62 protein-coding genes and 2 tRNA genes (1 of these 64 cut by a window edge) are annotated in these 57671 nt (G+C 38.2%); 18 read left to right on the plus strand and 46 right to left on the minus strand.

Annotated elements, in window-relative coordinates:
- The 7 genes from tgt to Q0948_RS03425 form a co-directional block, all read right to left on the minus strand.
- Nucleotides 1-441, minus strand: partial view of a tRNA guanosine(34) transglycosylase Tgt gene (gene tgt / locus Q0948_RS03395; RefSeq protein ID WP_298347727.1) — the beginning only. Its footprint begins 690 nt before the window's first position; only the first 441 of its 1131 coding nucleotides appear in the window; it begins with the start codon at nucleotides 439-441; its stop codon lies beyond the left edge, outside the window.
- 75 nt (nucleotides 442-516) lie between these two features.
- Nucleotides 517-1752: an NRAMP family divalent metal transporter gene (locus Q0948_RS03400; RefSeq protein ID WP_298347725.1), complete on the minus strand. Its 1236-nt coding sequence runs from the start codon at nucleotides 1750-1752 to the stop codon at nucleotides 517-519.
- On the minus strand, nucleotides 1749-2318 hold the full coding sequence (locus tag Q0948_RS03405) for a sigma-70 family RNA polymerase sigma factor (protein WP_298347723.1): 570 nt from the start codon (nucleotides 2316-2318) through the stop codon (nucleotides 1749-1751). The genes Q0948_RS03400 and Q0948_RS03405 overlap by 4 nt, the downstream gene beginning before the upstream one ends.
- Nucleotides 2309-3424 carry a glycosyltransferase gene (locus Q0948_RS03410; protein ID WP_298347721.1) on the minus strand — a complete coding sequence of 372 codons (1116 nt, stop codon included), beginning with the start codon at nucleotides 3422-3424 and terminating at the stop codon, nucleotides 2309-2311. Before Q0948_RS03410 ends, Q0948_RS03405 begins: the two co-directional genes overlap by 10 nt.
- A gap of 12 nt (nucleotides 3425-3436) precedes the next feature.
- On the minus strand, nucleotides 3437-3634 hold the full coding sequence (locus Q0948_RS03415; protein ID WP_035325349.1) for a hypothetical protein: 198 nt from the start codon (nucleotides 3632-3634) through the stop codon (nucleotides 3437-3439).
- 50 nt (nucleotides 3635-3684) lie between these two features.
- Nucleotides 3685-4470, minus strand: coding sequence for an anti-sigma factor (locus Q0948_RS03420; protein WP_298347718.1), 786 nt, complete (start codon nucleotides 4468-4470; stop codon nucleotides 3685-3687).
- On the minus strand, nucleotides 4467-5021 hold the full coding sequence (locus Q0948_RS03425) for a sigma-70 family RNA polymerase sigma factor (protein ID WP_021778301.1): 555 nt from the start codon (nucleotides 5019-5021) through the stop codon (nucleotides 4467-4469). The genes Q0948_RS03420 and Q0948_RS03425 overlap by 4 nt, the downstream gene beginning before the upstream one ends.
- A 123-nt stretch (nucleotides 5022-5144) precedes the next feature.
- Here Q0948_RS03425 and Q0948_RS03430 point away from each other — a divergent pair, with 123 nt between their 5' ends.
- Complete coding sequence (locus tag Q0948_RS03430) at nucleotides 5145-5657, plus strand: fasciclin domain-containing protein (protein ID WP_298347714.1); 513 nt, start codon at nucleotides 5145-5147, stop codon at nucleotides 5655-5657.
- Between the two features lie 63 nt (nucleotides 5658-5720).
- Here Q0948_RS03430 and murB read toward each other — a convergent pair whose 3' ends face one another.
- From murB to Q0948_RS03445, 3 genes are all read right to left on the minus strand, one after another.
- Nucleotides 5721-6740: a UDP-N-acetylmuramate dehydrogenase gene (murB, locus tag Q0948_RS03435; protein ID WP_298347712.1), complete on the minus strand. Its 1020-nt coding sequence runs from the start codon at nucleotides 6738-6740 to the stop codon at nucleotides 5721-5723.
- Nucleotides 6740-7930 (minus strand): pyridoxal phosphate-dependent aminotransferase, encoded by a 1191-nt coding sequence (locus Q0948_RS03440; protein ID WP_298347710.1) that lies wholly within the window; start codon nucleotides 7928-7930, stop codon nucleotides 6740-6742. The genes murB and Q0948_RS03440 overlap by 1 nt, the downstream gene beginning before the upstream one ends.
- Before the next feature lie 135 nt (nucleotides 7931-8065).
- Nucleotides 8066-8452, minus strand: a complete 387-nt coding sequence (locus Q0948_RS03445) for a DUF1573 domain-containing protein (RefSeq protein ID WP_298347708.1) — start codon at nucleotides 8450-8452, stop codon at nucleotides 8066-8068.
- Nucleotides 8453-8632: 180 nt separating this feature from the next.
- On the opposite strand from Q0948_RS03445, the gene Q0948_RS03450 reads away from it, so the two are divergent.
- The gene (locus Q0948_RS03450; protein WP_298347706.1) at nucleotides 8633-11266 is read left to right on the plus strand and encodes a valine--tRNA ligase; all 2634 of its coding nucleotides are present in this window, start codon (nucleotides 8633-8635) and stop codon (nucleotides 11264-11266) included.
- Nucleotides 11267-11340: 74 nt separating this feature from the next.
- Here Q0948_RS03450 and Q0948_RS03455 read toward each other — a convergent pair whose 3' ends face one another.
- The 6 genes from Q0948_RS03455 to rsfS form a co-directional block, all read right to left on the minus strand.
- Nucleotides 11341-11601, minus strand: coding sequence for an acyl-CoA-binding protein (locus tag Q0948_RS03455; protein ID WP_021778295.1), 261 nt, complete (start codon nucleotides 11599-11601; stop codon nucleotides 11341-11343).
- Nucleotides 11601-12251: a phosphatidylserine decarboxylase family protein gene (locus Q0948_RS03460; RefSeq protein WP_298347703.1), complete on the minus strand. Its 651-nt coding sequence runs from the start codon at nucleotides 12249-12251 to the stop codon at nucleotides 11601-11603. Before Q0948_RS03460 ends, Q0948_RS03455 begins: the two co-directional genes overlap by 1 nt.
- Complete coding sequence (locus tag Q0948_RS03465; protein ID WP_298347701.1) at nucleotides 12241-13044, minus strand: phosphatidate cytidylyltransferase; 804 nt, start codon at nucleotides 13042-13044, stop codon at nucleotides 12241-12243. Before Q0948_RS03465 ends, Q0948_RS03460 begins: the two co-directional genes overlap by 11 nt.
- A gap of 1 nt (nucleotide 13045) precedes the next feature.
- A complete protein-coding gene (locus Q0948_RS03470) occupies nucleotides 13046-13660 on the minus strand; it encodes an LUD domain-containing protein (protein WP_298347699.1) in 615 nt (204 codons plus the stop codon).
- A 114-nt stretch (nucleotides 13661-13774) separates the two neighbouring features.
- Entirely contained in the window at nucleotides 13775-15730 is a 1956-nt protein-coding gene (gene ftsH / locus Q0948_RS03475; protein WP_298347697.1) for an ATP-dependent zinc metalloprotease FtsH, read from the minus strand.
- Between the two features lie 10 nt (nucleotides 15731-15740).
- A complete protein-coding gene (gene rsfS / locus Q0948_RS03480) occupies nucleotides 15741-16112 on the minus strand; it encodes a ribosome silencing factor (RefSeq protein ID WP_035325363.1) in 372 nt (123 codons plus the stop codon).
- A gap of 83 nt (nucleotides 16113-16195) precedes the next feature.
- Here rsfS and Q0948_RS03485 point away from each other — a divergent pair, with 83 nt between their 5' ends.
- The 4 genes from Q0948_RS03485 (at nucleotide 16196) to Q0948_RS03500 (ending at nucleotide 21141) form a co-directional block, all read left to right on the plus strand.
- Nucleotides 16196-16927: a biotin--[acetyl-CoA-carboxylase] ligase gene (locus Q0948_RS03485; RefSeq protein WP_298347694.1), complete on the plus strand. Its 732-nt coding sequence runs from the start codon at nucleotides 16196-16198 to the stop codon at nucleotides 16925-16927.
- A 73-nt stretch (nucleotides 16928-17000) separates the two neighbouring features.
- The gene (gene lipA / locus Q0948_RS03490) at nucleotides 17001-17876 is read left to right on the plus strand and encodes a lipoyl synthase (RefSeq protein ID WP_298347693.1); all 876 of its coding nucleotides are present in this window, start codon (nucleotides 17001-17003) and stop codon (nucleotides 17874-17876) included.
- A 4-nt stretch (nucleotides 17877-17880) separates the two neighbouring features.
- Entirely contained in the window at nucleotides 17881-18882 is a 1002-nt protein-coding gene (gap, locus tag Q0948_RS03495) for a type I glyceraldehyde-3-phosphate dehydrogenase (protein ID WP_298347691.1), read from the plus strand.
- 33 nt (nucleotides 18883-18915) lie between these two features.
- Nucleotides 18916-21141 carry a response regulator gene (locus Q0948_RS03500; RefSeq protein ID WP_298347689.1) on the plus strand — a complete coding sequence of 742 codons (2226 nt, stop codon included), beginning with the start codon at nucleotides 18916-18918 and terminating at the stop codon, nucleotides 21139-21141.
- Between the two features lie 37 nt (nucleotides 21142-21178).
- On the opposite strand, the gene lpxK is transcribed toward Q0948_RS03500, so the two are convergent.
- The gene (gene lpxK / locus Q0948_RS03505; RefSeq protein ID WP_298347687.1) at nucleotides 21179-22198 is read right to left on the minus strand and encodes a tetraacyldisaccharide 4'-kinase; all 1020 of its coding nucleotides are present in this window, start codon (nucleotides 22196-22198) and stop codon (nucleotides 21179-21181) included.
- A 33-nt stretch (nucleotides 22199-22231) separates the two neighbouring features.
- Here lpxK and Q0948_RS03510 point away from each other — a divergent pair, with 33 nt between their 5' ends.
- The 3 genes from Q0948_RS03510 to msrA all read left to right on the plus strand — a co-directional run bounded on the left by Q0948_RS03510 (nucleotide 22232) and on the right by msrA (nucleotide 24912).
- Nucleotides 22232-23326, plus strand: coding sequence for a Nif3-like dinuclear metal center hexameric protein (locus Q0948_RS03510; RefSeq protein WP_298347684.1), 1095 nt, complete (start codon nucleotides 22232-22234; stop codon nucleotides 23324-23326).
- A gap of 3 nt (nucleotides 23327-23329) precedes the next feature.
- Nucleotides 23330-24109, plus strand: coding sequence for a hypothetical protein (locus tag Q0948_RS03515; protein WP_298347682.1), 780 nt, complete (start codon nucleotides 23330-23332; stop codon nucleotides 24107-24109).
- 146 nt (nucleotides 24110-24255) lie between these two features.
- Nucleotides 24256-24912: a peptide-methionine (S)-S-oxide reductase MsrA gene (msrA, locus tag Q0948_RS03520; protein ID WP_298347680.1), complete on the plus strand. Its 657-nt coding sequence runs from the start codon at nucleotides 24256-24258 to the stop codon at nucleotides 24910-24912.
- Here msrA and Q0948_RS03525 read toward each other — a convergent pair.
- A complete protein-coding gene (locus Q0948_RS03525) occupies nucleotides 24909-25712 on the minus strand; it encodes a bifunctional 2-polyprenyl-6-hydroxyphenol methylase/3-demethylubiquinol 3-O-methyltransferase UbiG (RefSeq protein ID WP_298347678.1) in 804 nt (267 codons plus the stop codon). The genes msrA and Q0948_RS03525 overlap by 4 nt on opposite strands.
- A gap of 19 nt (nucleotides 25713-25731) precedes the next feature.
- Here Q0948_RS03525 and Q0948_RS03530 point away from each other — a divergent pair, with 19 nt between their 5' ends.
- From Q0948_RS03530 to Q0948_RS03545, 4 genes are all read left to right on the plus strand, one after another.
- Nucleotides 25732-26382: a flavin reductase gene (locus Q0948_RS03530; RefSeq protein ID WP_298347675.1), complete on the plus strand. Its 651-nt coding sequence runs from the start codon at nucleotides 25732-25734 to the stop codon at nucleotides 26380-26382.
- Between the two features lie 62 nt (nucleotides 26383-26444).
- Nucleotides 26445-27263 (plus strand): 3-deoxy-8-phosphooctulonate synthase, encoded by an 819-nt coding sequence (gene kdsA, locus Q0948_RS03535; protein ID WP_298347673.1) that lies wholly within the window; start codon nucleotides 26445-26447, stop codon nucleotides 27261-27263.
- Nucleotides 27264-27367: 104 nt separating this feature from the next.
- Nucleotides 27368-28813: an RNA polymerase factor sigma-54 gene (gene rpoN / locus Q0948_RS03540; protein ID WP_298347670.1), complete on the plus strand. Its 1446-nt coding sequence runs from the start codon at nucleotides 27368-27370 to the stop codon at nucleotides 28811-28813.
- 173 nt (nucleotides 28814-28986) lie between these two features.
- Nucleotides 28987-29418 (plus strand): hypothetical protein, encoded by a 432-nt coding sequence (locus tag Q0948_RS03545; RefSeq protein ID WP_298347668.1) that lies wholly within the window; start codon nucleotides 28987-28989, stop codon nucleotides 29416-29418.
- Nucleotides 29419-29446: 28 nt separating this feature from the next.
- On the opposite strand, the gene Q0948_RS03550 is transcribed toward Q0948_RS03545, so the two are convergent.
- The 9 genes from Q0948_RS03550 to Q0948_RS03590 form a co-directional block, all read right to left on the minus strand.
- Nucleotides 29447-30148 (minus strand): porin family protein, encoded by a 702-nt coding sequence (locus Q0948_RS03550; protein ID WP_298347666.1) that lies wholly within the window; start codon nucleotides 30146-30148, stop codon nucleotides 29447-29449.
- A 104-nt stretch (nucleotides 30149-30252) separates the two neighbouring features.
- Complete coding sequence (locus Q0948_RS03555; protein ID WP_035325376.1) at nucleotides 30253-30726, minus strand: biopolymer transporter ExbD; 474 nt, start codon at nucleotides 30724-30726, stop codon at nucleotides 30253-30255.
- A 24-nt stretch (nucleotides 30727-30750) separates the two neighbouring features.
- A complete protein-coding gene (locus Q0948_RS03560; protein WP_035325377.1) occupies nucleotides 30751-31365 on the minus strand; it encodes a biopolymer transporter ExbD in 615 nt (204 codons plus the stop codon).
- Between the two features lie 2 nt (nucleotides 31366-31367).
- A complete protein-coding gene (locus Q0948_RS03565; protein ID WP_021778273.1) occupies nucleotides 31368-31802 on the minus strand; it encodes a hypothetical protein in 435 nt (144 codons plus the stop codon).
- Between the two features lie 31 nt (nucleotides 31803-31833).
- Nucleotides 31834-32628 carry a MotA/TolQ/ExbB proton channel family protein gene (locus Q0948_RS03570; protein WP_298347662.1) on the minus strand — a complete coding sequence of 265 codons (795 nt, stop codon included), beginning with the start codon at nucleotides 32626-32628 and terminating at the stop codon, nucleotides 31834-31836.
- A gap of 703 nt (nucleotides 32629-33331) precedes the next feature.
- Nucleotides 33332-33416 (minus strand) — tRNA-Ser (locus Q0948_RS03575).
- 100 nt (nucleotides 33417-33516) lie between these two features.
- Complete coding sequence (locus tag Q0948_RS03580; RefSeq protein ID WP_021778271.1) at nucleotides 33517-34539, minus strand: asparaginase; 1023 nt, start codon at nucleotides 34537-34539, stop codon at nucleotides 33517-33519.
- Nucleotides 34536-35657, minus strand: a complete 1122-nt coding sequence (locus Q0948_RS03585) for a 1-acyl-sn-glycerol-3-phosphate acyltransferase (protein ID WP_298347658.1) — start codon at nucleotides 35655-35657, stop codon at nucleotides 34536-34538. Before Q0948_RS03585 ends, Q0948_RS03580 begins: the two co-directional genes overlap by 4 nt.
- Before the next feature lie 70 nt (nucleotides 35658-35727).
- Nucleotides 35728-36504 carry a TatD family hydrolase gene (locus Q0948_RS03590; protein ID WP_298348773.1) on the minus strand — a complete coding sequence of 259 codons (777 nt, stop codon included), beginning with the start codon at nucleotides 36502-36504 and terminating at the stop codon, nucleotides 35728-35730.
- A gap of 124 nt (nucleotides 36505-36628) precedes the next feature.
- Here Q0948_RS03590 and Q0948_RS03595 point away from each other — a divergent pair, with 124 nt between their 5' ends.
- Nucleotides 36629-37066, plus strand: coding sequence for a retropepsin-like aspartic protease (locus Q0948_RS03595; protein ID WP_298347656.1), 438 nt, complete (start codon nucleotides 36629-36631; stop codon nucleotides 37064-37066).
- A gap of 154 nt (nucleotides 37067-37220) precedes the next feature.
- Nucleotides 37221-38741 (plus strand): GH3 auxin-responsive promoter family protein, encoded by a 1521-nt coding sequence (locus Q0948_RS03600; RefSeq protein ID WP_298347654.1) that lies wholly within the window; start codon nucleotides 37221-37223, stop codon nucleotides 38739-38741.
- Nucleotides 38742-38755: 14 nt separating this feature from the next.
- On the opposite strand, the gene Q0948_RS03605 is transcribed toward Q0948_RS03600, so the two are convergent.
- Nucleotides 38756-39340, minus strand: a complete 585-nt coding sequence (locus Q0948_RS03605; protein WP_298347652.1) for a hypothetical protein — start codon at nucleotides 39338-39340, stop codon at nucleotides 38756-38758.
- Between the two features lie 105 nt (nucleotides 39341-39445).
- Between Q0948_RS03605 and Q0948_RS03610 the strand changes: the two genes are divergently transcribed.
- On the plus strand, nucleotides 39446-40150 hold the full coding sequence (locus Q0948_RS03610) for a DUF6503 family protein (RefSeq protein ID WP_298347650.1): 705 nt from the start codon (nucleotides 39446-39448) through the stop codon (nucleotides 40148-40150).
- Nucleotide 40151: 1 nt separating this feature from the next.
- Here Q0948_RS03610 and Q0948_RS03615 read toward each other — a convergent pair whose 3' ends face one another.
- From Q0948_RS03615 to rplU, 3 genes are all read right to left on the minus strand, one after another.
- Nucleotides 40152-40703 carry a hypothetical protein gene (locus tag Q0948_RS03615; protein ID WP_298347648.1) on the minus strand — a complete coding sequence of 184 codons (552 nt, stop codon included), beginning with the start codon at nucleotides 40701-40703 and terminating at the stop codon, nucleotides 40152-40154.
- Between the two features lie 133 nt (nucleotides 40704-40836).
- On the minus strand, nucleotides 40837-41097 hold the full coding sequence (gene rpmA / locus Q0948_RS03620) for a 50S ribosomal protein L27 (RefSeq protein WP_021778263.1): 261 nt from the start codon (nucleotides 41095-41097) through the stop codon (nucleotides 40837-40839).
- A gap of 40 nt (nucleotides 41098-41137) precedes the next feature.
- Nucleotides 41138-41812, minus strand: coding sequence for a 50S ribosomal protein L21 (gene rplU / locus Q0948_RS03625; RefSeq protein ID WP_298347645.1), 675 nt, complete (start codon nucleotides 41810-41812; stop codon nucleotides 41138-41140).
- A 196-nt stretch (nucleotides 41813-42008) separates the two neighbouring features.
- Here rplU and Q0948_RS03630 point away from each other — a divergent pair, with 196 nt between their 5' ends.
- Complete coding sequence (locus Q0948_RS03630; protein ID WP_298347643.1) at nucleotides 42009-42659, plus strand: lipocalin family protein; 651 nt, start codon at nucleotides 42009-42011, stop codon at nucleotides 42657-42659.
- 74 nt (nucleotides 42660-42733) lie between these two features.
- On the opposite strand, the gene Q0948_RS03635 is transcribed toward Q0948_RS03630, so the two are convergent.
- The 14 genes from Q0948_RS03635 to Q0948_RS03700 all read right to left on the minus strand — a co-directional run bounded on the left by Q0948_RS03635 (nucleotide 42734) and on the right by Q0948_RS03700 (nucleotide 56099).
- On the minus strand, nucleotides 42734-43219 hold the full coding sequence (locus Q0948_RS03635) for a DUF4199 domain-containing protein (RefSeq protein ID WP_298347641.1): 486 nt from the start codon (nucleotides 43217-43219) through the stop codon (nucleotides 42734-42736).
- Between the two features lie 84 nt (nucleotides 43220-43303).
- On the minus strand, nucleotides 43304-43843 hold the full coding sequence (locus Q0948_RS03640) for an RNA methyltransferase (RefSeq protein ID WP_298347639.1): 540 nt from the start codon (nucleotides 43841-43843) through the stop codon (nucleotides 43304-43306).
- Between the two features lie 71 nt (nucleotides 43844-43914).
- Nucleotides 43915-44799 carry a GTPase Era gene (era, locus tag Q0948_RS03645; RefSeq protein WP_021778259.1) on the minus strand — a complete coding sequence of 295 codons (885 nt, stop codon included), beginning with the start codon at nucleotides 44797-44799 and terminating at the stop codon, nucleotides 43915-43917.
- A 123-nt stretch (nucleotides 44800-44922) separates the two neighbouring features.
- Nucleotides 44923-45384: an RNA methyltransferase gene (locus Q0948_RS03650; RefSeq protein WP_298347636.1), complete on the minus strand. Its 462-nt coding sequence runs from the start codon at nucleotides 45382-45384 to the stop codon at nucleotides 44923-44925.
- Nucleotides 45385-45443: 59 nt separating this feature from the next.
- Nucleotides 45444-45668 carry a hypothetical protein gene (locus Q0948_RS03655; protein ID WP_298347634.1) on the minus strand — a complete coding sequence of 75 codons (225 nt, stop codon included), beginning with the start codon at nucleotides 45666-45668 and terminating at the stop codon, nucleotides 45444-45446.
- Nucleotides 45669-45802: 134 nt separating this feature from the next.
- On the minus strand, nucleotides 45803-46027 hold the full coding sequence (locus Q0948_RS03660; protein ID WP_298347632.1) for a YgjV family protein: 225 nt from the start codon (nucleotides 46025-46027) through the stop codon (nucleotides 45803-45805).
- A 50-nt stretch (nucleotides 46028-46077) separates the two neighbouring features.
- A complete protein-coding gene (gene rimK / locus Q0948_RS03665; protein WP_298347630.1) occupies nucleotides 46078-46950 on the minus strand; it encodes a 30S ribosomal protein S6--L-glutamate ligase in 873 nt (290 codons plus the stop codon).
- Between the two features lie 81 nt (nucleotides 46951-47031).
- A tRNA-Met gene (locus Q0948_RS03670) sits at nucleotides 47032-47104 on the minus strand.
- A 237-nt stretch (nucleotides 47105-47341) separates the two neighbouring features.
- Nucleotides 47342-47521, minus strand: coding sequence for a CPXCG motif-containing cysteine-rich protein (locus tag Q0948_RS03675; protein WP_298347628.1), 180 nt, complete (start codon nucleotides 47519-47521; stop codon nucleotides 47342-47344).
- Between the two features lie 42 nt (nucleotides 47522-47563).
- The gene (locus Q0948_RS03680) at nucleotides 47564-48868 is read right to left on the minus strand and encodes a TolC family protein (protein WP_298491178.1); all 1305 of its coding nucleotides are present in this window, start codon (nucleotides 48866-48868) and stop codon (nucleotides 47564-47566) included.
- A 29-nt stretch (nucleotides 48869-48897) separates the two neighbouring features.
- A complete protein-coding gene (locus tag Q0948_RS03685) occupies nucleotides 48898-49578 on the minus strand; it encodes a hypothetical protein (RefSeq protein WP_298347624.1) in 681 nt (226 codons plus the stop codon).
- Nucleotide 49579: 1 nt separating this feature from the next.
- Nucleotides 49580-52828 carry an efflux RND transporter permease subunit gene (locus Q0948_RS03690; protein WP_298347621.1) on the minus strand — a complete coding sequence of 1083 codons (3249 nt, stop codon included), beginning with the start codon at nucleotides 52826-52828 and terminating at the stop codon, nucleotides 49580-49582.
- Between the two features lies 1 nt (nucleotide 52829).
- Nucleotides 52830-53966 carry an HlyD family efflux transporter periplasmic adaptor subunit gene (locus Q0948_RS03695; RefSeq protein ID WP_298347619.1) on the minus strand — a complete coding sequence of 379 codons (1137 nt, stop codon included), beginning with the start codon at nucleotides 53964-53966 and terminating at the stop codon, nucleotides 52830-52832.
- Between the two features lie 222 nt (nucleotides 53967-54188).
- Nucleotides 54189-56099: an ABC-F family ATP-binding cassette domain-containing protein gene (locus tag Q0948_RS03700; RefSeq protein WP_298347617.1), complete on the minus strand. Its 1911-nt coding sequence runs from the start codon at nucleotides 56097-56099 to the stop codon at nucleotides 54189-54191.
- A gap of 82 nt (nucleotides 56100-56181) precedes the next feature.
- Here Q0948_RS03700 and Q0948_RS03705 point away from each other — a divergent pair, with 82 nt between their 5' ends.
- Entirely contained in the window at nucleotides 56182-56577 is a 396-nt protein-coding gene (locus Q0948_RS03705; RefSeq protein WP_298347615.1) for a DUF983 domain-containing protein, read from the plus strand.
- 35 nt (nucleotides 56578-56612) lie between these two features.
- On the opposite strand, the gene Q0948_RS03710 is transcribed toward Q0948_RS03705, so the two are convergent.
- Nucleotides 56613-57668: an FAD-dependent oxidoreductase gene (locus tag Q0948_RS03710; RefSeq protein WP_298347613.1), complete on the minus strand. Its 1056-nt coding sequence runs from the start codon at nucleotides 57666-57668 to the stop codon at nucleotides 56613-56615.
- Nucleotides 57669-57671 lie beyond the last annotated feature (3 nt).

Consider the following 57671-nt stretch of genomic DNA (forward strand, 5'->3'; position numbering starts at 1 on the left):
CTCATCAAAGGCCATCATAATATCTGCCCCTATCTGGCGCTGTATTTCCATCACATTTTCTGGAGTAAAAAGGTGCATAGACCCATCTACGTGTGACTTAAAACGTACTCCTTCTTCCTTAATTTTACGTCTATTAGAAAGCGAGTATACTTGATAACCTCCACTATCTGTAAGAATAGGTCGATCCCAGTTCATAAATTTATGTAATCCTCCTGCGCGCTTTAAGATATCCATTTTGGGACGTAGGTATAGGTGATACGTATTACCCAAAATAATGTCTGGATTTATATCTTCTCTCAACTCGCGCTGGTGCACCCCTTTTACCGAAGCAACGGTACCAACAGGCATAAAAATAGGTGTCTCAATAACACCGTGATCTGTAGTAAGTTTTCCTGCTCTCGCTTTTGAAGCAGGATCTGTAGTAAGTAAGTCAAATTGCATAAGGGGCAAAGATAGTTTTAAACGAGTAAATACACGCACTTGAGCAATAGTTAAAATAGCAAGTTGCCCCAGCGACTAAAACAGAGTAATCACGTACCAAATACTAAAACCTACTAAGGCTATAATACTCACGATACTTAGCACCCGCATACCTAGAGATAATCTATGGGATTCAGGAATCTCTTTATCCATAAAAGAAAGGTAATTACAAATTGCATAAAACGGAGCTGTGAGAAATGAAAGTATCGTAGCCAGCTTTACCAGCACCCCCATCTCACTTATTAAGAAAAACAATATTCCGCAGGTCCCGAGTATAAGAACTAGAAGCCAGAATAGATACCCCTTCTTTTTAAAACCTATACCTAGCAGGGCTGTTGTTGCCTCAAGTGCTCTAGGCGAAGCATCTAGCGTGGTAAGTGTGGTGCTAAACATAGTTGTAAAAGCAGCTACACCTATAAGCACCGTTGCCCAGTCACCTAGACTTGCCGTGTACATATTAATAAGCTGGCCTGCAAAAACCCCACCTTTTGATGAAAATGTCTCGCCACTACCATACATTACAAGTGCTCCCAGTGTCATAAAACAAACACCGAGTACTACAGCACCTGCATACCCCACATTGAAATCAAAAATAGAATTACGCACAGCCTCCTCTCCTCTATCTCCTTTTTCTAATGTCCATAAAGAATGCCATATTGAGATGTCCAGCGGTGCCGGCATCCACCCCATAAAGGCGATTAAAAAAGCGATTGCCGCACCTTCGGTGGGAAGTAGTTGAATTAAATTTGTCGTAGCGCCTGTACCTTGTGTTATTACGCTTTCGCGAAAAGCGAAAAAAACAGCAAACAATGTACTTATAGTGAGTGTGATGATGATAATTTTCATCAACTTATCTAATATCCGATATTTTCCTATTGCTAATATAGCAGCACATAACAACGTTATTGCCACACTCCATATAGCTATATCACTAGATATACCAAATAGCTGAACAGCAATACCTGCCGTGACAATAGTCACAGCTGTTTGTATAGTAAACATTGTTCCTAAGGTCAAAAAGAAATACACCCAGAGCACGGGTTTTCCTAGTTTTTTATACCCCACAAGTAAACTATTACCTGTAACAGAAGCATAACGAGGTCCAAACTGAAAAAATGGATATTTTATAATATTAACGAGTATGAGCGCCCATAAAAGACCAAAACCAAAGTCTGCTCCTGCTCTCGTACTTTGTACCAAGTGAGACACACCTATGGCGGCACCGGCAAAGAGTAAACCCGGGCCCAGCTTTTTAAAAGGCACCGCTTTCAATGATCTGCCTTTTTAATTATATCTGCTAGCAATCTCCTTGCACGTAGTAATTTTACTTTTACATTACTCATAGGTTCATCCAGATGCTCTGCCATTTCCTTATAACTCATCTCTTGAAAGTAGCGTAAATTAATCATCTCTTGATAGTGAGGCTTAAGCATCTTTACAAAACCTAAAAGTTGCGCTAGGTTTTGCTCCTTGATGAGCACATCTTCTGGTGAAGGATTAAGGTCTGCAACCTTATAAACACGCTCTTGATCACCATCATAGATTTTAGAACGTATAGAAGACTCCTTCTTTCTTATGATATCTATATGGATGTTTTTTGAGATGGTAATTAGCCAGGTTGCAAATTTGTACTCCTCTTTAAAAGTATCAATTTTTGCAAAGGCTCTAGAAAATGTCTGTATGGTTATATCCTCTGCATCATAAGCATTTTTAGTACGCTTGAGCTGAAAACCATATACCTCACTCCAAAAGGAGTTGAGCAAGAAATTATAAGCACTTTGCTCTCCAGCTTTTGCTCTCGTAATTTCAAGTTGAATTTTTTCTGGAGTTACTTCCACTTAGTGGGCTTTGAGATAAGGTTACTTATAAAGATACTCAATTGCACGCACACAAGTACTATCTCAAAAATAGGATAAAAATAAGCCACGTCTTTCTCTCTAAGCTTTCCAGCACTAAAACCTACAGCAAGCCAAGCTATAAAATAACGCACGCCCACTATAGCAAGTGCCCACTCCCACCTGTACATTAGGGCAAGTACGACTATAGCAACAATAAAAAACAACAACTGACTCGCATAGAAAAGACTCAAGAAAAATTTCTCTATAAACCTGTAATGACTAGCCGTAGTTATGTGTCTACGCTTTTGAGTAATCCAGGCACCAAAAGAGGTTTTAGGCGTACTTATCGTAAAAGACTCTGGGTGATATTGTAGGGCTGTGTTCTTTCTAGTACTTGCTTGATTTACAAATAAGTCATCATCGCCGCTTTTGATTTTCATATGGTTTATGAACCCTTTTTGCTCATAAAACATAGCTGCAGTATAAGCAAGATTACGGCCTACACCCATATAAGGTCTACCAGCCTTTGCGTAGGTAAAATACTGTATGGCAGTCATTAGAGTTTCAAAACGAATGAGTTTATTTATAAATGAACCCTTTATTTTTTGATATGCTCCGTACCCTAGTACGATCTCTTTTTTAGCAACAAAAGAGCCTGCCATATGCCTAAGCCACTGTGGAGAGGCAGGCACACAGTCTGCATCTGTAAAAACCATATGTGCGTGTGTAGCTCTTTTTATACCTAAGGTAAGTGCATATTTTTTATTACCCCAGAAGGCTTCGTTATTTACCACATTTACTTGATGTACATTTTTATGAGCGAGAGCATAGGCTTCCATCACCTCTTCTGTATCATCACTTGAAGCGTCGTTTATGAGAATAATTTCAAATTCTGGATAGTCTTGCTCTAGAATGACCGAGACATTCTTTTGTAAATTTTGCGATTCATTTTTTGCGCAAATAATAACAGAAACTGGTGGTAATGAGGTATTAGGTTTTTGGGACGCTTTCGCGAAAGCGAACAACCAGTAGAAAACATAAAAAGCCACGTTTACAAACGTGACTCCTATTAAAGTATAAAATAGTGCGGGATAAAATTGTTCCAATAGCTGTTATGCTTACTTATCTCCAGAACAATCACCCATTTCTTCGGGCATTTTACCACACATACCACAAGCTTCTCCACTCTTATTAAGAAATGGACTCTGGCTGGCACAAGTACCGGCAAACTTACCGTCTTTTTTTGCCCAAATTTTTATCGCAATTCCTGCTACCGATAGTGCTAGAAGGACTAATGTTATCAAGAGTAATTCCATACAATTATTTTGTACAAAGATACAGAAATCAAGTAGGACGTAAAAGTTTTTTACGGGATAGGTATCTGCTGTTCTTGATCAAACTTAATGGTAGCAACCTCATTTGCCTTAGTTGCTTCTTTACTACCTCCCTTAGGCTCTATAGTGACATTTATGCTTGCCATACGCTCCTCATAAGGGATCTCTACGAGGTTATCTTTTGTGACTTTTAATATATCTAGAGGTACAAGTTTACCATCTACAGAGGCCCACATCTGGTACACTTGCTCATCTGGAAGCTCTGGTAGTGTATTTACGTGTACATAAGATCTTTTTTCTAGCTCATTAATATAAGCTACAGCCTCTAGTCTATTTGCTCTATTATTACCTTTAAGAATATATTTTTGAGTAGCTGTGTTATTAAGTATCATAAACTGCTCCTCTACAGATTGCAACATCTGCCTGTTTGAAACAATGTCATCATTAAGATTTTCTAGCAAGTTTGACGTAAACTTTCTGTCTTCTAGAAGTTCTTGATTTTGATTATAAATCATCATTGCCACAAGTCCAAAAAGAGTTGCTATGGTACAAGCTGCAATAGCTAGTAGTGGCAACGCTCTTTTAGGCTTAGCCTTTGTTTGTTTTAAAATCTTTGCTCGTAAATCACCAGGCACATCTACAGCATAAGATGCTGCATAGTTTTCTAAGTTTTCTTGTAGCTCATTATAAGTATTTTTTACCTCAGGAAACTTTGCTACAAAGTACTCAACCTCTTGAGACTCCATAGGTGATGTAGCTCCCATAAGGTAACGCTCCAACAAATCGCTTTCTAAAAATTGTGACACTCTATCACTCATAACACACTTATCATCAAAAATAAAACTCCAAATAATTTACGCAGTTCCCTTAAGCCTATTTTTAATCTTGACTTTACGGTTCCCAGCGGGATGTTTAACTCATCACTTGCTTCTTGCTGGGTCATACCCTGAAAAAACAACGCATCTATCACCACACGATACTTATCTTCTAGCCCATCTGTATGCTCTTGCAAATCCATATGTTCTATAGCCAGTGATGTAGACTGTAAATGATATACGTTAGAATCGTCTGTTTGGACTTCTTTATTCATTTTTCTTTTACGGCTACGCACTTTGTCTATAGCCGTATTCTGGACCACCCTAAAAAGCCACGTAAATAGACGCGCTTTGTCTGCATCATACTTATGTGCGTTTTTCCAGATTTTTACAAAAGATTCTTGAAGTACATCTTGCGCAAGCTCCTCATCGTGTGTCACTTTTATAGCTACACCATAGAGCGCAGGCGCATAATGGTCATATAACAACCCTATGGCTCGCTCATCTCCAGTTTTAAGAAGATCTACAATATGTTTTTCAACAAATGTCTTCAAATAATGTAGTTTTTAAGAATTAACGAAATTTTGGGAATACACTTTCATCCAATGGTCAAAGTTAGTACGTACATCTAACATAGAAAAAGATTCTATAATAAACTCAACAAGTCCCACTTTATTATGCAGTTCTTAAAAAAAATTACGCTCCTTATAATTGTCTCATTATCAATAAGTAGCTACGCACAATCTGACATTGTAGACATTATCGTAACCTCATCAGACCACACAACACTCGTTACCGCCATAAAAGCTGCAGGGCTTGTATCAACACTTAAAGAAGATGGACCATACACCATATTTGCCCCTACTAATGAAGCGTTTGATAAACTACCTCCCAAACAAATAGCCACCCTTCTTAACCCAGAAAACAAAGCAACGCTCGCATCTATTCTGTCATATCACGTAATAGCCGGATCACTAACCGAGACAGAAATAATAAATAAAATAAATGTAGAAAATGGCAGTTTTATAGTACAGACAGTAAATGGCCAGCAACTCGTGGCTACCCTAAAGGATAATAAAATAGTAATCACAGATACAACGGGTCACACTTCTCTTCTCACTAAGACCGATATAAATGGGAAAAATGGCATCATACACGTGATAGATACAGTGCTAAAACCTAGCAACTAAAGTTTAGTTTAGTTGGAGGCCTCACGCGAGTGGGGCTTTTTTTACGCTTTCGCGAAAGCGTAATTATATCACATTCACCTCTGGAACAATCTTTATCCCAAACTTGTCCTCTACGGCCGCTTGTACTTTCATTGCAACTGCCCACACTTCTTGACCTGTAGCATTACCGTGATTTACGAGTACTAGAGCCTGCCTATCGTGTATACCAGCATCGCCAAAACGTTTCCCCTTAAAGCCTGCTTGCTCGATAAGCCACCCAGCGGGCACCTTAATTTGCTCATTGCCTATGGGATAATAAGGGATTTCTGTATGCACTTTTCTAAGTTGAGTAAACTGCGCTTGTGAGATCACTGGATTCTTAAAGAAGGAACCGCTATTCCCTATTTTCTTAGGATCTGGAAGCTTAGACTGCCTGATGGCTATAACAGCATCTGACACGTCTTTTAATGTAGGCGCTGTGATTTCTTTCGCTTTAAGCGTGTCAAAAATAGCACCGTAGTCAGTATTTATATTATGATTACTCTTTGTGAGTTTAAAGGTGACAGAGGTGATAACATAGGCATCTTTAAGCTCATTTTTAAACACCGAATCACGATAGCCAAAAGCACAATCTTCTAGCGTAAACACCCTCACCTCTTGAGTGTCTCTATGCACAGCCTCGCACTCATAAAAAGTATCTTTAAGCTCTACACCGTAGGCACCTATATTTTGCACTGGTGATGTACCTACATTACCAGGGATAAGCGATAGGTTTTCTACGCCACCTAGGTTATGTGCTACACAATAGAGTACAAACTCGTGCCAGTTTTCGCCACCAGCAACTTTGAGAAGTACTTCATTTTTTGAAAACGAATCATCTATAAGTGATACCCCTTTAATATCGAGATGTATCACAAGTCTATTTACATCTTGTGTGAGTAACATATTACTCCCTCCGCCTATAACAAAAGGATTAGGATATCTAGCATCTCCCAGCAACTCTTGCAATTGCTGTACAGAAGAAACGCTCGCAAAAAAGCGAGCGTTTACATCTATACCAAAGGTATTGTATGCCTTAAGCGATACGTTTTCTTGTACTGTCATTAATCTTGGTATTGTTCTAAAGCAGCTTTAAGAATAGTAACTGCCTCTTTAAGATGGTTTTCTTCTAGCACATAAGCAATTCTCACTTGATTAAGACCTACATTATCACTGCTGTAAAAACCTGCTGCTGGTGCAACCATAATGGTTTTTCCATCTAGATCATAAGACTCTAGTAACCACTGTGCAAAGGCATCTGCATTTTTTATAGGCAACTCTGCAATACAGTAAAAGGCACCTTTAGGTTTTGCCACTTTTACTCCAGGTATTGCTTCTAGTCCTGCTACAAGTGTATTTCTTCGTGATACATACTCTTCTATTACATCGTCAAAGTATGATTGAGGTGTGTCTAATGCCGCCTCAGATGCGATTTGTGCAAATGTAGGAGGACTTAAACGTGCTTGTGCAAACTTCATCGCTGTGCTCATAAGTTCTTTATTGCGACTTACGATACATCCTATACGAGCGCCACACATCGAGAAACGTTTTGACACAGAGTCTATCATAATAGTATGAGCATCTATATCACGCTGCTTCATCACTGAGTGATGCTTGTGACCATCGTAAGCAAACTCACGATATACCTCATCTGCAATAAGGAATAGGTCGTGTTTCTTTACAAGCTCTGCAAGCTGGCGTATCTCATCTTCTGAGTATAAATATCCAGTAGGGTTACCTGGGTTACAGATAACGATAGCCTTTGTTTTATCTGAGATTAACTTCTCAAAGTCTGATATAGGAGGCAAAGCAAATCCCTCTTCTAGTGTAGATATTACAGGTACAACCTTAACACCACTCGCCGTTGCAAAACCGTTGTAGTTTGCATAAAAAGGCTCTGGTATTATAATCTCATCTCCTGGGTCTGTAACAGATCCCATTGCAAATAATAAGGCTTCAGATCCTCCGGTAGATATGATAATATCTTCAGACGAGACATCTATACCGTGGTTGCTATAATAGCTAGCTAGCTTATCTCTATAAGACTGAAATCCTGCACTGTGACTATATGCTAAAACTTCAAGATCATTATTCTTTACGGCATCTAGCGCTACTTGTGGCGTCTTGATATCTGGCTGGCCGATGTTAAGTTGGTGAATTTTAATTCCTCTAGCCTTTGCTCCTTCTGCAAAAGGTACGAGTTTACGTATAGGCGATTGAGGCATTGCGAGCCCCTTCTTTGATATTGCTGGCATTGAATATTTTTTTTATACAAAAATGAGGAAATTATTGTGGTTTTTAAAACTAGAAGGAGGGTATTTTGCTTTCGCGAAAGCGCATAAAAAAAGACCGCTATAAAACGGTCTTTAGTTCCTTTGTTTAAAGTAATGTTACTCTCCAGCTTCTGGCTTTACTGTTCCTTTAATCTTAAGACTTTGTGGAACCTCAGATGCATTAGAATATATTGTTATAGTTCTTCTAATAGGCCCTTCTCGTTTTGTGTCATACTTTACTTCTATCTCACCTTTTTCTCCTGGCTGAATAGGACTTTCAGGTTTTTTAGGTATTGTACAACCGCAAGTAGAATATACTCTTGCTACGATAAGTACATCATCTCCTGTATTTGTAAACGTAAACTTACGCACACCGTCTGCACCATAGTCTATTTCACCATAATCTATAACTTCTGAATCAAAAGTGATTTCAGCTCTTTTCTCTTGTGCTTGAACGCTTACTACTAGAAGCATAGCGACAAATAAAAATAGTACCTTTTTCATAATTTTAAATATTTGAGGGAATTCAAATGTAGTCACAAAATACCTGCCTGCCAAAAAATGATATTAACATTAACACGTGACGATAACGTACATATGTGCCAAAAATAGCACGTAGACTATATATTAATCCTACTGTTATCCCTACTTTTGCTATCTATAAGACAATAATCAGACCAAACTATGAGCATAGCGTCAAAATATGATTCTACACAGGTAGAAGATAAGTGGTACAGCTACTGGATGGAGCATAATTATTTCCATTCTATACCAGATGATAGAGAACCATACACCATTGTAATCCCACCTCCTAACGTGACAGGTGTCTTACATATGGGACATATGCTTAACAACACGATACAAGACGTATTAATACGTCGTGCAAGATTACTAGGTAAAAATGCGTGCTGGGTACCTGGTACAGACCACGCATCTATTGCTACAGAGGCAAAGGTAGTTGCAAGACTTAAAGAGCAAGGCATCAAAAAATCTGACCTTACTCGGGAGGAATTTCTTGCCCACGCCTGGGAGTGGAAAGAAGAATATGGTGGCGTTATACTTGACCAACTTAAAAAACTAGGAGCCTCTTGCGACTGGGAGCGCACAGCCTTTACTATGGACCCAGCAATGTCTGAGTCTGTTATAAAAACATTTGTAGATCTTTATAATAAAGGATTGATATATCGCGGTTACCGTATGGTAAACTGGGATCCAGAAGCAAAAACCACGCTTTCTGACGAGGAGGTAATACACGAAGAGCGACAAGGCTTACTCTATTACATAAATTATAAACTAGAAGGATCTGAGGAGTTATTAACAATAGCAACTACAAGACCAGAGACTATTTTTGGCGATACAGCGATTTGTATTAACCCAAATGACGAGCGATTCACACATCTTAAAGGGAAGAAAGCCATTGTACCTATAAGTGGTCGCGTGATTCCTATTATAGAAGATGAGTATGTAGATCTTGAGTTTGGTACAGGTTGCCTTAAGGTAACACCAGCACACGATGAGAATGACAAGATGCTTGGTGACAAGCATAAGCTAGAAGTGATAGACATCTTTAATGATGACGCTTCTCTTAACAGTTTTGGGCTTCACTATGAAGGTCAAGATCGTTTTGTAGTGCGCAAGGCTATAAAAAAAGAACTTGAAGAACTGGGTGCTCTAGTAAAGACAGAAAACCACATTAATAAAGTAGGAACATCTGAGCGTACAAAGGCAGTAATAGAGCCTAGACTATCTGACCAGTGGTTCCTTAAAATGGAAGAGCTTGTAAAGCCTGCCATAAAAGCCGTACTTGAGACAGGAGATGTAAAGTTATTTCCTAAGAAGTTTGAAAACACCTACCGTCACTGGATGGAAAACATACGTGACTGGAACATTTCTCGCCAGTTATGGTGGGGACAGCAAATTCCTGCTTACTTCTATGGAGAAGGAAAGGAAGATTTTGTAGTTGCCGAATCTATTGAGGATGCTGTTACGCTTTCGCGAAAGCGTACCGGAAACGATTCCCTCACTGCCGAAGATTTACGCCAAGACGAAGATGCTATGGACACTTGGTTCAGCTCTTGGTTATGGCCTATGAGTGTTTTTGACGGAGTGCGTAATCCAGATAACGAGGAGTTTAACTACTACTACCCTACTAATGATCTTGTGACGGGACCAGATATTTTATTCTTCTGGGTAGCGCGTATGATCATAGCGGGATATGAGTACACAGATAAAAGACCTTTCCAAAATGTTTACCTCACAGGTTTAGTACGTGACAAGCAGCGTCGCAAGATGTCTAAGTCACTAGGTAACTCACCAGATGCACTAGAACTCATTAAAGAATATGGAGCAGATGGTGTGCGCGTAGGACTATTATTAAGTAGTGCTGCCGGTAACGACCTTATGTTTGACGAAGATCTTCTTAAACAAGGAAAAGGATTTATCAAGAAAAACTTGAGCGCCTTTAGCCTCATACAAGGATGGGAGATAGACGAGACTATCCCACAACCAGCACATAGTGCGCAAGGTATTGAGTGGTATACAAACCGTTTTAACCAAACACTTCTAGAGATAGAAGATCACTTCTCAAAGTACCGTATCTCAGACGCGCTTATGGCGAGTTACAAAGTGGTATGGAACGACTTCTGCGGGTGGTTACTAGAGATTATAAAACCAGCATACCAGCAACCTATAGATCGTAAGACCTACGATGCGGTAATTGCAGCTTTTGAAAATAACCTACGCATACTTCACCCATTTATCCCATTTGCATCTGAAGAGATCTGGCAGACGATTGCTACGCGTACTCCAGAAGAGGCTTTGATTATCAATAAATGGCCAGAAGGTGGTGCGGTAAATGAAAAAATTATTGCAGATTTTGACTACGCCTCACAAGTGATTTCAGGTATACGAACTATTAGAAAAAGTAAAAACATCGCTTTTAAAGACGCTATAGAAGTGCACGTTCTAAGCAATGAAGAAGTTTCTAGTGATTACAATAGTATCATCTCAAAACTAGGTAATGTGAGTGAGATCGCTTTCGCGAAAGCGCCACTAGACGGAGCACTATCTTTTAGAGTAAAATCTAATGAGTACTTCATACCTCTTGCGGGAGCTATTGACGTAGAAGCCGAAGTTGCAAAAATTGAGGAAGAACTTAAATACACAAAAGGATTCTTAATGTCAGTTTCAAAAAAGCTATCTAATGAGCGCTTTGTAAGCAACGCACCAGAGAAGGTGGTCGCTATCGAAAAACAAAAGATGGCAGATGCCGAAGCAAAAATAGAAGCGCTAGAAAAGCGACTGGCTAGTTTGTCTTAATAGACTTACATATATCACATAAAAAAGGCGTCTAAAATTATTTAGACGCCTTTTTATTTATGTTATTTTTCTTGTTAAAGATACTTCTTTGCCGCTTCTACATAAGCCTCCATTGCCTCATCTTCCGTCATACCCTTTACCTGAAGTAGTGCGTTGATTTTAAAAGCACTCACAAGCTCGTGTTCACCTTCATTATGACTAAAGGTGTTCTTTTGCGTAGCTTGTTTGTAAAGCGCATAAAACTGCAGCAATACATCTGGCGGAAATTCTTGAGAAGAATTACTCACCCTACGGAAGGCATCTTCAAACTCTTTATGAAGTACCTTCTTATCCATTATATTGATGCTATTACCGATTGCGCTCCTTTTACTACTTGATTAAGCTCTACGTCTAATTTTGTCCCAATAGGTAAATATAGATCTACACGAGAGCCAAAACGTATAAACCCACTATCTTCACCTTGCTGTACCATTTGCCCTTCTTCTGCATAATTAATAATACGCTTTGCTAGCGCACCAGCAATCTGACGATAAAGAACATCACCAAACTTTTCTGTACTTACCACCACGGTTGTACGCTCATTTTCTGTACTAGATTTAGGGTGCCAGGCTACAAGATATTTTCCTGGGTGGTATTTACTATATGCAATCTTTCCTCCAGATGGGTATCGTGTAACGTGCACATTAAGCGGCGACATAAACACAGAGACTTGAAGACGTTTATCCTTGAAGTATTCTGCTTCATACACCTCTTCTATTACAACCACCTTACCATCTACTGGTGATGTGATTACATTAGAATCTAAAGGCGCTGTACGATCTGGATTTCTAAAAAACTGAAGTATAAGATATAACAATACTCCGAGCACTAAAGCTATTATATAAAATAACCAGTTCTTCTCAAGAAACTTATTTGCAAGCAAGATAAGGCCTGTAAAAATCACTAATGCTATTACAATAATCTTATATCCTTCTTTATGGAACATAATCAAGTACAATTAAAAATAAGTATAAAAATGGTGCTGCAAATATGATACTATCTAACCTATCATATAATCCTCCGTGGCCAGGCATAATACGACCACTATCCTTCACTCCAGCCTGACGCTTAAGCTGTGATTGTATCAAATCTCCTAAGGTTCCAAAAACCGAAGTCACTAGAGCAATAGTAATCCACAACTTTAAACTTAGTAAGTCTGTAAAATAATAAAATAACAAACTCGCTAAGCAGCAAAACACAAGACCACCTACAAATCCCTCTATAGTCTTTTTAGGTGATATGCGCTCTAAGAGTTTGTGCTTACCAATACTCTTACCCACAATAAATGCAAAGGTATCGTTTATCCAGATTAAAGCAAAAACGCTTGCCACAAGAAGTGACGTATACTCTCCTCTATACGACGGTAATAATATGGTAAAAACCACACCACCCACGATATAAAATATAGTGTAAGCATACTTCTGAGAAACCGTAATATAACGCTCTGATGGGCGTATAAGGTTTTTAATGAGGTATAAGTTAACTGTGATAGTAAGCGCTAAAAATATAAGTGTTGCGAGCCTATCTAGTTTGAAATAACAAAAGACAGCTACACAAGCAAAAAGAAAAACATATGACAACAATGACTTAATACCCACAAGTTTTAAAAACTCAAATAGCACCACTACACCCAAACCTAAAAATACTAGGAGATAGGTGGTTTCTAATGAAAAAATAGCTAACAGTAACAGGGTGACATAAAGTAGCCCTGAGAGCGCTCGGATTAAAACTTCTCGCATACTAAAGATCTTCTAGCAAGAGTAGATATACATTTTTTGTACTACTACCATAGGTCATAAAATTCTTATCATTTCCTTTACTCTGAAAGTTTTTGATAGTAGTGATATTAGTAGGTATACCTCCTGCATTTCTGTTTTTTATGAGGCGTAATCCTTCACCTATAGTATTTACAATCTGGCTAGTTGTTCCAAAGACGATTACATCTTTTGGCAAATCGTGGAGTTTAAGTTCTTTAAGTTGTTTTGAACAAACTAATAAAGAACCATCATTTGCCACTAAACTCTCGCAAGTGGTCAAGAAGAATGAAGCCTCTCTATCTGTACCAAAATCCAAATTATAACCACCAAAAGCTTTCTTTAAATTACTATCTGTACAAAAGACATTACTTTCATACCAATCGTTTTCTAAAAGAATATTGTCAAAATTATCATTAATCTCCTCTCTATTAAGTGCATACAAAAATCGCCCTCCGTTAAGAATAAAGTTTTTTGTAAAACGCTCGTCTGCAGGAGTGTCTATGTCTGGCATATACTTACTGCGCGCTTCCTCTTCTTTATTCTGACGGGGGTTGTCAACGTTTGATGTACTTCCGAAGATTTTTCTAAATAGACTCATCTATAGGTTTTCTCAACTCTTTTGGTGTAATAGTCAAATATAAAAAATCTTGACTGAACCTTTGGCGCAATCAAGATTTTTTGACTTTTATAGTTAAAGAACGTGTCTAGCTCTTTAAACTACAGGTTCTACTTCGTCTTCTATTTTCCCGAAAGGGCGTTCTCCAAAAATATCTTCAAGATTATCCTTAAAGATTACCTCTTTTTCTAGCAATAACTCTGCTAATTGAGTGAGTTTGTCCTTTTCATTTGTAAGCAGGTCTATAGCGCGTTGATATTGTTCCTCTATAATATTTGAGATTTCTTTATCAATAAGCTCTGCTGTTTGCTCACTATATGGTTTTGTAAACCCATTATCAGACTGCCCAGTAGAATCGTAATAAGTAAGGTTACCTACTTTATCATTAAGACCGTAAACTGTCACCATCATTCTGGCTTGCTTTGTAACTTTTTCAAGATCACTAAGAGCACCAGTAGATATTTTATTAAAAATCACTTTTTCTGCTGCACGACCACCTAAAGCTGCACACATCTCATCTAGCATTTGCTCTGGACGTACGATTAAGCGCTCTTCTGGAAGATACCAAGCTGCTCCAAGAGATTGCCCTCTAGGGACAATTGTCACTTTTACAAGCGGCGCTGCGTGCTCAAGCATCCAGCTCACTGTTGCGTGTCCAGCTTCGTGAAATGCAATAGCACGTTTCTCATCTGGAGTGATTATTTTATTTTTCTTCTCGAGACCACCTACAATACGATCTACTGCATCTAAGAAGTCTTGTTTACCTACTGCCTTCTTGCTTTTACGAGCAGCGATAAGTGCTGCCTCGTTACACATATTTGCAATATCTGCACCAGAGAAACCTGGTGTTTGCTTTGCAAGAAAATCTACATCAAGCTCTTCATCAACCTTTTTGAGTGGACGAAGGTGTACTTCAAAAATTTCTTTACGCTCACGTACATCTGGAAGATCTACATAAATCTGTCTATCAAAACGACCTGCACGCATAAGTGCTTTATCTAATACATCCGCCCTGTTTGTTGCAGCGAGTACAATCACATTTGTGTTTGTACCAAAACCGTCCATCTCAGTAAGAAGTTGGTTAAGTGTGTTCTCACGCTCATCATTACCTCCAGAAAAATTATTCTTTCCACGAGCACGACCTATTGCATCTATCTCATCTATAAAAATAATAGCTGGTGATTTTTCTTTGGCTTGTTTAAAGAGATCACGTACACGTGATGCCCCTACACCTACAAACATCTCTACAAAGTCAGAACCTGATAGTGAGAAAAATGGCACTTTTGCCTCTCCTGCTACTGCTTTTGCCAGCAAAGTCTTACCAGTACCTGGTTGCCCTACAAGCAATGCTCCTTTAGGAATTTTACCACCTAAGCTTGTATACTTTTCTGGATTTTTTAAGAAATCTACAATCTCTTGTATTTCTTCTTTTGCACCTTCAAGACCTGCTACATCCTTAAATGTAGTTTTAATATCTGTTTTCTCATCAAAGAGTTTTGCCTTAGACTTCCCTATGTTAAAGATTTGACCTCCTGGGCCTCCTCCTCCTCCAGAAGACATACGACGCATAATGAAAATCCACAACCCAATGATTAAGATAAATGGTAAGAAGCTAGCAAGTAAACCCCACATATCTCCCTCAGTCTCGTATGACACACGTGTATCAAGACTGTTTGTATCTATAATCTCATTTATATCATTTTCAAAGTTTTGAAGATCCCCTATCTCAAAGCGATAGTCTGGCGCTCCTGCTGCTGGCTTAAAGAATCCAGTACCACGCCCTTTGTTATGAACTTCTTTAGACTCTGCTTCCTTAGTTAAATAAACTTTTACAGAATTTTTATTTACAATTTCTACACGCTCTACATCACCATCTTGTAGGTATTGCTCAAATTGATATAAAGATGTCTTTTTTGCCTCACCTATACCAGTGCTACCTGTAAGCATACTTATAGCAATAAAAATCACTACGATAAGACCATAAATCCAGTATGAACTAAATTTAGGTTTATTTGGCGGCGTGCCGCTATTTTTCTTTTCTTCTTTAGCCATTTAATAATTTTTAGTAATTGGATGGGATTGAAGTAATCTTTGCATCTCCCCAGAGGCTTTCTATATCATAAAACTCACGAATGTGTTTTTGAAATACGTGCACAACTACGTTTACGTAATCCATAAGTACCCACTCTTGGTTTTCTGTACCCTCTATGTGCCACGCTTTTTCTTGCAGGGCTTTACTTGCAGTTTTTTGTATAGAGCTTACTATCGCCCCTACTTGCGTGTTTGAAGTACCGTCACAAATGATAAAATAATCACAAACCGTATTTTCTATCTCTCTAAGATCTAGTATATCAATATTTTGACCTTTCACATCTTCAATTCCCTCAACAATTTTCGCTATCAATTGATCTGTGTTCTTTTCCTTATTTGCCATTAAATTCTTTAATTTACACAAAGTTATTACAAATTTACATTACTCTGCGGTCTTAACACAAGTTTAGACTAGGTGTTTTCCATATGCGCATAGACAAACTCCATACCATCGACTCTACAAACAGTTACCTCAAACGTATTTCTAAAGAAGAAGATGCGCAAGAAGACATCGTGGTATGGGCGCTTGAGCAAACTGCCGGAAGAGGCCAAATGGGCACCACCTGGAGCGCAGAAAGCGGTAAAAACCTAACCTTCAGCGTTTTTAGAAAAGTAAAGCGCATTACAATAAGTGAGCAATTTTATGCACTTATGGCAGCTTCACTAGCTGTAAAAGATGTGCTTTCAAAACTTTTGATTAAAAATGTACGTGTCAAGTGGCCTAACGACATATTGACAGATAACGACAAAATATGTGGTATTCTCATAGAGAGTGTCATAAAAAGAGGAAAACTAGATGCTATGATTCTAGGTGTGGGTCTTAATGTAAATCAAACCGAATGGAAAGACACGCCTAGAGCAACCAGCATAAAAGCAAGAACTGGGATACACTTTGATCTAGAAGAAATCTTATCTATGCTCCTCACCCAGTTTCACCATTATGTAGATTTACTCATAAAAGGAGAATTTGAAACTATAAAAAGGGACTACGAGGCACATCTCTTCAAAAAAGACAAACCTGCTACATTTATAGCTTCAGATGGCACACAATTTGTCGGTATCATAAAAGGAGTTTCTGAGACCGGTAAGTTAATTTTACTCCAAGAAGATGAAGTTGTAAATGAGTATGATTTAAAAGAAATACAGTTACTGTATTAGTATTGCGCTTTCGCGAAAGCGTAACACCTCTCATTTCTTTATTTACTATCTTTGTAACGCTTGAAAAAATGCTATGCAAGAAGAACTAACAATTAGAAAACCAGAGCGAGTTGCAAAGCCAAAATGGCTACGAGTAAAACTCCCTACAGGTAAGAAATATACAGATCTACGTAGTCTTGTAGATAAATACAGTCTTAATACCATTTGTACATCTGGAAGCTGCCCAAATATGGGTGAGTGCTGGAGTGAGGGTACCGCGACCTTTATGATTTTAGGTAATGTATGTACACGCTCTTGTGGTTTTTGTGGTGTAAAAACTGGAAGACCAGAGCAAGTAGATTGGGAAGAGCCAGAAAAAGTGGCTCGTTCTATAAAACTTATGGACATCAAACACGCGGTAATTACGTCTGTAGACCGTGATGATATAAAAGATATGGGTACCATAATCTGGGCAGAAACTGTGCAGGCTATAAGACGTATGAACCCTAACACAACACTTGAGACTTTAATTCCAGATTTTCAAGGAAGAGAAGATTTACTTGACAGAATTGTGCAAGTAGCTCCAGAGGTGGTGTCACATAATATGGAGACGGTAAAACGTCTTACACGTGAGGTACGTATACAGGCCAAATATGAGCGCAGTCTAGGTGTATTAAAATATCTTAAAGATAGTGGCATAAAAAGAACTAAGTCTGGTATTATGCTAGGCCTAGGAGAAACTGAAGAAGAGGTGATACAAACACTCAAAGACCTGCGTGCTGTAAATCTTGATATTGTAACCATAGGTCAATATCTTCAACCTTCAAAAAAACACCTCCCAGTAAAGCAATTTATTACTCCAGACCAGTTTCAGAAATACGAAAAAATAGGTCTAGAGATGGGATTCCGTCACGTAGAGAGTGGTGCTTTAGTGCGCTCATCATACAAGGCTCAGAAACACCTTACCTAGATTTATGTCAAAGCTTAAAATTGCTATAAACGGTTTTGGACGTATAGGAAGAACTGTTTTTAGACTCATAGAGCAACATCCAGATATGGAAGTAGTTGCAATAAATGATATTGCAGATGCAAAAACGCTTTCTCACTTACTCAAATACGATAGCATACACGGTGTACTACATAAAGAGATAAGTGCTGGACAAAGCTCTATACATATAGACAGTAAGGAAATACCATTATATAACGAGAGAGATATAAGCAATATACCCTGGAGAAACACCTCGCCAGACATTGTTATTGAAAGTACTGGAAAATTTAAAGAAAGAGAGGACCTACAGAAACACATTACCGCGGGTGCTACTCGTGTTATATTGAGTGTTCCTCCTGTAGATGAAGATATACCTATGATAGTGATGGGAGTAAACCATCAAGATATAAAAACAACAGACACCATAATATCTAACGCCTCTTGCACAACAAATAATGCTGCTCCTATGGTGCAGATTATAGATGACTTATGTGGTGTCGAGCAGGCTTACATTACCACAATACACTCTTACACAACAGATCAAAGCTTACACGACCAACCGCATAGAGATTTAAGGAGAGCTCGCGCAGCAGGACAGAGCATTGTACCTACCACAACAGGAGCTGCAAAGGCACTTACAAGCATCTTCCCTCATCTATCTGACGTAATAGGCGGTTGTGGTATACGTGTACCTGTACCTAATGGGTCACTTACAGATATCACTTTTAATGTAAAAAAAGATACCACTATTAAAGAAGTTAATGATGCTATGAAGACAGCTGCAAACGGCAGACTTAAAGGCATTTTATCATATACAGAAGATCCCATAGTATCTATTGATATCGTAGGAAACAAAAGCTCCTGCACTTTTGACTCTCAGATGACCTCTGTGATAGGAAAGATGGTTAAAATAATAGGCTGGTATGATAATGAAATGGGATATTCGAGCAGATTAGTTGACTTAATACTTTACATTTCTACAAAATAATTTATCTTGCAGAAAGATTTTTAGAATAAAACTATGAATGTAAATGTACTCTTAGTACGTTTCTTTTTTGCATTACTCCTTACTTATCCTTCGATAAGCGTGGCCCAAAAACGGGAAACTATTAAGGAAACACTTGTAAACAATAAGATAGACTCGCTTCTTAACAGGGCGGTAATTGCTGTTTCTGAAAGTGATTATGAAGAAGCCATAAATATTCTAAACTATTCTAGAGACCTTGCTATAGATATAGACCATACAAAAAGAGTAGGACTCACATCTGGAACCCTTGCAAAATTATATTTTGAGCTTGATGATTATGAAAGTGCTCAAAAAGAAAATGAAAGAGCCCTTAAGGCCCAAACAGAAGCAAACAGTCCAGACTTATTAGGGCAGAGTTATGTCACAGCAACTCAACTATCCTTAGTAAATGGAAATAAGCAACAGGCTAATCTCAATATTAACAAAGGACTTAACGCTTTAGAAAATAGTAAGAGAGATGATCTTAAATCTCAACTATATAATCTCAAAGGCGACATTTTACAATCTAGCGGCAACCACATAGATGCTATTCAAGAATACGACCAGAGCATAGCATTTGCAATAGATGCAGATAATGAATACTTAAAAATACAATCCTTAAGCAATAAGTCTGTAAGTCTAGCTAGTATAGGAAGACTTGAAGAAGCAGATGAAGCTTTACTTGAGGTAGAAAACTTTGCAAGCGGAAAGGATCTACCTAACATTACAAACACTTTATATAAGACTAAACATCTTATTGCACAGGCAAGAGGAAATTACAAGGAAGCAAATGACTACCTTACGATGTACTATTCTTCTATAAATGAGACCGCAAATGCGACTTCTAAGCAAGGGCTTCCTAAAGGACCTACTAAGCAGCTAGACGCAATGGTATCTCAACTAGAAAAAGATATTCTTATTGAGAAAGATCGCAACTCTAAAGCAATGCGATTAACACTAGTGCTGAGTATTGCGCTATGTTCTATTCTAGCACTTCTCACATTATCACTTTATAAAAACAACAACTTAAGAGCAAAAGCAAATGAGTTGCTCCAAGCAAAAAATGTCGAGCTTGTTATTGCTAGAGATAATGCCGAAAAAGCATCTACAGTAAAAGCTCAATTTTTATCTACCATTACTCACGAGCTACGTACACCTATGTATGCGGTAACAGGTCTCACCCACCTATTACTATCAGAAAACCCTACAGAAGAGCAGAAAAAACACCTTGACTCACTCAAGTTTTCTGGAGAGTATTTATTATCATTAATAAACAACATACTCGACCTTAACAAACTAGAAGCAAACAAAGTAGAAGTAGAAGAAACGAGCTTTAATCTTAAGAAGCGCATAGAAGACGTACTTTTTGCATTAGGGAAGTCTGCTAGAGATAAAGGAAACAAACTCCACCTTGAAATAGATAATGATATTCCTCTAGAAGTACTAGGCGACCCTCTTATGATCTCGCAAATACTGATAAACCTAGTAGGTAATGCCATAAAATTTACACGCGATGGAGACGTATGGATACGAGTACAAAAGATAACACAGGGAGACTCAGACATACAGTTGCATTTTGAGATAGAAGATAATGGTGAAGGTATTTCTAAAAAGAAACAAAAAACCATTTTCCAGAACTTCACTCAAGGATCTGTTGCCATAAACAGAAAATTTGGAGGTACAGGTTTAGGGCTATCTATTGTAAAAAATCTACTAGACTTACTTAACAGTAAAATATCACTAGACAGTACGCTCGGAAAAGGAACAACTTTTAAATTTGACCTTAAGTATAACTTAACGCAGGCTCTTCCTGGTGAAGACAACCCGCACAATATCATTTATGATATAGATTATGTTGCTTTAGAAAACCGTCATATTCTTGTGGTTGAAGACAACAAGATTAACCAGATGATTACTCGTAAGATTCTTGAAAAAAACAAGATGTCTTGTGACACTGCAGATAATGGAGAAATAGCAGTAGAAAAAGCGAGAACAGAGAAATATGACCTTATACTTATGGACATCCATATGCCAGGTATAAGCGGTATGGAAGCTACAGAACAAATACGCAGTTTTAACAAAGACATTCCTATACTTGCACTTACTGCAGTGACAATAGATGAAAATATTGATGATTTTTATGCGGTAGGATTTAATGATATTATTCCTAAACCGTATAAGGTTGAAGAATTCTTTCAGAAAATTCATAATGGCCTTAGAAACAGTAAAGTTTTAAACTAGACTATTGTACGCTTTCGCGAAAGCGTGACTACCCCTCTTATTCCTCTTTAAAAGAAGCCACATAATCTAGAAGCTTCTTATCAAACACTTGAGCATCTGACAGAAACTCGACTTTTATGGGTAAGTAATACAAATGCTTCATCTTAAGTTGTGGGCGCAACCTTACGTAATCCTTCTCTGTAGTTAATATACAATCCAGCTTTTCTAACTCTGCAATCTCTGAGGAAGAAAAGTTGTGATGATCACCATATGGCTTATGCTCAAAAGACAAACCGTCGCTAGAGAGATAATCTGCTAGCGGTTTTGGGTTTGCAATACCAGTTATGAGTGTCACATTATGCACTTTTAAACTATGTAACTGAGCGCTGCCGCTATCACTATAAACGCAATCATCATATGCGATTTTTGCAAAGAAGACTTGTTGTCTTTCAGTAGGCTGGAGATTACTCTTTATTTTATGTTGCTCTTCCTTACTTAAAAATACAGGGCATTTTGTAACTATAATTACATCTGCTCTTTGAGAACCAGATCTAGGCTCTCTAAGATTACCCGCAGGCAGTAAATAGTCGTTGCTATATAAATCGTTGTAAGCCGTAAGCAATACTGTAAAACCTGGCGTAACCTTTCTGTGCTGGTATGCATCATCAAGAATTATCACCTCTGGAGTCTGTTTTTTATTTAATAAAGTAGCAATGCCCACTTGCCTGTTTTCACAAACAGCTACGTCAATATCAGTAAATTTTTGAGCAAACTGAAGCGGCTCATCCCCTACCTCTGCAGCTAGACTCGTTGCTGCTACATCTTTATAGCCTTTTGTGGTACGACCATAGCCACGACTAAGGGTCGCTATCTTATAATTATTTTTGAGAAGTCTCGTGACATACTCGGTCATTGGAGATTTTCCTGTACCACCCACGCTTAAATTTCCGATGCAAATTACCGGAACATCATACTGCTTTGAAGCTAAAATTCCAGCATCAAAGAGTTTATTTCGCGTAAGCGTAACCAAATAATATACTCCCGCAAAGGGAAACAACAAGAGACGCAGTTTTCTCATAAAACGAAGGTATCATTTTTTATCTTTACGCTTATGACAGTACAAGAGGTAAGTAATTTATTAAATGAGTGGGCTCCCCTAGCCTATGCCGAAGATTTTGACAATGTAGGTTTGCTTGTGGGCGATTATAACGAGCAAGTGACTAATATACTAGTCTCACACGACGCATTAGAAAATGTGGTAGATGAAGCTATCACAAAAGAGTGTAATCTTATTGTGTGTTTTCATCCCATTATATTTTCTGGCTTAAAACAACTCACAGGTAAGAACTACGTGCAACGCGTAGTGCAAAAGGCGATTAAGAATGATATTGCAATTTTTGCTATTCACACGGCTCTTGATAATGTGGCTCACGGTGTGAATTATGGTATGTGCAAAGCACTAGGCTTACAAAATGTCAAAATACTAAGCCCTAAAAAGAATCACATTTTAAAACTAACCACTTATGTGCCTCATAAAAATGCACAAGCACTCGCTGAAACTTTATTTAGCACTGGTGCGGGTAGCATAGGCCATTATGAGGAGTGTAATTTTCAACTAGAAGGGAAAGGAACTTTTAAGGGCAATGACAAGTCTAACCCTGTTATAGGAACGGCTGGTATGCGCCATACAGAAGCAGAGACACAAATAAATATTACGTTTGAAAAGCATTTACAATCTAAGGTGCTTAAAACCCTATTTACAAATCACCCGTATGAGGAAGTGGCCTATGAGATTACACAACTAGAAAACAAACTACAAAATGTGGGAATGGGTATGATAGGAGAACTAGAAACTCCAATGCCTGAAGGTGATTTTCTTTCTTATACAAAAACCATTTTTAAAACGGGAGGTATACGCCATTCTGCACTAAAAGGATCCAGCATAAAGAAAATTGCTGTTTTAGGTGGTAGTGGCGCATTTGCCATAGGTGCAGCAAAAGCTCAAGGGGCAGATGCACTTATCACTGCAGATCTAAAATACCACGACTATTATCAAGCCGAAAATAAGATATTGCTATGTGATGTGGGACATTATGAGAGTGAACGCTTTACGAAAAACTTAATTGCAGACTATCTTACAGAAAAAATTAGTACTTTTGCAATCATTTTATCTGAGGAAAATACCAATCCTATCAACTATTTTTAACGTATGGCAAAGAAGAAAGAAGCAACAGTAGAAGAGAAACTACGCTCGCTTTACGATTTACAACTTATTGACTCACGTGTGGACGAGATCCGCAATGTACGTGGAGAACTTCCTTTGGAAGTAGAAGACCTTGAAGATGAAGTAGCTGGTCTTAACAAGCGCATCGAGAAGTTGGAGAACGATTTAAAACTGGTAGATGACTCTATCAAGGCTAAAAAAATACAAATAGATGACTCTAAGGCAGCTATTAAAAAGTATTCTGAACAGCAAAAGAACGTACGTAACAACCGCGAGTTTAACGCACTAAGCAAAGAGGTAGAGTTTCAAGAACTAGAAATCCAACTTGCAGAGAAGAACATACGCGAGTTTAAAGCTCAAATAGAGCAAAAAGGTGAAGTGATTACTCAGACTAAAGACCGTCTAAGTGAACGCAAAGCACACCTTAAGCACAAAAAGAGTGAGCTAGACGCTATCCTTTCTGAGACAGAAAAAGAAGAAAAAGCACTTCTAGCAAAAAGCGAAGAGTACGAAAACAACATAGAAGAGCGCCTTGTAAAAGCTTACAAAAGAATACGATCTAGCGTACGTAATGGTCTTGCCATTGTGCCTATAGAGCGTGGAGCTTCTGGAGGATCTTATTTTACAATACCACCACAGGTACAAGTAGAGATTGCAGGTCGCAAGAAAATAATTACAGATGAGCATTCTGGTCGTATCTTAATAGATAGCGAACTAGCAAGTGAGCAAACTGAAAAAATGAATGCACTTTTCAGTAAGTTGTAATCATCTTTTATACATTATTAAAAAAGCCTTCTTAACAGAAGGCTTTTTTTGTGCAATAACTTTTACAAAACAAGCACATACTGATTAACATAACCCTAACAACACTGCATAAGGTTATAGTATAGCTTTGCAGTAAAAGTATTATTATGAAAATTATTGCAGCAATCACAGCTCTTATCACCCTAATGAGTTGTAATTATGACACAAAACCTATGGCAGAGCCTACTGCTATGCTTGAGCCGGTACAAGTTGCTCCTCAAGACGGAATGCGCAAAGCATACTTTGCAAGTGGTTGCTTCTGGTGTGTAGAAGCCGTTTTTGAAAGTGTAGAAGGTGTAGATGAGGCTATAAGTGGCTATAGTGGCGGCTCTGAAGACAACCCTACATACAAGCAAGTAAGCTACGGAAGAACAACACACGCAGAGGCCGTAGAGGTTATTTACAACCCAGAAGTTATAAGCTTTGAGCAGCTAGTAGATGTGTTTTTTGGCTCACAAGACCCTACGACCAAAAATAGACAAGGACCAGATGCTGGACCGCAATACAGATCTATAGCTTTTTACCAAAACGAAGAAGAAAAGAAAATTATTGAAAATACTATCGCAGCTTTAAATAAGTCTACTTATGACGGCCGTATTGTAACGCAAGTACTTCCTTTTCAGAAATTCTGGATTGCAGAGGCATATCACCAAGATTATGAAAAGAACAACCCAAACAATCCATACATTCAAAACATATCTGTGCCTAGATATAAGAGGTTTGCAGCTAAGTTTCCTGAGTTACTAAAGGATGATGCTTACTAAATTTTTACAGCTTTAATTTCAAAAATTAAAGGATACAAACGGTCTTTACTCACGTAGAGACCGTTTTCATTTTTTACCAGATCTGGCAACACATCATATGGAGCGCCATCGTGCTCCCGCATATATTGTATCTGCAAGCCAGCCCCTGCTAGTGCAGTCACAACCTCGCCTAGACCGTGATTCCAGCCATATTCTTTACTTACAATCTGGGCATCTTCTTGCGCATAGGTACCCTCGTACTCCTCATAAATCACTTCTTCTTGTGCATAACCATAACGCATCACAGGTTGCTCTTTTGTATAATCAAACATCCAGACTATGGGATGAAATTCTACCATATAAAACTCACCTCCCACCTCAAGACGATCTGCGATAACTTGCGCCCACGGTTTTAAATCTGGGAGCCAGCCTATCACCCCATAACTTGAAAATACAATATCAAATTTTTCTTGTACGTAGCTATTTGTATCAAGTACATTACAGCACACAAATTTTGCAGATAGATTGAGTTCTTTATTTAGCTTTCGCGAAAGCGTAATCGCCTCATCACTTATATCTACACCCGTACACAGGGCTCCCATCCTTGCCCAGCTCAATGTATCTTGTCCAAAATGACACTGCAAATGCAAGAGTGATTTACCAGTAACATCCCCTAGTGCATCAAGCTCATATGAGTTAAGCGAACTCTTACCAGACATAAATCCTTTCATATCATAAAAGTCACTTGCTGCGTGTATAGCTACCTTTTTATTCCAGGTTTCTTTATTAGTAGAGAAGTAATTTTGATGGTCTTTTGACATATTCCGTATTTTTGAAATGATGAAAAAGATACTACATTTTAATAAAGAAGCCATTAATACAATGCCCTCTCGTTACAGAGCAAATTTTATTAATAGCATAACAGGTTTTAAGAGTGCAAACCTTATAGGCACCATCTCTCCAGAGGGAATAGAAAACCTAGCAGTTATAAGTAGTATCACCCATATAGGGAGCAACCCGCCACTACTAAGCTATATCACAAGACCCACCACAGTAGCTCGACATACGTATAGCAATATAAAAGAAACGGGAGTCTTTACCGTAAATCACATACATAGCAATATCATAAACCAGTCACACCAGACGGCTGCAGCTTATGACAGCAACATATCTGAGTATAACGCCGTGGGGCTTACCGCAGCATATCGCGATGACTTTAAAGCTCCTTTTGTAAAAGAAGCAAACATACAGCTTGCGTGTGAGTACGTAAACGAGTACGAGATTAAAGAAAATGGCACCATACTCGTCATAGGTGCAATTACAAATATTACCATTCCTGAAGATACTTTATATGAAGATGGCTGGGTGCATTTACAAAAGGCAGACGGCGTGGCCATAAATGGGCTAGATGGGTATACTTCTCCTCAAATAATAGACAGATTTACCTACGCAAAGCCAGATAAAAAAGCGACATCTATTTTAGACAAATAGAAGTAACTAGGCTGTATAGAGTATCTTTGTTACGCTTTCGCGAAAGCATAAAAATTCACATTATGAAACTATCAAGCATTCCTAAAATAAAACACACAGAAGCAAATAACTTCTTCTTACTCTGCGGCCCTTGTGCTATTGAGGGAGAAGATATGGCTATGCGCATTGCCGAAAAGGTGGTAACCATTACAGATAAGTTATCTATTCCTTACGTTTTTAAAGGAAGTTTTAGAAAAGCAAATCGTAGTCGCATAGACAGTTTTACGGGCATAGGTGATGAGAAGGCGCTTGAGATTCTTGCAAAGGTTTCTTCTGCATTTGATATTCCTACGGTCACAGACATTCACGAAAGCTCTGATGCTGCACTCGCTGCACAGTATGTAGATGTACTTCAGATCCCTGCATTTTTAGTTCGCCAGACATCGCTAGTCGTTGCCGCGGCAGAAACAGGTAAAGTAGTAAACCTTAAAAAAGGGCAGTTTATGTCTCCAGAGGCTATGCAACACGCCGTGCGCAAGGTGCACGATAGCGGTAATGAAAACGCCTGGATTACAGATAGAGGTACAATGTTTGGCTATCAAGATATGATTGTAGACTTTAGAGGCATCCCTACGATGCGCTCATTTGCTCCTACCGTGCTAGATGTGACACACTCATTACAGCAACCTAACCAGTCTAGTGGCGTTACGGGAGGAAGACCAGATATGATAGAAACTATTGCCAGAGCAGGTATTGTAAATAATGTAGACGGATTATTTATAGAAACTCATTTTGACCCGGCAAATGCAAAGAGTGATGGGGCAAATATGCTTGATCTCGCTCACTTAGAGCGATTGCTTTCTAACCTTGTCGTGATTAGAAAAACAATCACGAGCTTATAATTATAAGACATAAATTTAGATTGCTATAAACAATAAAGGGCACGTATCTTGCTTAACAAATATTTCGCAACTACATCTACTCCTTTTTTGTAACTTCGTTTCATATGCTAAAACAACAGCTCAACTTTAAACTTTCTCAAAAGCTATCTCCACAGCAAATACAGCTTATGAAGCTCATCCAGCTTCCTACGCAAGCGTTTGAGCAAAAGATAAAGCAAGAGCTAGAAGAAAACCCTGCCTTAGATAGCGGTAAAGAAGAGGTTCAAGATGACTTTGAAGAGTTTGACAACACAGATGATTTTGACGAAGCACCAGAGGTAGAAATTAATGTAGATGATTATCTCAGTGATGATGAGATACCAGAGTATCGCCTAAGCGCAAATAATTACAGTGCAGATGATGAGGATAAACAAGTACCCTATGCCTCAGGAACATCATTTAACCAATACCTAAAAACCCAACTCAACACGATGCGTATCTCACCAGAAGAGCGTAGCGTTGCAGAGTTTATTATAGGCTCACTAGATGAAGCTGGATATTTAAGACGTCCCATATTAGATCTTATGGATGATCTAGCATTTACCCAAAACATCTACACCACTGAGGAGACTATAGAAAAAATGCTTTTTAAAGTACAAGATCTTGACCCTGCAGGCGTAGGAGCGCGCAATCTTCAAGAGTGCCTTGTACTACAACTGGACAGAAAGACAGAAACAAAGGCTATTGCACTTGCGATAGAGATACTTGAGAAGTCTTTTGACCACTTTAGTAAGAAGCATTATAAAAAGTTAATGGCTAAGTTTCATATCACAGAAGAAGAACTTAAAGACGCCATACACGAGATAGAACACCTTAACCCAAGACCAGGCGGATCTTACTCTAGCAACACAAAAATAGTAGAGCACGTAGTACCAGATTTCACCATAAGAATTGTAGACGGAGAATTAGAGTTATCTCTCAATGGCCGTAATGCTCCAGAGCTTAAAATCTCTAGAGATTATAGCAATATGCTCAAAGGCTACAAAGAATCTAAAGAGCGCACAAAAGCACAAAAAGACGCCGTACTTTTTATAAAGCAAAAACTTGATGCTGCAAAGTGGTTTATAGAAGCCATTATACAACGCCAGCAGACCTTATTTGTGACAATGAGTTCTATAATGAACTACCAGAAAAAATACTTTTTAACTGGTGATGAGCGCAATCTACGCCCTATGATTCTCAAGGACATAGCCACAGAGATTGGTATGGACGTCTCTACGGTATCACGTGTAGCAAACAGTAAGTATGTAGACACACCTTACGGAACAAAACTCATTAAAAACTTCTTTTCTGAAAGTATGACTAATGATCAAGGTGAAGAAGTATCTACACGCGAAATCAAAAAAATACTTGAAACAGTTATCGAAGAGGAAGATAAGCGTAAGCCACTTACAGATGATAAGCTTGCCGGCATTCTTAAAGAAAAAGGTTACCCTATAGCCCGCAGAACGGTTGCCAAATATAGAGAACAGCTAGAACTACCAGTAGCAAGACTTCGAAAGCAAATTTAATGAAGTTTTTCATACGTAGCTTTTCGTATATTTTTCATCCGCTTTTTATGCCATTAGTAGGGGTATTGCTCTACTTCTATATTTCGCCGCGATACTTTAATCCAGAGTTTTTGTATTCAAAAGTTTTCGCTACGGTTATAATGACTACTGTCATTCCTATTTTAAGCTTTTATATGCTTAAAAACCTACAGCTAGTTACAACCATTCACCTTAAAGAAGTAAAAGAGCGCAGGTGGCCTTTACTACTCCAGATGCTTTTTACCTTTATCTTAATAAGACTCATCTTTGACGGCTACGAGATACCAGAATTATATTACTTCTTTGTAGGCATACTAGGCGCAAGTACTGGAGCTTTTTTGCTAGCATTACTTAAATTTAAGGCAAGCCTTCATATGATAGCGCTATCTGGAGTCCTATTTTTTGTAGTAGGTCTTAGCTTACATTTTGGCATCAACCTCTTGCTTCTTATAGCTGGCTTTATTTTTGCCTGTGGCGCAACTGCTACTTCTAGATTAGATATGCGAGCACACACTCCTGCAGAGCTTGTAGTAGGGTTTATTGTAGGCGCAGTATCGCAGTTTATGGTGTATAGTTACTGGATATAGAAAATTACGCTTTCGCGAAAGCGTAACATTATAAGAAGTAAAAAACTAACCCTAAACGCATCACTTGAATACCTACATCCTCTGTATTGAGCAATGCATCATCATTAAAAAGGGTATTTAAACCATAATATCCTTGAAAATTAAACGCTCCATAGCCGAAAGAAAATGAAGGCCCATATTGAAACTTATTAATTTCAAGTATATCTGAACTTGTGATATCTGACACATCATCTTGATAGGTAGATTTAAATCTAAGCACATAGCCCAGCTTCATCCCGACGTGTATACGCCAAAAACTATACTTTGTTGCAGTAGATGTTCTCCACCTATACTCTAGAGGCATTTCTAATGTGTAACTAGTAAATCTATTTGTAACATTCTCCACGCTCTCGTCTACAATGTCAAATGTAGAGGTCTCGCTTCCAGCTTGAGTCGCGATGAGAAGATTTTGATTATAGGTATCTAAGGCCATTCCAACACCTATACCTATAGCCTTATTACGTCTTTTATTTATCGGAAAATCTCTTATAACACCAGCTTGTATACCAGCACTCAGACCATTCTGCTCAAAACCAGAGGGCTTATCACCTAGCAGGTTAAAGGTGATACCTACATACACTTGGTCTTCCCTATATAAAGAATCTACAACTGGAGTGTCTGGCACATCAATATCTTGTGCAAGGGTTGCAATTGTACTTAGACCTATAAAAATGTAAAGGAGATACTTCAAGAATAATAGTTTATTACAAATATAACAGAATTGCCGCTGGCAATATTGCATAAAAAAACACCTTAAGTTACCTCAAGGTGTTTTTTTACTAATTTAACTATCGACTACTGAGTTACAGCGTCTTCAGTTTGAGTAGTGATGTAAATCACTTTTAACATATTAGCTTGTCTTAGTTCTTGCTTTACGTCATATACAAGACCAGAGTTAGTTTCCTTATCTACTTTAAAGGCTACCATTACTCTATCTTTAAGCTCATCTCTAAGCTTCTCACGTTCTTCAAGAATAGCAGGCTGTACTTCGTTTATATTTACGAATTTGTCTCCTATTTGAATTTTACCTTCTGTACCGAACTGCTTATACCCTTCTCCAGGTTTCCCTCCAAAGATGTATACACTTCTGTCCTTCTGTAGCTTCTCTGTTTGATCTGCCGCTGGTAAAATTTGCGCCACTTTTACGTCGTTTTTACGTAAAACTGTTGCCACCATAAAGAAGAATAATAACATAAATACAATATCTGGTAGGGAAGCCGTGTTTACCGCTGGTAACTCTTTAGACCCGCCTTTTCTAAATTTTGACATAATATTTTTATTTTATAATTCTACTTATGATTGAGGATCTATTTCAGAAAGTTTCTGAGGGTACATTTTCTTGATAACATCAAGTTTTTCTTTTGCACTCTCTTCGTTTCCTTTATAAACTCCTTCGTCTATAGCTTTCTTTACTTCTGTGAATTTCCAACCGTATAAACGTTGTGACTCTCTATCACGTAAAGAATTGTATGCTCCTACAAGCTCATTTTGAACTGTAATGTATGTATCGTAAGATGTCTCACGGTCATTTTTTACAGTTACAATAGCCTTGTCTGGAAAGTCTGACGAACTAGGGTCACGCTCTCCTTGACAGTAATCACAATACCCTTCTTGCCCTTTTGGTACACCTCCATTATCTAAGAAGGCGATAGCTGCCTCTTGAAGATCTTTCATCTCCATAGGCTTATCTTCAACCAAAAGTTCATCGTTTTTATTTACGATAACTACAAAAAGGTTCTTTTCTTTAATGATAGGAGGCTCCACATTTTCAGGCTGCTCTGGCGGTAGCGCTCTTACAAGTCCTCTATCTTTCTCAATGGTAGTTGTTACCAAGAAGAAGATAAGTAGTAAGAATGCGATGTCTGCCATAGACCCTGCATTAATTTCTGGTGCATTTCTCCTAGCCATAATTATTTATTTACAAGTTTCTTAGCTCCTGATACTAGCATAAGTATTATTGCAATTGCTGCAAGAATAAAGAATGCGTTTATACCAGCGCTTACCCACTGTGAACCACTAGCAGAAAGAACTTCTCCGTCTTTCATTGGTACTTCTTCTGCTCCGCTTGCAGCGAAGTAAGAAATAGCAACAATAAGTAAGAAAGATCCAGCTCCTACAAGTGTGTTTTTTGCATTACCCGAAAATAGACCTTTGAGAACAAAGACTACTACGAGTACTAAAGCGATACCTATAACCGCCCAAGCAAGGAGGATCATTATATCGACAAGGTTCTGTGAATCACCACCTACGATGGCATCATTGTTTGCCCATACCATACCTGCTACAACTAATGCTGCAACACCTACGATAGCCACAATGAATTTTAAAATTTTATGTAATCCCATAATATGTATGAATTTTTAAGATTACTATATATTACTTCTTGTAACGTACAAGCATATCCATCAATGTGATAGATGCATCTTCCATATCGTTTACGATACTGTCAATTTTTGCAATAATATAGTTATAGAATATTTGAAGAATAATAGCCACAATCAGTCCAAATACTGTTGTAAGAAGTGCTACTTTAATACCTCCGGCAACTAGTGCAGGGTTCATATCTCCAGCTGCTTCAATTCTATCGAAGGCTTGGATCATCCCGATTACCGTACCCATAAACCCAAGCATAGGTGCAAGAGCGATAAATAATGATACCCAAGATACGTTTTTCTCAAGTTGTCCCATTTGAACACCTCCGTAAGCTACAACAGCTTTCTCTGCAGAGTCAAGACCTTCGTCTACTCTATCAAGACCTTGGTAGTATATAGATGCTACTGGTCCTTTTGTGTTACGACAAACTTCTTTTGCTGCTTCTACACCACCACTGTTAAGTGCATCTTCAACATCCTGCTGAAGCTTCTTTGTGTTAGTAGAGGCTAAGTTTAAGTATATAATACGCTCAATTGCAATTGCAAGACCTAATATTAGACATAAAAGTACAATTCCCATAAATCCAGGACCTCCTTCTATAAATCGTTTTTTCAAATCTTGTGTAAAAGAAAGCTCCTCTGCTGCTGCATCATCTTGAAATGAAGTACCAGCGTCTACATTTGCAACTATTTGTTGAATCTGTACTGGAAGTGTTGTTTGTGCGTTGCTTGCGTTAGCGGTAAATGTGCTTAACACTACTACAGCGGCAACTGCCATGATAGAGAATAATTTTTTCATTGCTCTTGATCTTAAAGTTTAAATTAGTAAAGGGTTAAATATAGTAATTAATTAGATTATGTGTAACAAATATTGAAAAGCATCGTCTTATTTTATTTACAATTAATTTAGTATGTAACTACTAAATTATACAGTAAATGTGTAAAACAGATACTAAATATTTACTTCACAAAGCTTAGTACAAGTAATATCCCAAGTATTTTACTCGTAGAATCAGCAAGTATAGCAAAGTAAAAGGGGAATAACAGCATCACAGGGCACTTTTTTACAACAAGGCATCAATATATTAACATACACCATTTGTATTACTTTATTATTTAACAGTTTAGTAATGTGATAATAGTGCCAACCATTAACCTATCATATGCTGTACTCCAGAAACAACAGTATCTTATTAGACAAATTTGAGGAGGCAAACATAAAACTTAATTACAATGCGGAGATTTCAAGAAGATGTATCCTAATTGCATTTATGCGGGCGCTGAATAAAAACACCATTATATAAGATGATGTAATTGCGCTTTCATTATCACGCAATCTACTTCCTAGATGAAATTTTAAAGCTGAGAAAAAAGAAAGAGCTTTTGACATCTAATTTAATCAAGCTAGTCTTCTTCAAGTTGCAAGTCAAGTTTTTTTATGTCCCTTTTTATGCCCCTGAAATCAAGAATCTCTATAAACAATGGGATTCAAGAGTTTATCGCAGAAAGGAAGGGATTCGAACCCTCGATACGTTTCCGTATACACGCTTTCCAAGCGTGCGCCTTAAGCCACTCGGCCACCTTTCTATTATTAATTTTCGCGAAAGCGTACTAAAAACGATCGCTATATATTAAGGAGTGCGAATTAACAAAAAAAACCTCGGAGCACTCAAGGTTTAGTTCATAATTATGACATCTCCCCACGCAGTGATGTTTCAAAAACTGTTTTGAAAACTTTTGGCCCTAAATTTTGTCCTAAGAGGTACATCATTTTTGCTATTGCGGCTTCAGAGGTGATATCGCCTCCGTTAATAACTCCCATTTTTTTAAGGGCTACGCTGGTTTCATAATTACCCATATGAACACTGCCTGAGATACATTGTGTCACATTTACTACAGGCACTCCCCTCTTTATAGTTGCCTTAAGTGCATCTATAAACCACTGCTCTGTTGTAGTATTTCCAGCTCCAAAAGTTTCTAACACCACACCTCGCACGCAAGGCACATTGAGCATTGCTTCTACAAGGCACTGTGAGATACCTGGATATATCTTAAGTAGTAAGACTTCTGTAACTAGCTTTTTATGAACCTTGAGTTGCTTTTTATTAGGTTTCCAGAGAGCGTCTTCATTAATTGTGAGATGCACACCTGAGGTTAAAAGCTCTGGATGGTTAGGCGAAGTGAAGGCCTCAAAATTTTCTGCACTTATTTTTGATGTGCGGTTTGCCCTGTAAAGCTTATACTCAAAATACAAACATACTTCGGTTATGAGCGGCCTATTCCTTTTTCTTAAGGCAGCTACTTGTACGGCTGTTATAAGATTCTCTTTTGCATCTGTGCGTAGGTCTCCTATAGGTAACTGCGATCCTGTAAATACAACAGGCTTACTTAAATTCTCTAGCATAAAACTCACTGCAGACGCGCTATAACTCATCGTGTCACTGCCGTGCAAGACTACAAAACCATCATATGCATCATAACCTTGCTCTATAAAATCACATAATTGATTCCAGTATGCGGGATTCATATTAGACGAGTCTATTACGGTCTCAAAAGAGGCGGTGCTTATCTCACAATCCAGCAAACGTAGCTCTGGTATTTTATCTAGTAGCTCATCAAAATCAAAGGCTTTGAGCGCTCCCGTCTCATAGTCTTTAATCATACCTATGGTACCACCAGTGTATATTAAAAGGATTTTTGCTTTACTCATAACTTTTCGGCTTGCAACACGGGGTTTGCATACATTAATAAGAAGCTGTCTACTTCCATTTGCTTTGATAAATCAACACGTACTTCTAGTCTACGCTCAAAATGACGTAGTTCCTTCGTATCATATTTGTCCTTATACTTATCTGTTTTATGATAGAGATCATAAGCAATGTAGTTTGTAGGCCAGAGCTTATAATTCTTCCAGATTACTTTATCTAATTCACCAGCAAAGGCTTGTAACTTCTCATTGTCACTATCATACTTATCTTCAATATCATCATATACCTTTTCTGGTAACGGTGATGCGGCGATATGAATGTTACGTTTATTACCTAGCGCTCCTTTAAGTATGCTATTAAAATCTTCATTTGCTGTTTTTATATAGGGCAGGTTCTCTCTTTTGGCAACAATTTCTGGCACTTTTAATATATCTGTAGGATCATACTCATAAGATATCGCCACACCTATGACGCTCAACTCTCGTAGGTAAGCCATAAGTGGCGTCTTACCACGAGCCATAGTAATCATTTTAAGAACACCCTGCTGCGTTTTATCAAGACCATCTTTTGTTCTTCCCTCTCGCTGCGCTACCCATACAGATCTATCGGACTGTAGTAAAAATTTAATATAACTAGAAAGCAGCTTAGAACTCATAAGTAACTCCCTAGGCGACTGATCTCTTAAGACCAAAAAGTTTCTATTAAGCTTAGACAACTCCATTAAGAAATCTTTTTGCACCAGATTATCACCTATAGCAGAGGCTGTGGTGATAAGTTTATGATCTATAAGCGTCATATTGAGTAACGACGTATCTAATACGATATCACGATGATTTGATAAATAGAGGTAAGATTGCTTTCGCGAAAGCGCACTAAAACCACTTTGCGTAAACCCTTCTGAGCTTTTGTCAAGTAGGTTACTCACAGACTTATAAATCACCTTCTCTTGAAAATCTGCAATAGAGTGACACGTTTTAAGGACTTCTAGAATTTGCTCTTGCGAAAAATCTGGAAATGTAAATTGTAATAACACTCTAAACATAGGGTGTCTGGCTGCTCTTAAAAGTGCCTCATTTACCTCCTGGTCGTGGTATGGGCGTATATGGTCGTAGTTGTTCAATTGGGTATATATTGGTCTCCACAAAAGAACAAAATATTTTATGTCTGAGTTACCTATTTACAATAAGATACTATGCGCGCTTTGTAAAAAAAACGTTATCTGCATTTTTACTGGTAATAGCAGCAATCTCGTCTAGCGATTTTTGATAAATGGTCGCTAGTTTTTCTGCCACGAGCACTAGGTAGCTACTCTCATTTCTCTTACCGCGATATGGCACGGGGCTTAAGTAGGGAGCGTCTGTCTCTAGCACTATATGCTCCAGCGGTATTTCTGCAAGAAACTGATCTATCTTACCATTTTTAAAGGTCGCCACACCTCCTATACCCAACTTCATATTATAGCTTATCGCTTTTTCGGCTTGTTCTTTTGTGCCCGTAAAACAATGAAAAATCCCAAAGAGATCATCACCCTTCTCACTTTCTAATATTTCAAAAACCTCGTCAAAAGCCTCACGACAGTGTATCACTATGGGTTTCTTATATTTTTTTGCTAGTTGGATCTGTCTAGTAAATGCATCTTGCTGTATCGCTAGAGTAGACTTATCCCAGTACAAATCAATCCCTATCTCCCCTACCGCATAAAAGTCACGTGTTGCAAACTGCGCTTCTATGTGAGCAAGTTCTTCTTCATAGTTTTCTTTTACGTGTGTGGGATGTAATCCCATCATAAGGTACACGGTATCTGGATGTGCCTTTTCTAGCGCATACATACGCTCTGTATATGCCGAGTCTATTGCTGGTATAAAAAAACGAGTCACGCCAGCATCTATTGCGCGCTGTATCATTTCTGCTTGATCTTCGTCAAAAGACTCACTGTATAAATGGGTATGTGTATCTGTAAAAGTCATAGACGACAAAAATACTTTGCCACGAGAAGGAAGTAAAATGATTTTGCCTCTTTTTTCAAAAATCATTTAGTTGCCACACGGTGTATAAACGATTGTATTATTTTTGATAGAAATCACACACCATATGCCCTCACTACGCCAGTTCTTATTATCAAAAGGTTATTGCCGCTCACGCCTGTTTCCTACCGTTACAAATCACCTCGAGATGAAGGCAAAAATTAATGGTGTAGAAGGGTCATTTATACTAGACACTGGCGCTTCTAGTTCTTGTATAGATTTTAGCCACGCAGATCTTTTTAGTTTATTACAAGAAGATAGTGAGGTGCTAGCCGCAGGCGCGGGAGCAACCGGTATGGAGACTAAACTCTCTCGCAATAATTCTCTAAAAATCCAGAAGTGGCAGTATAAAAAACTTGATATCGTTCTCTTTGATATGTCACACGTAAACACTGCACTAATTGCTCACAATGCAGCGCCAGTACACGGTATTCTGGGTGCAGATGTTTTAAACGCAGGCAAAGGTATTATAGATTATCAATACAACTGCTTATACCTCAAGTAAGATATAAGTGTGAGATGGTTTTTTTTACGCTTTCGCGAAAGCGTAATTACCCCTACCTAAAGCTCCTATATTTTTCACAATTGTTCCTTAAGATTGGGTTAAAGACAATAAGTTAAGTGGGTTTATTTAACATATTTGTAAAAAACCAACTCATATGGCTATTCTAGGTTCTATAATAAAAGGTGCAATTGATCTTAAAGACACACTCACCACCAGCTCAAACCCAGTTGAAGAGCAAGAGAACGTGTTACGTACAATGCTCGACACAGCAAAGGATACATCCTTTGGAATCTATTACGGATTTTCAAAAATTCTAGAAGAAGATAATGTGGGCGAGGCTTACAAAAAAGCAATACCCTACCACGATTATAATCAAATGAATGATATGTGGTGGAAACGCATCAAGGAAGGCCTAGAAAACATCACCTGGCCTGGTAAGCCACATTATTTTGCATTATCAAGTGGGACTACAGGTAAAACTAGTAAACGCATACCTGTGACCGAAGATATGGTAGCAGCTATAAGAACGACTAGTATTGCACAAGTATCTGCGCTGGCACATTATGATTTACCTACAGACTTTTTTGACAAAGAAGTTATGGCGCTAGGAAGCTCTACAGATCTCGCCGAAAATGACGAATTTCTTGAGGGAGAAATAAGCGGTATCACAGCTAGCAATATCCCCTTCTGGTTTAAAGGTTTTTATAAACCTGGAGAAGAAATAGCAAAAATAGACAACTGGGATGAGCGTGTTAAAACCATCGCAGAAAACGCAAAGTCCTGGGATATAGGAGCCTTAAGCGGTATCCCATCTTGGATGGAGCTTATGCTCAAAGAAGTAATAGCCTACCATAATGTAGATAACATACACGACATCTGGCCTAACCTACAGGTCTTTACTAGTGGTGGTGTAGCTTTTCAACCCTATGAAAAAAGTTTTAGACAGTTACTAGGTCGAGACATTACCATTATAGACACCTACCTAGCGTCAGAAGGTTTTATGGCATACCAGAGCAGGCCAGAAACAGCATCTATGAAGCTTAGCACAGATGCCGGCGTTTATTTTGAATTTGTACCATTTAAACCTGAATATATTAATGAAGATGGCTCGCTCTCACAAGATGCACCTGCGCTTACACTTAACGAAGTAGAGACGGGAGTAGACTATGTACTCATCATAAGTACTGTCTCTGGTGCGTGGAGATATCTCATAGGCGATACCATAGCATTTACAGATGTGGAGAGAGCCGAAATTAAAATCACCGGACGAACGAAATTCTTCCTTAACGTTGTAGGCTCACAACTTTCTGTAAATAAAATGGAAGATGCTCTAAGAGATCTAGAAGAAAAGTTTGACATTAAAATACCGGAGTTTACACTGAGTGCAAAAAAAATAGATGGTGAGTTTTACCACTGTTGGTATTTAGGAACAACAGCCACTACTAGCGAGACAGAGCTTGCTAAGGCTCTTGATGAATCTCTTAAAAATGCCAATAAAAACTACGGTGTGGCCAGAGGCAAATCCCTAAAAGGTGTAAAAGTAACTACCATAGACCCAAATATCTTTCACGAGTGGAGTGGCGCAAATAAGAAGAAAGGTGGCCAGGTAAAAATGGAAAAAGTAATGGATGAAGAAAAGTTTGCCCAGTTTGAAGTTTTTATAAATGAGCAATAAATTCACTCTATAATTTAATCGTTCTCAAGCAGGTGCATCACCTCCTCTGGCGACATATATAAACTACGCAAGCGCTGCTTATACTTCTCAGAGATATGAGCGTGATCTAGTATAAAATTCTTTGTTTTTAAAATATATGACCCCATACCGTGGGTAATTGCATATACATCTGCAGTGCGCTCTACTTCTTTTATATGTGCACCAGAGTATAAATATTTAGCACCAAAAACCAGCATCCCGAAGGCAGAGCGCTCCCTATAATCCATCACGTGACCCAGCTCGTGACCAAGCCATCCTATTACCACATCGCTGGGCACTTCAGAAAAGTTAAGCTCCTCTTGATCTATTTGTATCTTTCTTGAGATTAAAATAATGTAAGATCTGTTTTTTCTAGATTTAAAAAAGCTAGCCCACCTGGGCTGGGCCTGCATAGTAGACTTTCTTATATTGTCCTTAAATTGAAAAGTAATATCTGCATCCCACAATTCTGGATAGTGCTCTAAGGCAATAATTGCCTCATCATAAATCTCTTTTGGGATCTGCTTATTTTCTAGATTGAGCATTCCATCCTCAAGCGCTACTTCTACTTTTTCTTCCATATATTTAAGATACAATTTATCACTTTGTACAGCTGTTAAGACGATACTAAAGTTAGTTATGGTTATCAAAAAGCAATGTGTATCTTCATAGCTCAAACTTTCACAATGAAAAACTATACGCTTATTGCTGTTTTATTTTGTTGCGCTTTCGCGAAAGCGTACTCACAACAATTATCTGGACCAGAGCTCGTGGCAAAATCTATAACCTATCACGACCCAAATAGCAACTGGGAGACCTTTACTGGAGAATTTACACTCGTACTTGATATGCCAGATAAACCAGATCGCAAAAGTGTAATTACACTAGATTTACCTAGAGAGTACTTCAATGTAACTACAACACAAGATGGCAAGACCAGCTTTAGAGAACTTCTAGGCACTGCTTGCAAATACACAAACGAAGCTGGAGAGGTCGTAACAAGCACCACTGCAGATGAGGATTGTGAACGCACTGTAATGTTTAGAAATTATTACTCATACCTCTATGGTTTACCTATGAAGCTCACAGATAAGGGAACTATTATCGAGAAGGATGTTAAAAAGGACACCTTTAAAGGAAAAGAATACCTAGTAGCACGTGTGCGCTATGATAAAAATGTAGGCACAGATGTGTGGCAGTTTTATTTTGACCCAGAGACATATGCAATGGAGGTATATCAATTTTTTAAGGGTGATGATGAGACTACGGGTGAGTACATATTGCTTACTGATCTTGCTACTATAGGAGGTATAAAAATGCCTAAAGATCGAGCTTGGTATTACAATAAAAATGATGGCTATCTAGGTACAGATAAAATCAAGATAAACTAAGCTAGTTATGCTCCACTGTAAATGCGGCTTGCTTATAGTTACTCATACTATAGTACTCTTTATGTAGAGAAGCTGCAAATTGCCTTATATCCTTATAATGTTTATAATCTGGATGCAAGGCGTCGTTAAAATCTTCATCTGTTATAAGTAATGCGATATACCAGGTATCACCATAATCCCTCAAAGGATCATCATTAAAGACGGGCGGCGCACCATTTTCTTCAAGCAACTTATTTGCTAGTGGTCTCAATAAATTGACCGTTTGCGTCTTCTTTCCCACTTCATAGAATGAGATATAATAGGCTTGGTTACTTATAAGTACGCGCACATTATCTTCTACATAGTTATGATTGAGATCATATTTAGTATTTACATACGCATAAAACTCATTTGCATCCTTAGGGTCTGTAAATAGATATGCATATCTATTAGGTAGTTTTCTATTAAACTTCTTTGCTTTTTTAACCTTACCCTCACTCAGGTTAGGCGCCACTGCTACAGGAAAGCAAGATTGCAATAAAAAGGCACAACAAAACGCTAGTAATATTCTCATAAGGAGTGTTTTGTGTCTTGCATCAAACAACATACCAAACACTTAAAGCTCAATCAAGTATGTATAACCATAAAAACCCTTACCGCATTGCGGTAAGGGTTTTATATAATGAGATAGCAATTATCTTAGTTGCTTATGCCTCAAAAGGCACTACAGAAACGTAAGATTTATTGTCTCTTTTCTTTTGGAATTTTACAACACCATCCACTTTTGCGTGAAGTGTGTGATCTTTTCCTCCGTACACGTTTTCACCTGGGTGATGCGTGTTACCTCTTTGACGTACGATGATGTTCCCTGCGATTGCAGCCTGTCCTCCAAAGATCTTAACACCTAAGCGTTTCGATTCTGATTCACGACCGTTTTTAGAACTACCAACTCCTTTTTTGTGAGCCATCTTGTTTCGGTTTTATAAGTTATACTTGATGGTATTGCAATTATGCTTTACCACCGTCTAATTCGTCTTGCCATTTTTTAAGCTCATCCCACTTACCATCTGCAGCCATTTGTGCTTGTGCTGGCCAAGTGTCTGTTACGTGGTTTCCACGTACACCTGCGATGATTTCAGAAATCTTAGCAGCGTCAGTTTTTGCAAGTTTTGCAAATGTATCAACACCAGCTTCAACAAGAGTTGATGCGATTTTTGGTCCGATACCTTCCACTTTTTTAAGATCGTCAGCTTTGGCAGCTTTTTTAGGAGCAGCCTTTTTTGCTTCTGCCTTTGGTGCAGCTTCCTTTGCAGGAGCAGCAGCTTTAGGTTCAGCTTTTGCTTCTTTTTTTGGAGCAGCTTTCTTAGCTCCAGAAGTAGCGATACTTTCAATTACGATTTCAGTAAGTGACTGGCGGTGTCCGTTCTTAACACGGTATCCTTTACGTCTCTTCTTTTTGAAAACGATTACTTTGTCACCTTTAAGGTGTCTTAAGACTTTAGCTCCTACTAGAGCTCCGTCTATAGCTGGGGCGCCTAAAGTGATGTTAGACCCGTCTCCTACTAAAAGTACTTTGTCGAAATCGACTTTTTTTCCTTCTTCAGTAGATAGGCGGTTAACAAAGACTTTTTGGTCTTTTGCAACTTTAAATTGCTGCCCTGCTATCTCTACAATTGCGTACATAGCGATTAATTAAATATTGTTATTACACTAATAAAAGCCTAAACCTCTCAGTTTAAGCGGGTGCAAATATACTATTTATCTTGTGATTTACAATCGCTAATTGTGTTTTTTTAAGCTCAAAAATGAAAAACGCATTTAAAAATAAATAACTTAGAACTCACCCTACTAACATTACTTAGAAAACATCAAAATAAAAGTGAATTCCTACAAAAAATTGTTTTTAAGTATTTTAAAAAGTAGATTCGCCTTCATATTAATAATCAATCAAAAAGCAATTAAACATTTTAAATCAATCATTACACTCGTCATTCTTACAATTATATTTACATCTTGCTCAACAGATGATGAAATAAACGACGTAAACACAACCCTTATAGTGGGAGAATGGGAGATTACCTCTTTAGAAAATAACACCACACTAGATCTTACAGTCGAAGGTCAGACTGCCACATCAACTTCTTACGGTACAGGTTCAAACTTTAACTATACTATTACTTTTAATGACGACAGCTCACTTATAGCAAATGGCTCTTATGATTACACAGTCACATCATCTACGAATGGCTCAGAAATAACTCAGACTACAAGTTTTGAAGATATTAATACTACTGGAAACTGGAGTGTAAATGGCGATCAAATGAGTTTTACAGGATTCATTACTTTTCAAACGGATAATCAGATCATTTCAGATGATATCAACCCTGGCACTTCTACGATAACAGTTTTAAACGAAACAACTTTAGTACTTACAACAGATCTTGGAAATAGTGAAATTTCAGGTTTCCCAGAAGGAGTTGATTATAATTTTGAAGGAGAAAGTATCGTTATTCTTACAAGAGTAAACTAAAACTTCTCTTGAGCATTATAAATTAAAAAACCGCCAGATGGCGGTTTTTTAATTTATTTTTTTCCAAGTGAGGACTATCTAATAACCGGTCCTCTCTCCCGTAATACCTTCTTAGTTCCTTCAGTATTCCAGCTAGGTTTAAAAAGCTGCATAAAACAAAGCGATAAACATATTGCGGTAGAAAACCCTCCTATTGCGACTGTAAATATTACAGAGCCTATACTTGTATTATACGTCTTCTCCCAAGGCCCTATAAGACCGTCTAGAAAATCTGGGTTTATATTACCTGCATATAGTGCAAAGAATCCCGTAAATAATATAGTAGCAATAAATCCAGACACCACTCCATTAGTAAGTCCGTCTGTGTAGCTAAAAGCTGGTCCGTTCTTAATCTTTGTGTACTTAATCACCTCATAAATACCAAAACCTACAATCACGCCATTAAAGAGCGAGAACATAACATTAGTATGAAGGTTAAATAATGCGAGTACTAAAAAATATGCGATGAGCCCGCCTGCCATTGCGATGGCAAAACGTATGGGCATTGTGAATTTTGACATAATGTTTATCTTTTTTCTTTTAAAGATAAACAAAATAATGAGTAAAAATCATAAGTGACTGTTAAATAACACTTTAACAACCCATTAAGAAACGCCTAACTTACTAAAGATGTCCCATATAACCACTCCTGCACTTACAGAAATGTTAAGAGAATGCTTAGTACCCACCTGCGGAATCTCAAGTACCGTATCACTTAAAGACACAATCTCTTGCTGCACTCCTTTTACTTCATTACCAAAAACAACAGCATACCTCTCCCCTTTTACAGGAGTAAACTTGTCTAGCATTACAGCATCTTCTGCTTGCTCTATAGCACAAAGCTTCACACCTTGTTCTTTTAATTTTTGAGAAAGCGCGATTGAGTCTTCCACATACTCCCACGCTACAGCATCTGTTGCACCTAGTGCTGTTTTTTGAATATCACGATGCGGCGGTGTAGCAGTGATACCACACAAATACACTTTTTCAACAAGGAAGGCATCTGCCGTACGAAAAACTGAACCTACATTGTTGAGACTCCTTATGTTATCCAGCACGATAATAAGTGGCGTTTTTTCTGCCTCCTTAAAATCTGCAACCGTTTTTCTGTTGAGTTCGCTATTCTTAAGCTTTCTATTATTCACGATGATAAAATATCTAGTATGGAGATTGTGTGAAAGATGGTGATTTACGCTTTCGCGAAAGCGCATCTATACTACTTCTGGTTATACCCAAAACGCTTGAGCTGTCGCTCGCTGCTTCTCCAGTTCTTATTTACTTTTACATATAGTTCAAGATGCACTTGCTTACCAAAGAATTTTTCTAAATCCTTACGAGCCTCTACTCCTACTCGCTTAAGTGCAGTTCCTTTATGACCTATAATGATACCCTTCTGGCTATCACGCTCTACCATAATCACAGAACGCATACGTATGATCTCATCTTCTTCAAAAAAGTCTTCTGTATCAATCTCTACTGCATAAGGGATTTCTTTCTTGTAGTGCATCAAGATTTTCTCACGTATGATCTCATTTACAAAAAAGCGCTCAGGCTTATCTGTAAGTTGGTCTTTAGGATAAAATGCTGGAGACTCTGGTAGTAGCTCTATAATTCTATTAAACACTTGTGGTACGCCAAAGTTTTCAAGTGCAGAGATTGCAAACACCTCAGCATTTGGCACTTTTTCTGACCAAAGCTTTAACGCCTCGCCCAGCATCTCTTCATTACCTTTGTCTATTTTATTAATGAGTAATAAAACGGGAATTTTTGCGCCACGTATTTTATTAAAAAACGCTTCGTCTTTGAGCTCCTTTTCTCCTAGCTCTACTATGTAAAGTAGCACATCTGCATCTTCAAATGCGCTTTTTACAAAGTCCATCATAGATGCTTGTAGCTCGTATGCCGGCTTTATGATACCTGGCGTGTCGCTCAAAATCATCTGGAAGTCTTCTCCGTTTACAATACCTAGTATACGGTGACGTGTAGTTTGTGCTTTTGAGGTAATAATACTGAGTCGCTCACCCACAAAGGCATTCATAAGCGTACTTTTACCCACATTAGGGTTTCCTATAATATTTACAAATCCGGCTTTGTGCGACATAGTGTTTCTTTTAGGCAAAGATACTTTAAATAGTACGTTTGCCTTTATGGATATAAAGAGTTATTAATTATGTAAATGATGTGTGGTTATGGGAGGTATTACGCTTTCGCAAAAGCGCAATAATTACGATCTAGATTTTGCCAGCGCTCTGTCATACAGCACGATGCTCCCAGCTACAGCCACATTAAGGCTTAGGGTAGAAGAGAATTTTACAAGAAAGTGAGATCTATCTATCGCCTCACGTGTAAGACCGTGATCTTCTGCTCCTAGTAAATAAACACAGCGCCTAGGATGCTCAAAAGTCTCTAGCGATTGTGCACGCTCATCTAGCTCTACACCTACAATGCGAGCTCCTTTAGGTAAGTGGTTAAAAAAGTCATCAAAATTATCATAGTGATAATAAGGCATCGCACTTACAGCATTGTGTGTATCACTAGCTTGCTTTGCATAGCGGTTGCCTATGGTAAAAATAAAACTAGCACCAAGGTTTTGAGCAGAACGCCAGAGCACTCCTAAATTTTCTGGAGTTTTTCCATTCTGGATTCCTATCCCAAAAAACTCGTTTGTAAAATTATCTGGCTGCATATATATATGACTATGGTATAAATAAAAAAGAGACCGTCACAAGTGAGGTCTCTTTTATTTTACATACTATCAGGTCTACCCTTCAAGCGTTTTTCAATCTTCTTTTTCTTTTCTGTGAGACGCTTCATTGTATCCATTATTTCAGAATCCTTTGTCTCTTTAAAAATCTCATTCAGTGCAAGAATGAGGCGTTTTGCTTCTCTTGAAGCTGCAACGCGATCACTGGTGGACATATTGCTCATTGAAGCATTCTCAAAAGCCACCGCTTCTTCCATTAATTTCATACAGTATTTCAAATTTTGGCGAATGTAATGTAACTCACCATATTATACAAGATTTACCCATAAATACTTGCACTACACAAGTATAAAATATTGATAATCAAGTCTAAAAGGAGAGAAAACTCCTACTCAACCCCTTAATTTACATTCTTTTTTATAAAAAGATAGTATGCATTTATTAGTAATATCGCAACATTAGTTACGATTACCGGTATACTTGACAACAATACTCCATACACCACAAAAAATGCACAACCCACTGAGTTTACAATACGTAGTGTACGTATATCTTTAAATAAAAATGACAACAGCACAAATAAACTGGCTAGATAACCGATAATTTCGGTAGGATTAATTTCCATAAATAAACACTTTAATTTTAATATTATAATTTTAAATCAAGAGCAGTAGCCTAGGCATTTCTCTCTACATACTTAATAATGTGGGTTGCAATATCTGTTCCCGTAGCTCTTTCTATACCTTCTAATCCTGGTGATGAGTTTACCTCGAGAATTAAAGGTCCTCTAGATGACTGCAATAAATCAACCCCGGCGATACCTAGCCCCATTGCTTTTGCGGCCTTTAAGGCTGCATTTTCTTCTTCGTCTGTAAGCTCTATTACATTTGCACTACCACCACGGTGTAAGTTAGACCTAAACTCACCTTCTTTTCCTTGCCTTTTCATTGCGCCTACCACAGCACCATCTACTACAAAAACACGTATATCTGCACCTCCAGCTTCTTCTATAAACTCTTGAGCAATCACTCTAGCCTGTAACCCGTTAAAAGCTTCTAAGATGGACTCTGCACTATTTTTATTATCTGCCAGCACAACACCAAGCCCTTGAGTACCTTCAAGTAATTTTATAACAAGTGGCGCACCTCCTACCCCATCTACAACCTGACTCACATCTTTTGAGTAGTTTGTAAACACTGTTTTAGGCAAGCCAAGACCAGCTCTAGAAAGAATTTGCAAGCTTCTTAATTTATCTCTAGATCTCACAAGGGCTTGTGACTCTGTGGCAGAAAACACCTTCATCATCTCAAACTGTCTCACAACAGCAGTCCCAAAAAATGTTACAGAAGCACCTATTCTAGGTATGATCCCATCTATATCCCTAATCTCTTCTCCTTTGTATACTATAGTCGGATTCTTTTTTTCAATCACGAGATTACACTTAGTGTGATCTATAATAATCATCTCGTGACCTTTTTTTTGACCAGCTTCTACAATTCGTTTTGTAGAGTACAAATTAGGGTTTTGAGATAGTACAACAATTTTCATATAGTATAATTTATAGGGACATTAGACACAAAATTAGTGCATAAAAAAAGTCTCAACTTGTGATTGAGACTTTTTACTTAGTAGCGGGAACTGGACTCGAACCAGTGACCTTCGGGTTATGAGCCCGACGAGCTGCCTACTGCTCTATCCCGCGATGTATGTTCCAGTAACACGTTTCTTGATTAGGCCATCAGTACTGCGTTAATTGGAGTGCAAATATACAACCGTTTTTGTCATATATAAAAGGAAAATGTAGGATATTTTTTTAATTATTTGCAACCCCCACATAGACAGGCATATCTGTAACAATATATTTAATTGAGAGTAGGTAATAGTGTATTTAAATCTCAAATACTACCTCAAGATGTACAAAATAGAGACCAGAAACGGCTTATTGTTCAATATCACGAGCCTCAAAACCTACAAGTTCTTGCTCTTCAAAAGTGGTGCGTACCTCTATAGGATTACAACACACTTCACAATCTTCTACATAAACCGTACTCACAGATGGGTCTAAAAGCATAGACACCTCTTCCCAACAGTATGGACATTGAAAAAAATGTTCAAACATAGTGTAGTTTTTATTGCGCTTTCGCGAAAGCGGAATTACCTCCTACAACTTCACATTAAGGAGTTGCCCCGTGAGCTGTAGTAACTGTATTTCTGCCAGCTTTGCCGTATACTTTGCGGCATTCTTAGTGGTTTGTGCATTGAGCAAGTTAAGTTGTGCCTGTCTAAACTCTACGCTACTTACCTGCCCTAGTTTAAATCGCTCTTCTGATCGATCAAAGTTAGCCTGACTTGTACTTACATTTTGCTCTTGAAGCTCATAGATTTTAAGGGCATTGAGATAATCTCCCTTTGCATTTGCAATGTCTCCCAGTACCTGCTGCCTTAGTTGCTCTTGGGTATACTTTTGATTTTCTAAAAAGATTTTTGCATTCTTTACTCCTATGATAGAGCTGCCGCCATCAAATAAATTCCACTGCAGGGTTGCACCTGTTTGAAAACCTGTAGAGGTGCTTGAGGCAAGAAAATTTGTAGCAGGAAAATTACCCTCTGTCCAGCCGTAACTACCTGTAAGACCTATGGTAGGTAAAAGCAAAGATTTAGCTTGTTTAATTTGATAATCACTTATCGTAATATTTTGCTCTGCTTGAAGAATAGATACATTATTTGTGATACCCTCACTTATAAAGCGCTCTACTTCTAGCGGGTTTATAAAAGTAACGGTAGTATCTGCACTTTTTAAGTCTTCCAGCTCTCTAGCGAGGACTACGTTAAGATCTCGCTGTGCGTTACGTAACTGCTGTCTGGTAGTAAGAATGTTTGTACTATCCGTCACAATATCTACTTGTGCATTGAGCACCTCTAACTTATTTACTTGTCCATAATCAAATTGATATTGCGCACGTACCTCTCTTGCTTTTGAAATATCTAAAGCGGTTTCTAAAACAGCTAAGTTTTCTTCAATACGAGCCACTTCATAATACACAGAAAATAGCTGCAACATTACATTCTCTATGGTCTCTCGTGCTTGCAGCTGTGATAAGCCATACTGCTCTTTTAATGTTTTATAATTATAGTACCTACCTAACCCATCAAACAAGGTATAGTTAAGATTAATAGAAGCATTATATCTTGTGGTCTCTGCCCCATCTACAGCGCTTACATTACCATCTTGAAAGGTAGCCTCTTGATCATCTATACTATAATTTACACCTGCATTACCTGTGAGGGATGGCAAGTAGCCACTATTTAAGATACTTTTATTGTTTTCAGCTATGGCGACTTGATTATTTGCGAGTAGTATCCCAAAGTTATTCTCAAGCATTATCTGCACGGCCTCTTCTTTTGTGAGTAATTGTGCTGGGAGGTCTTGTGCATACGCTTTCGCGAAAGCGAATAACAACACCATAGCAACTATACTTTTTATAAAAGATTGTATCATCTGTTTGCAGTCATTTTAAGTAATAATGTTTCTAGTGTACGTCTTTGCACTAGGTTGTCTTGATTTGCTCTTATGAACTCAATATCATTTATATGAAAAACGAGTTCTCCTTCTTCTTCTTCAATCCCGAGCTGGCTACTAAGGTAAGTTTGAGCTCCAGATAGTCCTCCTTTTTTTATAGTTACTTCACCTCCAGATTTAGTAAGCAAAAAGCTATTAAAATCTAAAAAACGCTCTATACCTGATAGCATTTTAAAACCTACAAGTCCAGCAGTAATCATTAACACATATATAAACAACTTATCAAGTCCAAACTCGTTATCGCCTGTAAAAATTGCAACGAGCAGCCAGAAAGCTATAAGCCCTACAAGTGACAGTAACACACCTAGTACTATGGATATGATATCCATAATTTTTGCTTTGGAGGTGCGCTTTACTACAATCTCTCCTGTGGTTGTGTTTTCTTCATAATGAAAGCCTAGTTCTTCTAGGTTTTCAAGATTTGCGATGGCCGTTTCTTTATGGGCAATTTGCTCTTCCAGCTTTTCTGTAGAAACATCTATAGATTGCTTTCTAATAGTATCTAGCAAGTTGAGTTTTGCTTCATAAGTAAGCTTGTCGCTATGCTCTAGCACGGCAACAATTTCTCGCGGTGTATGATTTTTATACAAATTCATTTTACGCTATATCTGTTTTAGGCTTAAAGGGAACTTGAAGCTCTTGGTTGTCATTCTCGTGCTCTTCTTCCATTTCCTTTACGGCTCTCTCTTGATTTTCTCTAGCTGTCTTTCTTCCCTTCTGTAACATATCTGTAGTGGTCTTTACCCAGTTGCTAAATGATAAAAAGATAGGAAGCATTACAAGCGTAAGTACCGTTGCAAAGCCTATCCCGTATGCAATAGATATTGCCATTGGGATTAAGAACTGTGCTTGTCTACTCTCTTCAAAAATAAGCGGTGCAAGACCAGCAATAGTTGTGATTGAGGTAAGAAAGATAGCTCTAAATCTAGAACGACCAGCATCAAAAATAGCATCCTCAAAGGTCATACCTTCTCTTAGGTTAGTATTAAACTTACCTATAAGCACCAAGCCATCATTTACCATAATCCCTATCAAGGCTATAATACCAAGCATAGATAATATGTTAAGCGGGAAGTCGTGTATCCAGTGCCCCCAGGCTACTGCTGGCAAACTCAATGGTATAAGAAGCAATAACATCAACGGCTGACTATAACTTCTAAAGGTAAATGCAATCACTATGTAAATAAGTAATAGCACCGTAAGGCCTACAGGTATAAGTGAGTCTGTAAGTTTACCTGCCTCTCTGTTTTGACCTTCGTATGATGGTGTTACTGTAGGATACTTAGATAGTATCTCTGGCATCACGTTAGTACGCAAATCTGTCATTACATCTGTGGCACTTACTTCTTTTGGGTTTTTGAGATCTGCAAGTATTTGTATCTCCCTTCTACCCTCAAGGTGGTTTACTGCCACATCACCACGCTCAATAGTGTAAGATGCTATCTCATTGAGAGGCACCTTTGCTCCAGATGGCGTAGTGATACGCATATCATCTAGATTAGATATAGATGATCTATTATCCCGATCATAACGCACCCATACTCTTATCTCATCTTGACCTCTCTGAAAGCGCTGCGCTTGTGCCCCAAAGAATCCTGCTCGTACCTGTGCCATTACAGTTTGCAAATTGAGTCCCAGTGAGTATGCAGACTCGTTGAGCTCTAATCTAATTTCTTTAATACCCGCAGGGTCATTATCTGTTATATCTTTTAATACAGGGTTGGTCTCTAGTGATTGCTTAAGCTCAGCCTTTGCTGCTTTAAGTTCGGCTATATTATTTCCTAATAAAGAAACTGCAACTGGGCTTCCTCCAAAGTTACCTCCGCCTCCATACACAAGGCTTTCTTTACCTATTACAGGACCTACCTTCTCTTGTATCATATTACCTACTATGATAGAAGTAACCTCGTTAGGTCTTTCTTCTCCCGGAAGCATATTTATGCTTAAAGAAGCTGTAGATGTCCCTGGCCCAATGTTTTTGATAATATTCTCAAACATAGGTCCATCTATCTCATTTTTATACTTTTCAGTTAGCTCTTTATTTGTCTCTACAACCTTTTCTTCTATCATAGAGATAATACTGTCTGTGATAGCCGCATTTGTACCATTAGGCATCTCAAGACTTATTCTCACATTATCACTTGCAACACGCGGGAAAAACGCTCCACGTATAATACCCGCCTCAAAACTCCCAGAGGTGAGTAAAATAAATGCAATAAAAAATGAAAACATCAAGAACTTGTAGTCGAGTGCAAATCTCAGTACTGGGCTATACACGCGATCACGCAACCAGACCATAATACGATCTCCAAACTCATTTATATAGCGCAGTTTTGAGAATAGCTTTGCCATTCCCTTTTTAGGCTTATTGCTTTGTGCTCGCAATGCCTTAGAATGTGCAAGGTGAGCTGGCAGTATAATGAGGGCTTCTACAAGAGAAACAAGCAGCGTAAGCATTACTATAACCGAAACCTCTCCGAAAAATTCACCTATTCTTCCATCTAAAAACAAGAAAATACCAAAAGCGAGAATCGTTGTAGTTATTGCCGAAAGAATAGGAGGCAACACCTCCATTGTACCATCTACGGCAGCTTGTATAGGGGTTTTACCACGTTCATAATGTTGATAGATGTTTTCTGCTATGACAATACCGTCATCTACCAGAATACCTATCACGATAATCATCCCAAATAATGATAATACATTAATCGTCACATTAAAATAACCTGCAAGCATAAACATCCCTAAGAATGCCACGGGAAGCCCAAAGGCTACCCAGAATGCTAGTCGTGTATTTAAAAATACTGATAGAAACAATAGCACCAAGAGCATCCCTACAACGGCATTTTCTGTAAGTAATGCTGTACGTTGTACAAGCGTTATAGATAAGTCACTTACAACAGCTAGCTGTACATTGTTATACTTTGCATTAAAGTCTTCTATATATTCTTTTGCCTTTTCTGCGGCACCTATAAGGTCTTCTGTATTTGTAGATGTTATGGTCACATTTACAGCAAGATTTCCATTAAAGTAATTTGCATTAGGTGTTTCAGAAAAACGGTCTCTTACCTCTGCAACATCTTTGAGACGTATGGTTCTTCCATTAGCATTTGATCTCACAATGACATTAGACAGCTCGTCACCGTAGTAAGCTCTATTATTTGCTCTTATAAGATACTCTTCTGCCTCTGTTTTTATAGACCCTCCTGTTGTTAATATGTTTGAAGAGCTCACTGCCTGAGATACATCTGCAAAAGACAAGTCGTAAGCCAGCAAACTGTTTTCATTTACAGCTATCTCAATTTCTTCTTCAGGATATCCAGATACTGCTATTTGAGAAATACCATCTATGCCACGCAGGTCATTTTCTACCTGGCGTCCTATTTGTTTTAAAGTCTCAAGCGATACGTTTTCTCCGCTTATAGAAAAAGATATAGTTTGCCTTATTGCTTCAACCTTTGCCACTACAAGAGGCTCCATACCAGAAGGAAATGAAGGCACACGATCTACAGCATTCTTTACTTCAAGAAGCATAAAATCAATATCCTTCCCTTTTTCTATCTCTACATTAATGCTACCACTGTTTTCTCTAGAAGTAGATGTTACGCGCTCAACTCCATCTAATCCTTTAAGGTTATCTTCTATTTTAAGCACAATACCTTCTTCTACTTCTTGTGGAGAAGCTCCTGGGTATATAACACTTATACTTATATTCTTAGAGTCTACAAGTGGAAAAAATGATGAGTTGAGTGATAATGCTCCGTAAATTCCAAAGACTACAAACATTAATACAATCACGTTTACAGCTACGTGATATTTGATAAAATATTCTATTACTTTACGCATCCTACTCTGCTTCTTCTTGTGATGATTCCTTATCTGAATAGATCTTTACAAGCATTCCAGCATATGCGCCAGGTACTGGCTTACTTACAATCTTTGTTCCTTCTGGTATTCCCTTTACAATCACCTCCTTATCAGAAAAATATACGGGATTTACCTTTATAACATCGAGAATTGAATCACGCACCATAAAAAGCTCGTTATTGGGTTGCAACAACCCTCTAGGTAAAGCTATCGCCTCTTGCTCTTCTTTAGCTTGAAGCACAGCTTCAAGATACACGCCTTCTCTCAAACCTTCTCCTTTAACTTCTATATAAGCATTTATGGTCTGTGACGCTTGATCTATATTCCCATTTACTCGAGTTACTTTACCTGTGTAAGTTTCTTCACCGTCTATAGTAGAGAGCGCTACTTCATTATTGACTTTTAACAAGTCTGCATAGTTCTTGCTTATCGCAACTTCAAGCTCGTACAAGTTTGTATCTATAAACTCACCTAGCTTTTGACCAGATCTTACAAGTGTTCCTTCTGTTACTAAAGCTTCTGTAAGTACTCCAGTAAATGGCGCTGTAATTCTATACTTACCTAGACGTTGCTCTAAGTTTTTTACATTAAAATAAGCCGTTTGGATATTTCTCCCAGAAATAAAATAACCTTCTTTTTCTGATGTGATTTCTGGTAAAGGTGGAGTAGCTTTACTTACGTCAAAGTTATTGAGATAGGCTTGCCATTTTGGGTAGGCTTCTGGGTAGTCAAGACGCAAGTCGGGCATTATAGAAGTGATTTGATCATACAGTGCACTTTTCTGTGACTGTACACTTGCGTAGTACTCAGAGCTATTAAGACTAAGTAAGGTTTGTCCTTTTCTATACTCTTGACCTGGTTTAAAAAGCTTACTTCCTTTTTGAAGCACGCCCTGCACTTCAGAAAATATTTCTAGCCTTCTTTGAGCAACGAGATTTCCGTTTGCCGAAATTTCTATAGGTACGACCCCATTTACAGCATCTTCTACAAAGACGGTTTTAATTACTTTTTTAGGCTTAGGCCTTGTACGTTGATTACTTGCTACAATTGCTTTTGAAGCAAAAAAAGCTCCAATTATGAGCAGGACTCCTAACAGAGAGAGGATGATTTTACGCATCTATACTATTTTGGTTGTTTTGATGGCTTGAGTACCAGTAGTGCAAATCTAACCACAGAGCCCGACCACCGCTGTTAAGGATGTCTTAAATTAAAAGCCTGAGCGTCCGGTATTACCTACAAAACAACACATTGCTTGTGTTAAAAAGAAAAAACCAACTTGTACAGTTGGTTTCTTAATTATTGTTGAGTGGTATTACGCTTTCGCGAAAGCGTAAAAATACTAGTTTAACGCATCGAGTTCTTCTGTGATTTTCTCCCAGTCTTCCATAAAGCCGTCTAGCTTCTTTTTCTTGCCATTATAGTTGTCAAAAAACGCTGGATCTGCAACCGTCTCATCATAGTTAGTCGCGAGGGCGACATCTAGCTCTTTGATCTCGCGTTCTATTTTATTAATATTAGACTCTACTTTACTGAGTCTATTATTAAGAGATTTGAGCTTTTTTTGGTCTTCGTAAGATTTTTTTGTACTCTTTACAGGCGCTTCTTTTTTTACAACATCACGCTTTTCTACCTCTCTCAAGTTTGCCACTTCTCGCTGCTCTAGGTAGTAATCTATGTCTCCCAGATACTCTCTTATACGATGATCTTTAAACTCATAAACCCTATCTGTAAGACCTTGTAGAAAATCACGGTCGTGAGATACGACTATAAGAGTCCCTTCAAACTGCTTGAGACTATCTTTAAGTACATTTTTTGACTTAATGTCTAGGTGGTTTGTAGGTTCATCCATCACAAGCACGTTAAAAGGTTGCAACATAAGCTTAGCAAGTGCTAGCCTGTTGCGCTCACCTCCAGAGAGTACGCGCACATACTTATCTACCTCCTCTCCCCTAAAGAGAAAAGAGCCTAATATATCTCGCACACGTGGTCTTGTTTTCTCATCTGCAGCATCTATCATCGTGTCCTCTACAGTTTTTGAACCGTCAAGATATTCTGCTTGGTTTTGAGCAAAGTACCCTATCTGTACATTATGCCCTAGCTTTACCTTCCCTTGATGCTCAAGCTCACCCACTATAATTTTTGCCAGTGTAGATTTACCTTGGCCATTTTGCCCTACAAAGGCGGTCTTAGTATCACGCTCTACCAGCAAGTCTATACCTTGCAAAACGTTTTTATCTCCATAACTTTTTGCAACCTCCTCTGCCTCTACCACAACCTTACCAGGCGTTACAGATACAGGAAATTTAAGCGTCATCACACTATTATCATCTTCATCTACCTCAATGCGATCTATCTTATCTAACTTTTTTATGAGCGACTGCGCCATTGTGGCCTTAGAAGCTTTTGCTCTAAACTTCTCAATAAGCTTTTCTGTCTGCTCAATTTGTTTCTGCTGGTTTTTTTGTGAAGCCAGTTGCTGCTCTCTTATTTCCGAACGAAGCACGAGATACTGTGTGTACGGCTTCGGATAATCATAAATGCGACCTAGCGAAATCTCAATAGTACGGTTAGTCACGTTATCTAAAAACATCTTATCGTGAGATACAATCACCACAGCCCCAGTATACCCACGCAAGAAGCTCTCAAGCCAGATAATAGATTCTATATCTAAGTGGTTTGTAGGCTCATCTAGCAGTAATATATCGTGATTTTGTAGTAAAAGCTTAGCCAGCTCTATACGCATACGCCACCCTCCAGAAAAGGTGTCTGTAAGCTTATCAAAATCCTCGCGCTTAAAACCTAGACCTTGCAATATACGCTCTGTCTCACCTTTATAACTATACCCGCCGTGCACTTCATACTGGTGTTGTACGTCGTTTATATCTATCATAAGCTGGTTATAGCTCTCGCTCTCGTAGTCTGTGCGTGTCGCTAGTTGCTCATTAATATGTGCAAGTTGACTCTCTAGTTTTTTTATTTCTTTAAAAGCCTCATAAGACTCCTCAAGCACGGTACGTCCTTCTATAAAATCTATGTCTTGCTTTAAGAAACCTATGCTTATCTCCTTCTCTATAGCTATAGATCCCGTATCATATTGCTGCTCGCCAGAAATGATACGTAGCATTGTAGACTTACCAGCACCGTTTTTACCTACCAGTCCTACCCGATCACCATTATTAAGTCTAAAGGTGATTTCTTCAAACAAATATTCGCCTTGAAAAGAGACAGAAAGGTTGTGAATATTGAGCATAGAGTAATAAGTAAAAGTTATTATTTGGTATGTACTAACCGTGCAAAGATGCTTAAATTTGTAGTTAAAAACTAAGGAGATTATGGGAATTCTAAAAGGCAGTAAACTCAACAGTATTCTTACAGGAAAGTGCCCTGTGTGTCAAAACGAGTCTATGTACAAAAACTCAAATCCTTATATCTTATCTGAGACGCTCAAAATGCACGAGCGCTGCTCTCACTGTGACACAAAATATAAGATAGAACCTTCTTTCTTTTATGGTGCTATGTATGTGAGTTATCCCGTAGGGATTGCTTTTGCAACAGCAGCTTTTGTGATTACCTATTTCTTTTTTGAGGCTAATCTGGTTAATACATTTATTGCCATTGTAGGTACAATGATTGTATTTATGCCTGTGATTATGCGACTTTCTCGTAATATATGGATCAATTTCTTTATGAAATATGACCCTAGTAAAGATCAACTAGTAAGTAAGTAAGATTACGCTTTCGCGAAAGCGTACTAAACTACTACCTATATCTCCAGCTTTTTTGGAAATCTCATTATATCTACCTCCTCTGGAAGTGGAATATTGTTTTCTATAAATTCAAATAAATAGTGTGCCAGCAGAGGTCCCGCCATTATGCCGCGAGTACCTAGCCCGTTAAGTACCGCAAGCTGCTTGAACTTAGGGTGGGGTCCTAAAAGCGGCCTTCTATCTCCTGTAGTGGGGCGCACACCTGCTTGTTCACTCACTACCTCGTAGGGCACAGTGACAAGAGTTTTAAATTTATCTTCGAGCTCTTCACGAGCTTCTTTTGTGCTCTCCCAGTCCTTATCTGTCCAGTTATAAGTTGCTCCTACTTTGTATAAATCCTCACCTAGCGGCACTACAAAAAATGATGTTTTGATAGCGGCAGTCAGCTTTAATTTTGGAGCTTTTATGATGATGTACTCTCCTTTGTTTCCTACTAAAGGTAATCTGTTAAAATAAGGGTTCTGCTTGATACCATATCCTTCGGCAAAGACTATGTGATTTGCTTCATAATCTTTATACTGTACTCCGGCATCTGTAAGTGTGAGCTGTGTGTAGTTGAATTCCGCTTTCGCGAAAGCGGACATCTCTTCTAGATATTTTTCATAGTGCTCTTGTAATGTGGTAATGGCTATACGCCCAGTCTCTGCAACTTCTCCATAGTTATATGGTGCATCTATAAACTCACTGTCTGCCTTTACAAGAGGCGTTTTTACAAAACGCTCAAGCCCCTGCTTATCACTTGCAGCAAACCAATTATTTTGATCTTCTACCGAGTGAAACACTTTTCTTACAGCCATAGGGTACATAAACTGCGCATCAAGCTTTGCTTCAAGATTCTGAAAATAGGGAATAGCAATATCAAACTGCTCTACCGCTTTCCAAGGGAGGGAGTATCGTTTTAAAATAACAGGATTATATAAGCCAGCAGCTACCCTGCTTGCTCCTTCTACACCTTTATCAAAAACCATAAACGTTTTTCCAGCCTTTATACATTGCTCACAAAAAGCAATACCAGCTAGACCTAGTCCCACAATTATATAATCTACTTTCATCAC

This window comes from uncultured Dokdonia sp., from assembly GCF_947496725.1.
Classification (GTDB): Bacteria; Bacteroidota; Bacteroidia; order Flavobacteriales; family Flavobacteriaceae; genus Dokdonia.

Bases quoted from the DNA above. Each gene is read 5' to 3' on its own strand.
- Q0948_RS03525 (WP_298347678.1), bottom strand. From the start codon at position 25,712: ATGTCAAAAGACCATCAAAATTACTTCTCTACTAATAAAGAAACCTGG.
- Q0948_RS03595 (WP_298347656.1), top strand. From the start codon at position 36,629: ATGCCCTCACTACGCCAGTTCTTATTATCAAAAGGTTATTGCCGCTCA.
- Q0948_RS03415 (WP_035325349.1), bottom strand. From the start codon at position 3,634: ATGGAATTACTCTTGATAACATTAGTCCTTCTAGCACTATCGGTAGCA.
- Q0948_RS03450 (WP_298347706.1), top strand. From the start codon at position 8,633: ATGAGCATAGCGTCAAAATATGATTCTACACAGGTAGAAGATAAGTGG.
- Q0948_RS03460 (WP_298347703.1), bottom strand. From the start codon at position 12,251: ATGTTCCATAAAGAAGGATATAAGATTATTGTAATAGCATTAGTGATT.
- Q0948_RS03420 (WP_298347718.1), bottom strand. From the start codon at position 4,470: ATGAGTGATAGAGTGTCACAATTTTTAGAAAGCGATTTGTTGGAGCGT.
- Q0948_RS03565 (WP_021778273.1), bottom strand. From the start codon at position 31,802: ATGGGATTACATAAAATTTTAAAATTCATTGTGGCTATCGTAGGTGTT.
- rpoN (WP_298347670.1), top strand. From the start codon at position 27,368: ATGCTAAAACAACAGCTCAACTTTAAACTTTCTCAAAAGCTATCTCCA.
- Q0948_RS03570 (WP_298347662.1), bottom strand. From the start codon at position 32,628: ATGAAAAAATTATTCTCTATCATGGCAGTTGCCGCTGTAGTAGTGTTA.
- Q0948_RS03500 (WP_298347689.1), top strand. From the start codon at position 18,916: ATGAATGTAAATGTACTCTTAGTACGTTTCTTTTTTGCATTACTCCTT.
- msrA (WP_298347680.1), top strand. From the start codon at position 24,256: ATGAAAATTATTGCAGCAATCACAGCTCTTATCACCCTAATGAGTTGT.
- rpmA (WP_021778263.1), bottom strand. From the start codon at position 41,097: ATGGCTCACAAAAAAGGAGTTGGTAGTTCTAAAAACGGTCGTGAATCA.
- Q0948_RS03430 (WP_298347714.1), top strand. From the start codon at position 5,145: ATGCAGTTCTTAAAAAAAATTACGCTCCTTATAATTGTCTCATTATCA.
- Q0948_RS03605 (WP_298347652.1), bottom strand. From the start codon at position 39,340: ATGGAAGAAAAAGTAGAAGTAGCGCTTGAGGATGGAATGCTCAATCTA.
- Q0948_RS03465 (WP_298347701.1), bottom strand. From the start codon at position 13,044: ATGCGAGAAGTTTTAATCCGAGCGCTCTCAGGGCTACTTTATGTCACC.
- Q0948_RS03515 (WP_298347682.1), top strand. From the start codon at position 23,330: ATGGCAAAGAAGAAAGAAGCAACAGTAGAAGAGAAACTACGCTCGCTT.
- Q0948_RS03580 (WP_021778271.1), bottom strand. From the start codon at position 34,539: ATGAGTAAAGCAAAAATCCTTTTAATATACACTGGTGGTACCATAGGT.
- Q0948_RS03610 (WP_298347650.1), top strand. From the start codon at position 39,446: ATGAAAAACTATACGCTTATTGCTGTTTTATTTTGTTGCGCTTTCGCG.
- Q0948_RS03455 (WP_021778295.1), bottom strand. From the start codon at position 11,601: ATGGATAAGAAGGTACTTCATAAAGAGTTTGAAGATGCCTTCCGTAGG.
- lipA (WP_298347693.1), top strand. From the start codon at position 17,001: ATGCAAGAAGAACTAACAATTAGAAAACCAGAGCGAGTTGCAAAGCCA.
- Q0948_RS03690 (WP_298347621.1), bottom strand. From the start codon at position 52,828: ATGCGTAAAGTAATAGAATATTTTATCAAATATCACGTAGCTGTAAAC.
- Q0948_RS03560 (WP_035325377.1), bottom strand. From the start codon at position 31,365: ATGGCTAGGAGAAATGCACCAGAAATTAATGCAGGGTCTATGGCAGAC.
- rplU (WP_298347645.1), bottom strand. From the start codon at position 41,812: ATGTACGCAATTGTAGAGATAGCAGGGCAGCAATTTAAAGTTGCAAAA.
- Q0948_RS03615 (WP_298347648.1), bottom strand. From the start codon at position 40,703: ATGAGAATATTACTAGCGTTTTGTTGTGCCTTTTTATTGCAATCTTGC.
- Q0948_RS03555 (WP_035325376.1), bottom strand. From the start codon at position 30,726: ATGTCAAAATTTAGAAAAGGCGGGTCTAAAGAGTTACCAGCGGTAAAC.
- Q0948_RS03700 (WP_298347617.1), bottom strand. From the start codon at position 56,099: ATGCTCAATATTCACAACCTTTCTGTCTCTTTTCAAGGCGAATATTTG.
- rimK (WP_298347630.1), bottom strand. From the start codon at position 46,950: ATGAAAATTGTTGTACTATCTCAAAACCCTAATTTGTACTCTACAAAA.
- ftsH (WP_298347697.1), bottom strand. From the start codon at position 15,730: ATGGCTAAAGAAGAAAAGAAAAATAGCGGCACGCCGCCAAATAAACCT.
- Q0948_RS03695 (WP_298347619.1), bottom strand. From the start codon at position 53,966: ATGCGTAAAATCATCCTCTCTCTGTTAGGAGTCCTGCTCATAATTGGA.
- murB (WP_298347712.1), bottom strand. From the start codon at position 6,740: ATGACAGTACAAGAAAACGTATCGCTTAAGGCATACAATACCTTTGGT.
- Q0948_RS03600 (WP_298347654.1), top strand. From the start codon at position 37,221: ATGGCTATTCTAGGTTCTATAATAAAAGGTGCAATTGATCTTAAAGAC.
- Q0948_RS03545 (WP_298347668.1), top strand. From the start codon at position 28,987: ATGCTTAAAAACCTACAGCTAGTTACAACCATTCACCTTAAAGAAGTA.
- Q0948_RS03485 (WP_298347694.1), top strand. From the start codon at position 16,196: ATGCGCATAGACAAACTCCATACCATCGACTCTACAAACAGTTACCTC.
- rsfS (WP_035325363.1), bottom strand. From the start codon at position 16,112: ATGGCAAATAAGGAAAAGAACACAGATCAATTGATAGCGAAAATTGTT.
- Q0948_RS03530 (WP_298347675.1), top strand. From the start codon at position 25,732: ATGAAAAAGATACTACATTTTAATAAAGAAGCCATTAATACAATGCCC.
- Q0948_RS03660 (WP_298347632.1), bottom strand. From the start codon at position 46,027: ATGGAAATTAATCCTACCGAAATTATCGGTTATCTAGCCAGTTTATTT.
- Q0948_RS03675 (WP_298347628.1), bottom strand. From the start codon at position 47,521: ATGTTTGAACATTTTTTTCAATGTCCATACTGTTGGGAAGAGGTGTCT.
- kdsA (WP_298347673.1), top strand. From the start codon at position 26,445: ATGAAACTATCAAGCATTCCTAAAATAAAACACACAGAAGCAAATAAC.
- Q0948_RS03705 (WP_298347615.1), top strand. From the start codon at position 56,182: ATGGGAATTCTAAAAGGCAGTAAACTCAACAGTATTCTTACAGGAAAG.
- Q0948_RS03590 (WP_298348773.1), bottom strand. From the start codon at position 36,504: ATGACTTTTACAGATACACATACCCATTTATACAGTGAGTCTTTTGAC.
- lpxK (WP_298347687.1), bottom strand. From the start codon at position 22,198: ATGAGAAAACTGCGTCTCTTGTTGTTTCCCTTTGCGGGAGTATATTAT.
- gap (WP_298347691.1), top strand. From the start codon at position 17,881: ATGTCAAAGCTTAAAATTGCTATAAACGGTTTTGGACGTATAGGAAGA.
- Q0948_RS03650 (WP_298347636.1), bottom strand. From the start codon at position 45,384: ATGCAGCCAGATAATTTTACAAACGAGTTTTTTGGGATAGGAATCCAG.
- Q0948_RS03440 (WP_298347710.1), bottom strand. From the start codon at position 7,930: ATGCCAGCAATATCAAAGAAGGGGCTCGCAATGCCTCAATCGCCTATA.
- Q0948_RS03445 (WP_298347708.1), bottom strand. From the start codon at position 8,452: ATGAAAAAGGTACTATTTTTATTTGTCGCTATGCTTCTAGTAGTAAGC.
- Q0948_RS03710 (WP_298347613.1), bottom strand. From the start codon at position 57,668: ATGAAAGTAGATTATATAATTGTGGGACTAGGTCTAGCTGGTATTGCT.
- Q0948_RS03635 (WP_298347641.1), bottom strand. From the start codon at position 43,219: ATGTCAAAATTCACAATGCCCATACGTTTTGCCATCGCAATGGCAGGC.
- Q0948_RS03680 (WP_298491178.1), bottom strand. From the start codon at position 48,868: ATGGTGTTGTTATTCGCTTTCGCGAAAGCGTATGCACAAGACCTCCCA.
- Q0948_RS03655 (WP_298347634.1), bottom strand. From the start codon at position 45,668: ATGAAATTAATGGAAGAAGCGGTGGCTTTTGAGAATGCTTCAATGAGC.
- Q0948_RS03685 (WP_298347624.1), bottom strand. From the start codon at position 49,578: ATGAATTTGTATAAAAATCATACACCGCGAGAAATTGTTGCCGTGCTA.
- Q0948_RS03470 (WP_298347699.1), bottom strand. From the start codon at position 13,660: ATGAGTCTATTTAGAAAAATCTTCGGAAGTACATCAAACGTTGACAAC.
- Q0948_RS03510 (WP_298347684.1), top strand. From the start codon at position 22,232: ATGACAGTACAAGAGGTAAGTAATTTATTAAATGAGTGGGCTCCCCTA.
- era (WP_021778259.1), bottom strand. From the start codon at position 44,799: ATGTCGCACAAAGCCGGATTTGTAAATATTATAGGAAACCCTAATGTG.